A 54,849-nucleotide genomic window follows, 5' to 3' on the forward strand; every position below is an offset into this window, starting at 1 on the left:
CGAGCGGGCCTGGCGGCGGGCGGCCCCCCCCCACCCCCGCCGGGGCCCGCCCCCCCGCGCCCGGGGGGGGGCCTCCGTCCCCCCCGGCCCGCTCTGCGTGGCGTGGCAGGACTACACGATCGTCCAGGTGTCCCCGGCGGTGAGCAGCCCGGCGAGCTGCTCCTCCGGCGTGCCCGAGGCCTTGGCGACCGCGGCGTCGACCTGCTCGCGTACCACCCGGTCGTACGACGGGCGGGCGACCTTGCGGAAGACGCCGATCGGGGTGTTGCGCAGGTCCAGACCGGGCAGCCGGCTCAGCGCGAAGGCGTACGCCGGGTCGGTGACGTTCGCGTCGTGCACGACGATCTCGTCGGCGGCGACCGAGGCGGTCTCCCGGACCTCCAGCCCGAAGGCGCCCGGCGGGTGGACCACGCAGAACTGGCCGTCCGAACCGAAGGTGATCGGCTGACCGTGCTCCAGCCGGATCAGGTAGTCGTCGCGGGTGTCGGAGTTCTTGAGCTGCTCGAACGCGCCATCGTTGAAGATGTTGCAGTTCTGGTAGATCTCCACGAACGCCGAACCCTCGTGCTCGGCCGCCTGGCGCAGCACCGACTGCAGGTGCTTGCGGTCGGAGTCGATGGTGCGGGCGACGAAGCTCGCCTCCGCGCCCAGCGCCAGCGACAGCGGGTTGAACGGCGCGTCCGCCGAGCCGACCGGCGTCGACTTGGTGACCTTGCCGACCTCGGAGGTGGGCGAGTACTGGCCCTTGGTCAGACCGTAGATCCGGTTGTTGAAGAGCAGGATCTTGAGGTTGACGTTGCGGCGCAGCGCGTGGATCAGGTGGTTGCCGCCGATCGAGAGCGCGTCGCCGTCACCGGTGACCACCCAGACCGACAGGTCCGGCCGGGAGACCGACAGGCCGGTCGCGATCGCCGGGGCGCGCCCGTGGATCGAGTGCATCCCGTACGTGTTCATGTAGTACGGGAAGCGCGACGAGCAGCCGATGCCGGAGACGAAGACCGTCCGCTCGCGCGGGATGTTCAGCTCCGGCATGAAGCCCTGGATGGCGGCGAGGATGGCGTAGTCACCGCAGCCGGGGCACCAGCGCACCTCCTGGTCGGACTTGAAGTCCTTGGCGGTGAGCTTGAGGGCGACAGGCTCAGACATTCTTCAAGACCTCTTCCAGCATCGTCTCCAGCTCCGTGGCGGTGAAGGGCAGACCGCGGACCTGGTTGTAGCTGATCGCGTCGACCAGGTAGCGGGCCCGGATCACCTGCGCGAGCTGGCCGAGGTTCATCTCCGGGATGACGACCCGGTCGTAGCTGCGCAGCACCTGACCGAGGTTCGCCGGCATCGGGTTGATGTGGCGCAGGTGCGCCTGCGCGATCGGCAGACCACGCTGACGCAGCGCCCGGCAGGCCGCGCCGATCGGGCCGTACGTCGAGCCCCAGCCGAGCACCAGCACGTTCGCGTTGCCGTCGGGATCCTCGACCTCGACGTCCGGCACCGGGATCGACTCGATCCGCGCCGCCCGGGTACGGACCATGAAGTCGTGGTTCGTCGGGTCGTACGAGATGTCGCCGGTCTTGTCGGCCTTCTCCAGACCACCGATGCGGTGCTCCAGACCCGGCGTGCCGGGGATCGCCCACGGGCGGGCCAGCGTCTCCGGGTCCCGCAGGTACGGCAGGAAGACGCCGTTCTCACCGTTGGGCTCGGTGGCGAACTCGACCTGCAGGTCGGGCAGCGAGTCGACCTCGGGCAGCAGCCACGGCTCGGAGCCGTTGGCGACGTAGTTGTCCGAGAGCAGGATGACCGGGGTGCGGTAGGTCAACGCGATGCGCGCCGCCTCGATCGCCGCGTGGAAGCAGTCCGAGGGGGACTGCGCCGCGATCACCGCGACCGGGGCCTCACCGTGGCGCCCGTTGAGCGACATGTTGAGGTCGGCCTGCTCGGTCTTGGTGGGCAGACCGGTCGAGGGGCCGGCCCGCTGCACGTCGACGATGACCAGCGGCAGCTCCAGCGCCACCGCCAGCGAGATCGTCTCGCTCTTGAGCGCCACACCGGGACCGCTGGTGGTGGTAACGCCGAGCGCGCCACCGTACGAGGCGCCCAGCGCCGCACCGACCGCGGCGATCTCGTCCTCGGCCTGCATCGTGGTGATGTTGAAGCGCTTGTGCTTGCTCAGCTCGTGCAGGATGTCCGACGCCGGGGTGATCGGGTAGGCGCCGAGGAAGACCGGCAGCTTGGCGCGGACACCCGCCGCCACCAGGCCCAGCGACAGCGCCGCGTTGCCGGTGATGTTGCGGTAGGTGCCCGGCTTCATCTTGGCGGGCTTGACCTCGTAGCGGACCGCGAAGTCCTCGGTCGTCTCGCCGAAGTTCCAGCCGGCCCGGAAGGCGGCGATGTTCGCCGCGGCCAGCTCCGGCCGGGCGGCGAACTTGCGCTCCAGGAAGCGCAGCGTCGACTCGTACGGCCGCGAGTACATCCAGGAGAGCAGGCCGAGGGCGAACATGTTCTTGGCCCGCTCGGCATCCTTCTTGGGCATGCCGTGGTCGGCGAGCGCGCCGACGGTCATCGAGGTCAGCGCCACCGGGTGCAGGGCGTACCCGTCGAGCGAGCCGTCCTCGATCGGGTTGCTGGCGTAACCGACCTTGGCCAGGTTGCGCTTGGTGAACTCGTCGGTGTTGACGATGATCTCCGCGCCGGGCGGCAGGTCGGCCAGGTTGGCCTTGAGCGCCGCCGGGTTCATCGCCACCAGCACGTGCGGCGAGTCGCCGGGGGTGAGGATGTCGTAGTCGGCGAAGTGCACCTGGAAGCTGGAGACGCCCGGGAGCGTTCCGGCAGGTGCGCGGATCTCGGCGGGGAAGTTCGGCAACGTCGAGATGTCGTTGCCGAGCTGTGCCGTCTCCGAGGTGAAGCGATCGCCGGTGAGCTGCATACCGTCGCCGGAGTCACCGGCGAATCGGATGACCACCCGATCAAGTTGACGGACCTGCTTGGTCACAGTCGCACCTCACTCTGCGTGGTCACGCCACGCGACATGAACCTGTTGGTGACCTCACCTAGCCCGGTCACAGGACCTCCTTGGCGCCACGCGGGTGCCGTCCCGACGGGGATGCTGCCGGGTTCGGTCCGCCTTGCCTCTTTGAGGAGAGCCTACGTCGAAGGCAGTGCCGGACTTCACTACAGGTCCATCCTTTGGCACAACCACCGGCGCGGCTTTGTCATAGCTCGTACCGCCCTGTGCCCGCAGTCGTAATCCAGATCACGCCTCGATCGCCGCCGGCGGGGTGGGACGAGCCTCGATCCCGGTGCCCGCCGGAGGCCGGCGACGCCGCAGGAGCATCAGCACTACCAGTGCCACGACCGCCGCCGTCACGCCCGCCGCGATCAGCAGGAGCGCGACGTCGGGTGCGCGGCCGGCGTTGTCGGTCTCCGCCGGCACTGCCGCGCCCGGCAGCACTCCCTGTGACCCGGTGGGGGCCGGATCGGCGCCCGGGGTGGCCGCGGCGGCGGCCGCGGAGATGCGGAAACTCATCTGTACCTGCCGGGGTGGGTTGTGCCGGCCGGTGAGGATGCCGACCACGCCACCGGAGAGCGGCGCGGCGCGCTGGGCCTCGACGGTGGCGTCCATCGGCAGGTGCAGCGCGGCGCTGCCGCCGGCGGGGATGACGCCCAGGTCGCAGCGGGTGTGCAGCTCCTCGACGGCGGTGCAGCCCGCGGGCAGTTCGGGCACGCTCAGCCCGTCGGGCAGGAGGATCTCGACGACGCCGTCGCCGTCGACCTCGCCGAGGTTGGCCAGTCGCACGTTCAGCCCCGCGCTGAGGCCGGTGACGTCGAAGGTGACCTCGTCGGCCTTCAGCGCCAGGTCCGCAGCCGGGGGTCCGCTCGGCAGGAGGATCGCGAAGCCCTCCTCGTCGCTGACCACGGATCGGTCCCCGGTGGCGGTCTCCACCCGGACGCTGCCGTTGAGCGGCAGTTGCCGCCAGGCCTGGCCGTCGACGCGCAGCGAGAGGGTGGCGCCGAAGGCGCTCCCGGCGCGGGTCTGCCAGGGAGTGCAGGCGTAGCTGCCGTCACCGGCGGGGGAGCAGCCGGGGGTGCCGTCATCGCTGACCCCGGCGGGCAGGGTGTAGATCAGCCGGATCCGCTCGTTCACCGAGCCGGTGTTGGTGACGGTGATCGCCAGGCTCGCCGGCCGGCTCGGCTGGTTCCAGTAGTCGGGGCCGAGTTCGACGTCGCCGGTGGTGACGACCACCCCGCGCCGGGGTGCGCCGGGCCGGTCGGGTTCGGCCTGGCCCGGCGGCTGTGGGCCGGGCGGCGGCAGGACCGTCCAGGAGGTCGACGGCGCGGGCCGGGGAGTACTCGGCGCCGTGGAGGGGGTGCTTGCCGACGGGGTGGGCGCCGGCGTGGTCGGCGGCGGGGGCTCGGAGGGAGTCGGTTCCGGGGTCGGCGACTCCGGCGGCTCGGGGATGCCCGGGTCGCTGGGATCGGGTGCCGACTCCGGCGGGTCGTCCGGCTCCGCCGGGTCCAGGGTCAGCAAGGGCTCTTCACTGCCGGTATCCACCGGGGCAGGTTCGAGCGCGCCCGCGTGGACCAGGGTCTCGGAGACGGTGTCCTGCTGCGCGGTCAGGCCGAGCACGGCCACGGCCAGCAGCAGCGGAACCGCCGGCAGGAGCAGCCGGCGGGCGAGGTCCCGGCTGCGGCGCGCACCACCGGACCGGGAATCGGCCACTGCCATCTCTCCTCCGCAGCACCGGCGGTTAGCCGGCGAAGAACCCTCAGGGGACGGTCCATTATTCGGTCGATGGGGACATTCGCCGCCACCTGGGATCGGAAACAAGTTCGTAACGTATCCCGCCGGTGGACGGAGCGACCCCGGCGGGCCGGGACGGCGGTACGCTGCCAGCCATGAGCGGCTACCTCGGGTCGTACGCGACGCTCGGGCTCCTGCTCGTGGTCGCAGTCCTCTTCTTCGTCCTGGCCTTTGGGGCCAACCGGGTGCTGCGCCCGGCCACCCCGGCGGAACCGGTCGGCAAGCGAACCAGCTACGAGTGCGGACTGGACCCGGTCGGCGCCGACTGGGCGCAGATGCAGATCCGCTACTACGTCTACGCCTACCTGTACCTGCTCTTCGCCGTCGAGTCGGTCTTCCTCTTCCCCTGGGCGGTGGTCTTCGACCGTCCCGGCTTCGGGCTGGTGACCGTCGCCGAGATGGGGATCTTCGTCGGTGTGCTCGCGCTGGGCATCCTCTACGCCTGGCGCAAGAACGTGCTCCGCTGGAGCTGACCTCTCACGGGGTCAGGCCAGGCCGCGGCGGGCCACCGACGGGGGGCGGTCGCCGCGGATCGCGGCGACCATGTCCAGCACCCGGCGGGTCGGCCGGACCTGGTGCGCCCGGAACACCCGGGCCCCGAGCCAGGCCGATACCGCCGTGGCCGCCAGCGTCCCCTCCAGCCGTTCGTCGACCGGCAGGTCCAGCGCCTCGCCGATGAAGTCCTTGTTGGAGAGCGCCACCAGCACCGGCCAGCCGGTGCCGGTCATCTCGTCCAGCCGCCGGGTGACCTCCAGCGAGTGCCGGGTGTTCTTGCCGAAGTCGTGTGCCGGGTCGATCAGGATCCCGTCCGGGCGTACGCCGAGACCGACGGCGCGGTCGGCGAGCGCGGTGACGGTCGTCAGCACGTCGGCGAGGACGTCGTCGAAGGCGGCCCGGTGCGGCCGGGTCCGCGGCGAGAGCCCGCCGGCGTGCGAACAGACCAGGCCCGCGCCGGTCTCGGCCGCCACCACAGCGAGCTGCGGGTCGGCCCCCGCCCAGGTGTCGTTGAGCAGGTCGGCGCCGGCGGCGACCGCCTCGGTCGCCACCGCCGCGCGCCAGGTGTCGATCGAGATCACCACCGCGGGGAACTCGCGTCGCACCGCGGCGATGGTGGCGACCGTACGGCGGATCTCCTCCGCCACGTCGACCTCGGCGCCCGGCCCGGCCTTGACCCCGCCGATGTCGATGATGTCGGCGCCCTCGTCGACGGCCCGTTCCACGGCGCGCAGCGCGCTGTCGGCGGCGAAGGTGGCGCCGCGGTCGAAGAACGAGTCCGGCGTGCGGTTGACGATCGCCATCACCGCGTGTTCGCCGGGGGCGAAGGTACGCCCGCCCAACCGCAGCGTCCGACTCATCTACGCCTCCTCACCCCGGGGTCCCGCGTCCGGGTGACGCTAACGGACGCGGGGTGGCGGGGTCGCCGGGGCCATCGCCGCATGCCACGATCTGTTCATGGGTCAGCTTCTGCTCGTACTCGTCGTGGCGGTGATCGTCGCCGCGGTGGTCCTCGGTGTCACCGTACTGGTGACCGGACGCGATCCCGGCCTGGTTCCGGCGGAGCCGGACGGGCAGGCGCGGCCACTGCCGGGTCACCGCCCGCTGCGTGAGGCGGACATCCCGGAGCTTCGTTTCGACACCGCCATGCGCGGGTACCGGATGGCCCAGGTCGACCAGGTGCTGCGCCGGGTCGCCTACGACATCGGTTACAAGACCGAGCTGATCGGCGTGCTCGAGGCGGAGGTCGCGGCGTTGCGGGAAGGGCGCGTCACCGATGCCGACCAGCTGCGCCGGGCCCGCGAGAGCTCCGGCGGCCACGGACCCGAGGAGCCGGGTACGCCCGCCGCTGTCCCGTCCGGCGTCACCGCGCCCGGCCCCGCTGTCCCGTCCGGCGTCACCCCGCCTGGCCCCGCGGCCCCGGACGCCGTGACCGCGCCGCCCACCGTGCCGACCCTTGGCGACGGGCAGACCCAGGAGCCGGCCCCCGGCACCCGGTACGCCGCCGATCCCGCCGACGCCCTGCGCAACCCCCGCGGGCCGGAGTCGCAGTGACCTCCTCCGGACAGCCCGACGGACCCCACATCGGCGAGGTGACCGCGACGGTCATCGTCGACGCCCCCGCCGCACGGGTCTTCGCCGCGCTCAGCGACTGGGAGCAGCAGTCGGCCTGGATTCCGCGGACCCAGGTGCGGGTGGTCGAGGGCGACGGCGGGGAAGGCAGCCGCATCGAGGCGGTGACCGTCGTCGGACCGCTCAAGCTGCGCGACGAGATGCGGGTGACCCGGCTCGACGCCCCGTACGAGATCGCGGTCATGCACTTCGGGCAGGTGCTCACCGGGCCGGGCGTGATGCGCTGCACGCCGATGGGTCCCGACCGGACCCAGGTGGTCTGGCACGAGTGGTTCCAGCTGCCACGCAACGTCGCGGTCGGTCGGTTCGCCTGGCCGGTGGCGCTCTGGCCCGGCTCGAAGATCACCCTGACCCGGGCGTTGAAGCGCTTCGCGCGCCTGGTGGAGCAGGGCCGGCTGCCCTGATCGGCGTGCCCTAACGTTGGTGGACGTGACGGACCTGCTGATCGGCCCCGACGGCCGGGCGCGCTGCGCCTGGGGCGCCGGCACGGCCGACTACACCGCGTACCACGACCAGGAGTGGGGGCGGCCGGTCCGCGGGGACGACGCCCTCTTCGAACGGGTCACCCTGGAGGCCTTCCAGTCAGGGCTCTCCTGGCTGACGATCCTGCGCAAACGTCCGGCGTTCCGGCGTGCCTTCGACGACTTCGTCATCGCCCGCGTCGCCGCCTACGGTCCCGCCGACGTGCAGCGGCTGCTCGCCGACGCCGGGATCGTCCGCAACCGCGCCAAGATCGAGGCGGCGATCGCCAACGCCCGCGCCGCCCTGGAGCTGCCCGGCGGGCTCGGCGCGCTGCTCTGGTCGTACGCGCCGCCGCCGCGGCCGCGGCCCCGCGCCTGGGCCGAGGTGCCCGCGCTGACGCCGGAGTCGACGGCGCTGGCCAAGGAGCTCAAGCGGCGGGGTTTCCGGTTCGTCGGCCCGACCACGGCGTACGCGCTGATGCAGGCCACCGGCATGGTGGACGATCATCTGAGCGGCTGCCACGTCGGGCCGGCGGGCGGGCGTGATGGGATGGACGGCATGGACGACAGCAGTGAGGTGCGGGAAGCGTGAGTGAGCGGAATCCGGTACGGCGACCGGTGGCGGTGACGGCATGAGCGCCTGGGCGGTGTTCCTCGCGGAGCAGCAGCACGAGACGGAGCGGCTCATCCACCACGACACCCTTGAGGTGTCCGCGCCCGCGGACGGGGCGCCGGCCGCCGGGGAGCAGGTGCTGGTGCTCGCCGGGGAGCCGGCGCAGGTGGTCGCGCTGGGCCGGGTGCGGGACACCGGGCGGCCCGGCAGGCCGCTGGAGGTCCGCTACACCCGGCAGTTCTTCGACGAGCCCCTGCCCGCCGACGGCCTGCCCGCCCTGGACCCGGTGGCCGCCGGTCCGGCTGCCGCGTTGCTCGCGCCGGTGGCCGACGAGGTCGTCGCGGCGGTCGTGAGCCGGCTCGGACCGGACCCGGACCGGCAGAACTGGCTGGTCAGCGTGCACCTGCCGATCGAGGCGGCGAGCCGGGCCGAGGCGGTACGGATCTTCTGGTCGTACGTGCAGGAGCTCGGCCCGCGGGAGCTGCCGGCGTTCGTCTCACCGAGCCACGACGAGCTCGCCATGCAGGCGTTCGTGCTCGGCGCCGAGGCCAACCAGGACCCCGAGGAGGACGACGAGGAGCAGTGAACGCCCGCGGGCGTTTCACCGCCTCGAGAACGGCTACCCCCCGGGCCGGGCTGCTGGTGCGGGTAGGGGGAGCCGATGAGGTTCGACGGCAAAATCGCGTTCGTCGCCGGCGGCGCGTCGGGGATGGGCGAGGCGACCGTACGACGGCTCGCCGCCGAGGGGGCACGCGTCGTCGTCGGTGACTCCGACCCCGACCGGGCGGCGGCGATCGCCGCCGACGTGCCCGGCGGCCACGCGGTGACCATCGACGTCGGGGACGCCGTGTCGGTGGAGCAGGCACTGGCCGCGGCGATGGAGCACCACGGCCGCCTCGACGTGATCTACAACGGTGTCGAGATCGACGGTGAACAGCAGATGCTGCACCTGACCGACGTGGAGAACTGGAACGAGGTGCGCCGGGTCAACGGCGACGGCTGCTTCCACATGCTCAAGTTCGGCATCGAGGCGCTGCTGCGCGGCGAGGGCGGCGTGATCGTCAGCACCTCGTCGACGACGGGGATGGCCGGGCAGGAGAACATCTCGCCGTACACGTTCACGAAGGCCGGGACGGAGGGGCTGACCCGCGCCGCGGCGATCGAGTACGCCCGGCACAACATCCGGGTCAACGCGGTCGCCCCGACGCTGGTGATGACGTCGCTGCTGGCCGATTTCATCGCCGACGCCGACGACCCGGAGGAGATGCGGCGGCGGCTGGAGACGTTCAACCCGATGCCCGGGGTGCCCGCACCTGAGGACGTCGCAGCGGCGGTTGCCTTTCTCGCCTCCGACGATGCCCGTTGGATCACCGGGCACACCCTCCCGGTCGACGGCGGCTACCTGGCCCGCTGAGCCGCCCGGAGGCCGTGCCGGCTGCGACACCTCCGGCCGGGTCACATCGGCGCGCCGCTCAGCGGCCCCGGAAGGCCGGCCGCTGCTTCGCCGTGAACGCCTCGGTCGCCGTCCGGTGGTCCTCGGTACGTCCGCAGTCGTGCTGCACCTGCGCCTCGACGGCGAGCGCCTCGTCGAGCGAGCCGGACATGGCCGCGGCGAGTTCCCGTTTGATTCCGCCGTAGGCGACGGTGGGTCCGGCGGCGAGGCGGGCGGCGAGTTCCTGGGCGTCGGGCAGCACGGCGTCGTCGTCGGCGCTGAGCCGGGTGAGCAGGCCGAGCCGCTGGGCCTCGTCGGCGCGTACCGGGGTGCCGAGCATCAGCAGCTCCAGGGCCTTGGCGTGGCCGACCAGCCGGGGCAGGGTCCAGGAGACGCCGGTGTCGGCGCCGAGCCCGACCTTGGCGAAGGCCATCGCGAAGACGGTGCCGGGGCCGCCGATGCGCAGGTCGGCGAGGAAGGCGAGGCCGGCGCCGGCCCCGGCGGCGGTGCCGCGGACGGCGGCGATCACCGGCTTGGGGAGGCCGGCGAGCGCCCGCACGATCGGGTTGTAGTGCTCACCGACGGTGGCGAGCGGGGTGTCGGTGCCGCTGCCGAGGACGGCGACGTGCTCGCGGAGGTCCTGCCCGGCGCAGAAGTTGCCACCGGCGCCGGTGAGGACCACGGCCCGGCAGGCCGGGTCGGCCGTCAGCTCGTCCAGGGTCTCGCGCAGCGCCACCTTCAGGTCGACGTCGAGCGAGTTGAGCGCCCTGGGCCGGTTGAGGGTCAGCGTGACGACGCCTTCGGTGCGGTCGACGAGCAGCGGATCGCTCACGTGGTACGCCCTTTCGCTCGTTTGCCGGTGCGGGTGCTCAGACCCAGGCAATGCTCGACGTAGCGGTCGGCGGCCGGCCGCAGGCGGGCGGCGTGCCGGTCGAAGAAGTTCGCGGCGGTGACACCGGGCCAGCGGTCCGGCAGAAGCGCCGGCGGCAGCTGCGGGTCGCTGAAGAGAAAGGTGCGCCAGGCGTGGACGAGACGGAACCGCGCCGCGTACGCGTCCCGGTCGGAGCTGCGGCTGGTCACCTCGCCGAGCAGCGCGCGCTGCTCGGCGACGAACTGCTCGTACGCGCGGCCGAGCGCGGCGAGGTCCCAGGCGCGCCGGACCAGCCCCATCGCGGCGGGGGTGCCGCCGGTGTGGGTGGCGTTGAAGCGTTCGTAGTGCACGCCGGCGTCGGTGAGCAGGTTGTCGATCTGCTCGCCGGGGCGGGGCGCCACCCAGGTCTGCTCGTCGAGGCGTCCGTAGCCGAGGAAGGCGAGGTGGTCCCAGAGGCGCTGCCGGTCCCGGCGGACCTGCGGCCCGGTCAGCACGATCAGGTCGAAGCGCCCGTCCCAGCTGATCTTTCCGGTGCGGTAGATGCGGGCGGCGGCCTCGTCGAGGCGGCGGGCGGCGCGTGGGGTGATCGTGTAGCCGGGTCCGCCGGGCAACCGCAGCGGGGCGAGCCAGCCTTGTCGCACCATTCGGGACACGGCGGTGCGCACCGCCGGCGGCGCGATGTCGAGCGGCGTCAGCAGCTTCACCAGCGCGGCGACGGGCGCCCGGCCGCCCCGGGAGCGGAGGTGATCGCCGTAAAGGTCGAAGAGTGCCGACCGTGCCTGCATGACCGCATATTGTGACAGGTCTTCCCGAGATAAGCTAGATGGTGTTACATCAATGCGGGTCCGGTTTGGGTCCGGCGGTGTTCATCAGGGAAAATCATTAATCAGCGCCGTGCACAAGCCGCACGGCGGTTGCTGAAGTGGCTGTGGGGCAACCCACCGACCCTGGTGAAGGTCTGAGGGGAGACAACATGGCGGCGATGAAGCCGCGGACGGGCGACGGTCCGCTGGAGGTCACCAAGGAGGGCCGGGGCATCGTCATGCGGGTTCCGCTGGAGGGTGGTGGCCGACTCGTCGTCGAGATGACTCCCGACGAGGCCAACGCGCTCGGTGACGCGCTGAAGGCGGCCGCCGGCTGACGGCAACGGGTACAGGCGGCTGCGCCTGACTTGCTACCGGCCCTGGGTCCCGGTGACCCAGGGCCGGTACTTCCTGTAGAGCGCGCTGCCCCCCACCGCGCAATTCGAAACATGTGGAGGTAGGCGTGCTCGCCATCAGACTCGTGACGGACCCCGCCGAGCGGGATCCGCTCGTCCTGCCGGTGCGCCCCGCAGGCGACGCGCAGGAGCATCCCGAGCTGGTCGCGGTGGCCCGGCCACCCGCCACCGAGCTGGCCGACGAGGCCACGGCACTGCTGTCGATGGCGCGGTTGACCGGCGAGGCCGGCGAGACCCACCTGACGCTGCGCCCCGGGCGCGCGCCGAGCCGGCTGGTCCTGCTCGGTGTCGGCGACGGCGGCGACGGCGATTGGCGGCGCGCCGGAGCCGCGCTCGCCCGCGCCACCGCACATGAGACATGTATCACTATGTTGATGCCGGTCGATGTCACCTCGGAGGCGCTCGGCGCGCTCGCCGAAGGGCTCTGGCTGGCGTCGTACCGTTTCCGGATGCCCCCGACGGCGCAGCGCCCCGCCGACGGTGACGACGAGGCCGACGGGCCGGCCGAGGTCGTGCTCGTCGTGGCCGACCCGCAACAGCACCAGGCGGCCCTGGAACGCGCCCGGATCACCGCCGAGACCACCCGGCTGGCCCGCGACCTGACCAACATGCCGTCCTCGGTCAAGTGCCCGCAGTGGTTCGTCGAGCGGATCCGCCCCGAGGCCGAGCGGGCCGGACTGACCGTCACCGTCCGCGAACCCGGGCAGCTGGCAGCCGAGGGATTCGGCGGCATCCTCGCCGTCGGCGGCGGCTCCGCCCGCGGCCCGCGGCTGCTGGAGCTGAGCTGGGCGCCGGAGAACGCCACCACCCACGTCGTCCTCGTCGGCAAGGGCATCACCTTCGACACCGGCGGCATCTCCATCAAGCCGCGCGAGGCGATGGTGCTGATGCGCAAGGACATGGCCGGCGCCGCCGCCGTCGTCGCCGCCACCCTCGGCGCCGCCGCGATGAAACTGCCGGTACGGATCACCACGCTCGCCCCGCTCGCCGAGAACATGGTCAGCGGCACGGCCTTCCGCCCCGGTGACGTGGTGCGCCACTACGGGGGCATCACCAGCGAGACCACCAACTCCGACGCCGAGGGACGGCTGGTGCTCGCCGACGCGCTGGCGTACGCCGTCAGCGAGCTGCGGCCGGACCTGGTGGTGGACCTGGCGACCCTGACCGGCGCCAACGCCGTCGCGCTCGGCAAGCACACCGGCGCCCTCTACAGCGACGACGACACCCTCGCGGCAGGTTTCCTCGCCGCTGCCGACGCCGCCGGCGAGCGGGCCTGGCGGCTGCCGCTGCCCGCCGACTACGTGCCCTACCTGCGCAGCGACATCGCCGACCTCTACAGCGCCCCCGTTCAGGGTGCGGGCTCGGTGACCGCCGCGCTCTTCCTGCGCGAGTTCCTCGGCGACCTGCGGGAGCGCTGGCTGCACGTGGACATGTCCGCGCCCTCCTGGGCCTACGGCGACCAGCACGAGCTGGTCTCCGGCGCCACCGGCTGGGGCGTGCGGTCGCTGCTGCGCTGGCTGCCCGACCTCGCCTGAGCCCGCCGGCCGGCGTCAGGTCAGCACTTGACGGCGGTGAGCAGGCCCGCGCCGAGCGGCAGCAGCGCCGGCACCCAGTCGTCGGACTCCCGCAGCGCCTTCAGCGTTTCGCGGATCGTCAGGGTGCGCACGTCCCGGGCCGACGGGTCGACGACCCGGCCGTCGGCCAGGGCACCGTGGACCGCCAGCACCCCGCCCTGGCGCAGCAGCCGCAGCGCGGCCTCCACACAGACGGCGAACTCGGTGGCGTCGGCGTCGACGAAGACCAGGTCGTACGCGCCGTCGGCGAGCCGGGGCAGGACGTCCAATGCGCGGCCGGTGATGATCCGGGTGCGTCCCGGCGGGATGCCCGCCTCGGTGAAGATGCGGCGGGCGATGCGCTGGTGCTCGGACTCGACGTCGATCGTGGTGAGCACCCCTTCGGGTCGCATGCCGCGCAGCAGCCAGAGCCCGCTCACCCCGATGCCGGTGCCGATCTCCACGACCGCCCGGGCGCTGCCCGCGGCGGCGAGCAGCCGCAGCATCGCCCCGGTGCCCGGACTCACCGCGGTCAGCCCGACCTCGTGACTGAGGTTGCGGGCCGTCCGCAGAACAAGATCCTCTGGCACGTACGTCTCGGCGTACTGTGACGCCGGGGCGTTGGACGCGCCGAAGGAGCTGGCGGCCGTCGTGATGGGGCACCTCCGGAGGACGGGAAGTGGCGCGGAGTGAGCATGCGGGTATGAGCCTAGAGGCGGTGCTGCGCTGCCGCAGCCGCGAGATGGTCAGGAGTGGAGCGCCCCTCGGGGGAAGAGCTGACCGCTTCCTTGCGTGACGTGTCATCCTGGATGGACCCGGAACTGGACATCGCGGCAGGATCGACGTGAGCCGCGCGAGCTCCCCGGCCAGATTCGACGGGACGCAGGGAGGCACCGCACGTGACCGACGGCTGGAACCAGCGCCGGCCCGGCTCGGCGTACCCGCCGGCAGGGCCGCCGCCGCCGGGGTCGTACCGGCCCGGGGGCGACGCCTCACCCTGGTGGTCCGCCGAGGCGCCGCGCGACCCGTGGCGGGACCCGTACTCCCCGGCCGCCGTGGTGATCGACACCGTGCCGCCGCCGGGCACCCGTGACCCCGAGCCGGTCGTCGACCCGGACGCCCCGCGGCCGCGCGGCACCGGCCCGTACCTGCTGGTCTCGCTGGTGACGGCGCTGCTGGCCGGGCTGATCGGCGGCGCGCTCGGCTACACGCTGGCGGTCCGTGACGGCGCCGCCGGGTTCCCCCTCGGCACCGCCCCGGCCACCGTGCCGAGCGCGGTCACCCGCCCCGCCGACTCGCTGGCCGGGGTCGCCGAACGGGTCCTGCCCAGCGTGGTGACGATCAAGGTCCGTACCTCCGGCGGGGGCAGCGTCGGCTCCGGCTTCGTCGCCAGCAGCGACGGCTACTTGATCACCAACGACCACGTCGTCGCCAACGCCTCGGGACCGCTGACGGTCACCTTCCACGACGGCACCAGCGCCGCCGGTACGGTCGTCGGGCAGGAACCGGAGTCCGACATCGCGGTGGTGAAGGTCTCCCGCACCGGACTGACGCCGGTGGAGTTCGGCGACTCGGACGCGCTGGCCGTCGGCGACCCGGTGCTGGCCTTCGGCGCGCCGCTGTCGCTGTCGAACACCGTCACCGCCGGCATCATCAGCGCCGTCGACCGGACCATCGAGTCCGGCGAACGGGGCGGCCAGGGCTACTACGCGGCGATCCAGACCGACGCCGCGGTCAACCAGGGCAACTCCGGCGGACCACTGGTCGACGCCGCCGGCCGCGTCATCGGGGTGAACACCGCGATCAGTTCGCTCGCCGCGGACCGGGAACAGGCGGGCAACATCGGCCTCGCCTTCGCGGTGCCGATCAACCAGACCCGCCGGATCACCCAGGACATCATCGCCACCGGCAAGGCCCGCCGGACGGTGATCGGGGCCCAGGTCGGCGATGCCGGCTCCGGTGGGGGCGTACGGCTCAGCCGGGTCGACGGGGCCGGCCCGGCGGCAGGCGCGGGGCTGCGCGCCGGTGACGTGGTGCTGCGCTTCGCCGACCGGCCGATCGAGGAGCCGGGTGACCTGATCGCCCTGGTCCGCAAGCACGCCCCCGGTTCGGTGGTGACGGTGGAGTACCGCCGCGGCGCGGAGCGGCGCACCGCAGCGGTCACTTTGGCAGCGGACGTGAATTAACCCGATCGCCCCTGCCGTGGCCCCCTGGACGTTGCGTACGCTGGGCAACGTCGGTGATGAGGAGGACCTCGGCGGTGTTCAACAATCTGGGCTGGCCGGAGACGCTCTCGCTCCTGCTTCTCGCGCTGCTGATCTTCGGGGACCGGTTGCCGAAGGTGATCGGCGACGGGTTGCGGATGGTGCGCAAGCTACGGCAGATGGCGACCGAGGCCACCGGCGACCTGAGCCGTGAGCTCGGCACCGACATCAAGCTCGAGGACATGCACCCCAAGGCGTTCATCCGCAAGCACGTCCTGAGCGAGGAGGACGAGCAGGCGCTGCGCAAGCCGCTGGAGGGCGTCTATCAGAACCTGCGCAGCGACGTGCAGGGCGTCCGCGACGAGGTGCAGCAGGTGACCTCCGCGGCGGACCTGCGCCAGCGCGGTGCCCCGGCCACGACCACGCCGGCGACCGCGGCGGGCAGGCCCGCCGGGTTCGACCTCGACGCGACCTGACCCTCGGCGCCCGCATCGCCACCTGAGACCACGCTCACCCGCGACTGGGACAGCGACGGCCCCCACCAACTGGTGGGGGCCGTCGCCATGGGGTGTCAGGGGGTCAGCGACCGCTGGGCTTGAGGCCGAGCGGCTTGCCGACCAGCGACTCGCGCCGTACGGCGAGCCGGTCGGCGATCTGGTTGAGGGCCACGGCGGCCGGGGCGCTCGGGTCGGCCACGACGACCGGGCGGCCGTTGTCGCCGGCCTCGCGGACCCGGGTGTCGAGCGGGATCTGGCCCAGCAGCGGCACCTGCGCGCCGATGGTGCGGGTCAGCGACTCGGCGACGCTCTGGCCACCGCCGGCGCCGAAGACCTCCATCCGGGTGCCGTCGGGCAGCTCGAGCCAGGACATGTTCTCGATGACGCCGACGACCCGCTGGTGGGTCTGCAGGGCGATCGCCCCGGCCCGCTCGGCGACCTCGGCGGCAGCGGCCTGCGGGGTGGTGACGACCAGGATCTCGGCGTTGGGCAGCAGCTGCGCCACGGAGATCGCCACGTCGCCGGTGCCCGGGGGCAGGTCCAGCAGGAGCACGTCCAGGTCGCCCCAGTAGACGTCGGCGAGGAACTGCTGCAGGGCGCGGTGCAGCATCGGCCCGCGCCAGACCACCGCGGCGTTGCCGGAGGTGAACATGCCGATGGAGATGACCTTCACGCCGTTCGCCTGCGGCGGCATGATCATGTCTTCGACCCGGGTCGGGCGGTCTTCCGCGCCGAGCATCCGGGGAACGGAGTGGCCGTAGATGTCGGCGTCGACGACCCCGACGGCCAGGCCACGGGCGGCCAGCGCGGCGGCGAGGTTGACGGTGACGCTGGACTTGCCGACGCCGCCCTTGCCGCTGGCGACCGCGTAGACGCGGGTGCGGGAACCGGGCTGGGCGAAGGGGATGACCGGCTCCGCGCCGCCGCCGCCACGCAGCTTCGTCTGCAGCTCCTGGCGCTGCTCCTGCGTCATGGAGCCGAAGTCGATCTCGACACCGGTGACCCCGGGCACCGCGCTCACCGCGGCGGTGATGTCGGCGCGCAGCTTGTCCTTGAGCGGACAGCCGGGCACGGTGAGGAGCAGTTCGACGCGGACCACGCCGTCGTCGCCGACCACGGCCGACTGGACCATGCCCAGTTCGGTGATCGGGCGGTGGATCTCGGGATCTTCGACGGTGGCCAAGGCGGCCATGACGGCATCCTCGACGGTGCTGGCAGGTGCAGACATGTACGCCATGCTACGTCGCGGGCGTCGGCCGTCGACCGCTGCCGTCAGCTCTCGCCGAGCGGATCGCCGATCTCGCCGCGTCGTTCCGGCGGCACCCGCTCCCACTGCCGCTGCTCGAGTCGTTGCCGGCGCTCGTTCGCCGCGTCCAGCTCCTCGGCCATCCGGGCCAGCTCCGAGCGGAGGAAGTCGCGGGTGGCGACCTCGCCCATGGCGATCCGCAGCGCCGCGATCTCCCGGGCCAGGTACTCGGTGTCGGCCTTCTGCATCGCCGCCCGGCGCCGGTCCTCCTCCATGGCCAGCCGGTCCCGGTCGGCCTGCCGGTTCTGCGCCAGCAGGATCAGCGGGGCCGCGTACGAGGCCTGCAGCGACAGCATCAGCGTCAGGAAGGTGAAGGTGTACGGGTCGAAGCGCCAGGACGCCGGGGTGAGGGTGTTCCAGATGAACCAGAAGAGGATGAAGATCGTCATGTAGACGATGAAGGCGGCCGTGCCCATGCCGCGGGCGATCCCCTCGGACCAGCGGCCGAAGGTCTCGGGGTCGAGCCGGGGCAGCCGGACGCGGCGGAGCTCTCGCGGCTGGTCCAGCCGTGGCGCGCGTCTCGGGTCAGCCATGCCGTCTTCCTGCCGCGGGAACCTCTTCGTCGAAATGCTCGTTGGCGATCGCGTCGCGTTCGCGCCAGTGCAGCGGCAGTGAGTGGTCCAGGACGTCGTCGACGGTGACGGCGCCGACCAGCCGCCCGGCGGCATCGATCACGGGCATCGCCACAAGATCGTATGTCGCCATCCGCCGGGTGATCTCCGGCAGGGGGGTGCTCGGCTGCAGCGGATCGATGTCGTTGACCACCAGCCCGCCGAGCAGGTCGGCCGGCGGCTCGCGCAGCAGTTGCTGGAAGTGCACCATGCCGAGGTAGCGGCCGGTCGGGGTGGCCATCGGCGGCCGGGCGACGAAGACCTGTGCGGCGACGGCGGGGGAGAGCTGCGGTTCGCGGATGCGGGCCAGCGCCTCGGCGACCGTCGCGTCCGGCGCCATGATCACCGGCTCGGAGGTCATCACGCTGCCGGCGGTGCCGGGGGTGTACTTCAGCAGCTGCCGCACCGGGTCGGCCTCGTCGGGCTCCATCAGGTCCAGCAACACGTCCTGCTCCGGCGGGGGGAGCTCGTTGAGCAGGTCCGCCGCGTCGTCGGGGTCCATCTCCTCCAGCACGTCGGCGGCGCGTTCCCGGCCCAGCGCGGTGAGGATCTCGACCTGATCGCTCTCGGGCAGCTCCTCCAGCACGTCGGCGAGCCGGGAGTCGTCGAGCGCGGCGGCGACCTCGTTGCGGCGCGAGTCCGGCAGGTCCTGGAGCGCGTTGGCCAGGTCGGCGGGGCGCAGGTCGGCGAGGACGGCGAGCAGACCCCCCACTCCCTGGGCCTCCGGCAGCCCGGTGAGGCCGCGTACCTGCAGCCACTCCACCTGGCTGACCTGCCCGCGACGGCTCAGCCGCCCGGTGTGCTCCCGCACCGCCACCCGCGACAGCGACCACTCGCCGCCGCGGCCGCACTCCATCGCCACGTCGACGACCACCGCGGCCTGACCGTCCGGGTCGATCGTCACGTGCCGGTCCAGCAGGGTCTCCAGCACCAGCAGCTCGGAGGGGCGCTTCTCGAACCGGCGCAGGTTGAGCGTGCCGGTGCCGAGCACCACCGCTTCGGCGTCGATGGAGGTGACCCGGTTGATGGAGAGGAAGATCCGCCGGCGCATCGGCATCTCCGCGACCAGCCCGACCACCTCCGGGGGCTGGCGGCCCACCCGGATCCGCGCCACCGCGTCCCGGACGCGCCCCACCTGGTCGCCGTTCGGATCGAAGACGGCGACTCCGGCGAGTCGGGCGATGTAGACGCGGTTGGCTGTGCTCACGGACACCAGCCTAAGCGCCTAGGGTTTATCAACATGTCGACCTTGTCCTACGAGATTGTGGACGTCTTCACCGACCGGCCGTTCACGGGGAACCCGCTCGCGGTGGTCTTCGGCGCGCAGACGCTGGACAGAACGCAGATGCAGCTGCTCGCCCGGGAGTTCAACCTGTCGGAGACGGTCTTCGTCCTGCCGCCGACGCAGGCCGGGGCCACCTACCGGGCCCGGATCTTCACCACCCTCACCGAGCTGCCGTTCGCCGGGCATCCGAGCATCGGGGCGGCGGTGACCGCCGTACGCCGCGGCATGCACCCGGCGGGCCGGCTCACCCAGGAGTGCGCCGCTGGTCTGCTCCCGCTCGAGGTCGACCGCGACCAGGCCCGTCTCACCGGCGCCGCGCCCACCCTCGGGCCGGAACTGGACGCGGAGCCGCTGCTGCAGATGGTCGGTCTGGACCCGGCCGACCACGCCGGCCCGCCCTGCCGGGTGGCCGGCTGCGGACTGGAGTTCCCCTATCTGCCGGTGCACCCCGACGCCGTGGCGCGGGCCCGGCTGGACCCGCTGACCGCCGCACGCCATGGCATCGAGCACCTCAGCGTCTTCTCCTGGGATGCGCAGAGCCAAACCGCCCACGCCCGGGTCTTCGTGCCCGGGGCGGGGATCGACGAGGACCCGGCGACCGGATCGGCGGCGCTGGGGCTCGGTGTCTGGCTCGTCGCCACCGGCCTGCTGCCGGGGGAGGGGACCTCGGCGTACTCGATCCGGCAGGGCCTGGAGCTCGGCCGGCCCTCCGAACTCACCTGCACCGTCACTGCCCGTGACGACATGGCTGTGGCGAGCAGCGTCAGCGGCCATGTGGTGCCGATCGCCCGCGGTGAGATCGACGTACCGCCCTTCGTCGGCTGACCTTTGCGCCGGCGTGGGGCAGGATGGACGCTGTGACGGAGACGATGGAGTCGCCACTGGTGGCCGAGGCGATCAAGAAGGCCGCGGTGGCGTGGGTCAGCATCGACGACGGCCCGGCGTACGCGCTCTGGTGCCTGCCGGTGGAGGGCGCGCTCTATGTCGTCAGCGGGCCCGGTGAGCAGTCCGCCCCGGGCCTTGCCGAGGCGCAGACGGCAGCGGTGACGCTCCGTGGTGACCACGGCGGCCGCATCGTGACCTGGCCAGCGGCGGTGACGCGGGTGGAGCCCGACGGCGAGCAGTGGCAGGAGATCGCGCATCAGGTGGCGGCGAAGCGGCTCAACGCCCGCGGCAGCATCAGCGACCTGGCCCAGCGGTGGGCTCGGGAGTGCGTGCTGACCCGGCTGGCGCCGTTGGGCCTGCCGACTGCCGGGGAATCACTGCCGGACGGCTCGCTGGCCGCCGCGCCCCGCCCGACGCCGGCGGCACGGCGGACGGCCAAGCCGTTCCGGCTGCACCGGGTCCGTCGCCGCTGACCGGCGCCCCGGTGTCGATCATCCCGACCACCTCGCCGAGGCTGGTCAGGGTCGGTCCGTGCCATCCCGGTTCACTGTCGTAGACCAGATGCCAGGCCAGGTCCGGGGCGGCCAGCCGGACCGCCGTCATTCCGATGCCGCGCGCGCCGCTGAGCTCCCGGCTGCCCCCGTCGCCGACGTAGAGGCACTGCGCGGCCGGCACCCCCAGCGCCGCACAGGCGGTGAGATAGAGCAACGGGTCCGGCTTGCAGCGCCCCACCTCGACGGAGAAGACCCGGGTGTCGAGCAGCGGCGCCACCGGCAGGTCCGCCAGCAGGCCGGGCACCTCGTGGGTGCAGTCGCTGATCACGCCGGTCTGCAGGCCGCGGGCGCGCAGCGCGCGCAGCGTCGTCACCGCGTCGGCGCGCAGCCGGGTGTCGTCGCGGACCGCCGCCCGCCGGGCCCGCACGGCGGCGTGCAGCGCCGCCTCCGATGGGCGTACGCCCGTTCGGTCGCAGACCCAGCGCAGACAGTCGGCGGCGTTCCCGAGCCGGCCGCTGGCGCGCAGGAAGTAGGACTCGTCCAGAGCGGTGGCGAGTGAGTCCGGGGTGCAGCCGAGCAGATCGGCGACCGCACGGTGCCGCGCCCCGCGGGCCACGGCGTGGGTGAGCGTGCCGAAGAAGTCGAAGAGGACCGCGCGGTAGGCGGGCATCGTTGAACGCCTTTCCGAAAGGGTGAGGGCGGGATGGACGCGGCCCGGAGGTTCGATCAGCTTAGATGCGATGTCGCCTGTGCGTGGTCCCGTGCCCACTCTCGGTGAGGGTGCGCGGCCGTACGCCGGTTGCCGCCGCGCGGGGCGGAGGTGGCATTTGCGGTAAACCGCCGCTGCGTGAACCGCGGCCGTGGCCTGATGGAGGGGGCAGCGGCAGAGCGGCGAGGGGCGGTGCGGATGGCCGGAGGCGAGCGCCCGGCGGCCGAGGCGACGGCGGAGCCCGCCGGCGGCGCCGACGTGGTGCTCAGCCCGCTGGCGGAGTTCCCGCCGTTGAGCGAGGAGGAGCTGGCGCTGCTACGCGGCATCGGCGCGCACTGGGACGGCGCCGCGGCCCCTTCCGGCCTGCCGGTCGACCCCACCCTGGGCCGGTACCGGCACCCGCCCGCACCGGGCCGGTTCGGCCGGCTCGCCCCGGTGCGGATGTTCCACCCGCAGCGCCCCGGCGAACTGGTCGCCGCGCCGCCCGCCGCCGAGGACGCGTCCCGGCTGGGACGTTGGCTGACCCCGGTCCGGCGCACGGTCCTCGGACCGCCGCTGAGCAGCGCCGCTGTCGTCTACGAGCGGATGCGCAAGCTCGTCGCGTTGCCGGTGCTCTCCTCCGATCTGCTCTCCTCGGTGGCGTACGGGCCGGAGGCGATGTTCGCGGTCCTGGTGCTCGGCGGTACGGCGGCGCTCGGCCTCTCGCTGCCCATCGCCGCCGCGCTGATCGTGCTGATGATCGCGATCGGGGTGTCGTACCGGCAGACCATCGCCGCCTATCCGCACGGTGCCGGGTCGTACCTGGTGGCGAGCGACAACCTCGGCCCGCGCTCGGGGCTGGCGGCGGCCGCCGGGCTGATGATGGACTACATCCTGACCGTCTCGGTCTCGGTGGCCGCCGCCGTCCACGCGCTCGTGTCGCTGCTGCCGGGGTTGGCGCCGCTGACGGTGCCGATCGGTGTGCTGGTGATCCTGGTGCTGCTCGGCGGGAACCTGCGCGGCGTGCGCTCCTCGGGCCGGCTCTTCGCGCTGCCGACGTACCTCTTCCTGCTGGCCCTGGTCGCGCTCCTGGCCGTCGGCCTGGCGCAGGCCGGGGCGCGCGGCTTCACCCCGCTGCCACCGCCGCCGGTGCCAGCGGCCGAAGGGGTCGGTCTGCTGCTGGTGTTGCGGGCCTTCTCCTCCGGGGCGGTCTCGATGACCGGGGTGGAGGCGGTCTCCAACGCGGTCCCGGTCTTCCGCCGTCCGGAGTGGCGCAACGCCCGCACCACGCTGACCTGGATGATCGCCATGCTGGTGGTCTTCTTCATCGGGCTGGTGCTGCTGAGTCACCTCAACGGAATCGTCCCGACCGCCGACGAGACGATGATCTCCCAGTTGGCCCGGCACGTGTTCCCGAGCGGTCCCTGGCGGGGGCTGATCCTCGCCGCGACCGCGCTGATCCTGGCGCTGGCGGCGAACACCGCCTTCAGCGACTTCCCCCGCCTGCTCTTCTTCGTCGCCCGGGACGGGTACGCGCCGCGGCGCTTCCTGCACATGGGGGACCGGCTCGCCTTCGGCAACGGGCTGATGGCGATCGCCGTGCCCGCCGCGGTCATCTTCGTGGTCTTCGGCGGGCAGACCCAGAAGCTGGTCCCGCTCTACGCCGTCGGGGTCTTCCTGGCCTTCACCCTCTCCCAGACAGGGATGGCGGTGCACTGGTGGCGTCACCGCGGCCGGCACTGGCGAAAGAAGCTCGGCATCAACGCGTTCGGGGCCGGGCTCGCCGGGGTCGTGCTGCTGATCGCGGCGGTGACGAAGTTCGGCGAGGGCGCCTGGGTGGTGGTGCTGACGGTGCCGCTGCTGATGCTGCTGGCGTCGCGGATCCGCGCGCACTACGACGTGGTGCGCCAGGAGCTGGCGCTGCGCCCACCCGCCGGCGACGCCGGCCCGATCACCGTCGGCCCCGCCGCCGCGCCGGCGGTGGACGACGGCGGCGGTGAGGCCGAGGAGCTGCCCCAGCAGGTACGTCACCTGGTGGTGGTGCCGGTGGCCCGGCTGAATCTCGCCTCGCTGCGGGCGCTGGCGTACGCCGCCTCGCTGCGCCAGCCGATCTTCGCCGTGCACCTGAGCCCGGAGGAGGCCGAGGCGCAGCGGTTCCGGCAGCAGTGGCAGGTCTGGGGCGACCATGTGCGGCTGGAGACGATCGTCTCGCCGTACCGGGCGATCGTGGCGCCGCTGGCGCAGTACCTGGCCGCACTGCACGCGGCCCGGCCGGATCTGGCGCTGACGGTGATCCTGCCGGAGGTGATCGTGCGGCGCCGCTGGCACCAGTTGCTGCACAGCCGTACCGAGCACCGGCTGCGGCAGGCGCTGCGGGAGCTGCCCGGTGTGGTGGTGACGACGGTGCCGGTGCACCTGTCGCGGTGACCGGCGGTTCCTGCCCGGTTTTGTCGGTGCGCGTACCTAGCCTGAACCGATGGCACACGACTTCCAGCTCACCGTTGATTCCGCGCAGCCGCACGACCAGGCCGACTGGTGGGCCGAGACCCTCGGCTGGCAGGTCGAGCCCTCCGACAAGGCATTCATCCAGCGGATGGTCGACGAGGGCCAGGCCTCGCCCGAGGACACCACCCGCCACCGCGGGGTCCTGGTCTGGGCGGCCGGCGCCGCCCTGCGGCATCCGGACAACGGCCGGCGGATCCTGTTCCAGCAGGTGCCGGAGGGCAAGACGGTGAAGAACCGGCTCCACCTGGACATCGAGGTCGGCGCCGAGCAGGTCGAGTCGGTCGCCGCCGAGCTGACCCGCCGCGGCGCGACCTTCCTGCACAACGGCCGGCAGGGTCCCTTCTCCTGGATCACCATGGCCGACCCGGAGGGAAACGAGTTCTGCATCTGCTGAGGCAGCCGCCCCGGGGGCTCAGCTCAGGCCGACGGCCTTGCTGCTGGCTTCCCAGAGCCGCGCGGCCAGCTGCGGGTCGGCGGCCTTGGGCAGCGGCCGGCGCCGTCTGCGGTTGGCGTAGTAGGCCCCGTCGACCAGTTGCCGCGCGTCGGTCTCCGCCAGCCAGAGCAGCGTGTCGGCGCCCTGTTCCGGCGTACGCAGCAGCGGCGCGATCCGCATGCCCCAGGCCACCAGCCGGCTGTCGGCGGCGAACCGGGTCCGCACCACCCCGGGGTGGAAGCAGTAGGACTCCACCTCCGGCCAGCGGCGGGCCGCCTCGGCGGTGAAGAGGATGTTCGCCTGCTTGCTGGTGCCGTACGCCCGCAGCGACCGGTACCGCCGCAGTGGCGCGTTGAAGTCGTCCGGGTCCAGGGCTCCGCTGCGGTGCGCGCCGGAGGCGGTGTTGACGATGCGCCCCACCCGGTCTTGCAGCAGGTTGCTCAGCAGGAACGGCGCCAGGTGGTTGGCCTGGATGGAGAGTTCGAAGCCGTCGATCGTGGTGACGGGGGTGAGCACGATCGCCCCGGCGTTGTTGGCGAGCACGTCGATGTGGTCGTAGCCGGCGCGGAGCTTCTCCGCCAGCCGGCGCACGTCGTCCAGGACGGCGAAGTCGGCGCGGAACAGCTCCGGTTTCACCCCGCCGGCCTCGTGCACCTGCTCACCGGCGGCCCGCAGCCGCGCCGGGTCCCGGCCGACCAGTGCGAGCCGGTCACCGCGCCGGGCCAGGGCGGTCGCCGCGGCGAGCCCGATCCCGGAGCTCGCGCCGGTGACAACGACCAGCCGCCGGAGTGCCGGCTCCGTCACGCCTTCATCTACGCCCGTCATGGCCTGAGGCTAGCGCGTCGGGGGGATCGCGACGGAGGCCGCCGCCGCGGCTGCGCCACTGTGGCCCGGCCCAGTTGCCGCTCCTGGCCGGTCGCCGCTCCCGTCGGCTCAGGCCACAGTGGAAGCCGGTGGTCTCCTCGCGCCGTCAGTACCCCGTGCTCGGCTGATTGACGGCGAAGACGACAAGGACGACGAAGAAGGCGACGATGAGCAGGCCGAGGGCCGTGGCGATCCAGCCGACGATGATTCCGGCGAGCGCCATCCCGTCCCCGCCCTCGCCCCGTTCGCGGATCTGCTTACGGCTGACGTGACCGAGGATGGCACCGACGACGCCGATCAGTCCGCCGACTCCATAGCAGGTCAGGAAGAGGATCGCGGAGATCGAGACGACCATCGACCCGATCGCCATGCCGTTGGTGGGAGCCGGCACCGGATATCCGGGGTAACCGAAGCCGTACGGCCCGGGCTGGGGGGAGCCGTACGGACCCGGCTGCGGGTAGCCGTACGGAGCCGGCTGGGCGGGGACGACGTACGGGTCGGCCGGGTTCGCGTACGGGTTGGCCGGGTTGGCGTACGGGTTCGCGCTCACCTGTTGCGGCACCACGGCCGTGGGAGGCTCACCGCCGAACGGCTGGGGTTCGGCGCTGACCGGCCGGGCGGGGTCCGCGTACGGGTCGACGCTGACCGGCTGGACCGGGTTCGTGTACGGGTCCGCGCCGAAGGTGGGTGCCGGCGCGGAGCTGACCGGCTCCGGGGCGGGGAAGGCGTCCGGGGTCGGCGGCGGGTTGGCCGAGGGGTCCTGCCACGCAGGCTGCGGATTGGTCATCGTCGCTCCAACATCGTTTCGAGGGCGGCAACAGGGTAGCGGTGACGCTCGACCGCGGCGGAGCCGCGACGTGCGGGGTCGCCGCTGGGCACGTTCACGGCGCGAAGGCGAGGTCCCCCAGGGCGCTGAAGATGATCAGGCCGATGCCGGCAGCGATCCAGCCGATGATGATCCCGGCGATCGCCAGCCCGTCCCCCTCCTCGTCCCGTTCGCGGATCTGCCGGCGGCTGACGTGGCCGAGGATGGCGCCGGCCATGCCCACCAACCCGCCGATGCCCAGGCAGGTCAGCAGGAAGAACCCGCCGACCGAGAGGATGAGGGAGCTGATCGCCAGGCCGTTGGTCGGTGTCGTCTCCGGGGGAGGCCCGGGCTGGGCATAGCCGTACGGGCCGGGCCAGACGGCCGGCGGCGCCCAGGGGGCAGGCGCTGCCCAGGGGGCAGGTGGCGCGGAGGAGGCCGGTGGCGCCGAGACGGCCGGTGGCGCCGAAGGGACCGGTGGCGCGGAGGGGACCGGTGGCGCGGAGGGGGCCGGTGATTCGGCGGGCGGTTGTGGATTGGTCATCATCGCTCCAACATCATGATCAGCGGCCGGAACAGGGTAGCGGCCTAGATCGACATTGGGTGGCCCCGAGGCGAAGCGGTGGGATCCGGATTTGTCGGCGGAGCCGGCTCCGGTGAGGACCGCCCTTCGCCGGCAACGGCGACGCAGGTCGCAACTGGACGTCGGAGAGTGGTCATGCCTGTGCGTCGCGTTGCCGCGGTGCCGGTGCGCAGGGCAGGATCGCGGCCATGACAGTCGAGGCGGGGGCGGAACGAACCGACGACGCGGTGCCGCTCACCGAAGTGGTCACCATGCGGCTCGAGGGGCGCGTCGCGCTCGTGACGGGGGCCGGCAGCCCGGACGGGATCGGCTACGCCACCGCGCGTCGCCTGGTCGAGCTGGGGGCGCGGGTGGCCATCGTCTCCACCACCCGCCGCATCCACGAACGGGCCACCGAACTCGGCGCGACCGGTTTCGTCGCCGACCTCACCGACGAGGCGGAGGTCGGGGCGCTTGCCGACGCTGTCGTCGACCACCTCGGCGACGTGGAAGTGCTGGTCAACAACGCCGGCCTGGCGAGCCGGGCAAGTCCGGAGGTGCTGCGTCCGGTGGCGGAGCTGACGTACGACGAGTGGCGGGCCGAGATCGACCGCAACCTGAGCACCGCGTTTCTCTGCAGCCGCGCGTTCATCGGCGGGATGGCCGAGCGCGGCTGGGGGCGCATCGTCAACCTGGCCGCCACCACCGGACCGGTCAACGCCTTCCCGACCGAGGCGGCGTACGCCGCGGCGAAGGCCGGGGTGGTGGGGCTGACCCGCGCGCTGGCGATGGAGATGATCGCCGACGGCGTCACCGTCAACGCCGTCGCGCCCGGCACGATCTACACGGCCGCGTCGACCGTCGCCGAGCTGCGCAAGGGCATGGGTACGCCGGTGGGACGGCCGGGCACACCGGACGAGGTGGCCGCCGCGGTGGCATTCCTCTGCGCGCCAGCCGCCTCGTACATCACCGGTCAGCTGCTGGTCGTCGACGGCGGCAACAGCGTCCGGGAGGCGCAGTTCCGCTGAGGCAGGGTGCCCCGCCGACGTCCGGTGGTGCCGGACGTCGGCGGGATGCGGGCCGGCTCGCGGGTGCCGGTCAGTAGGTGCCGGGCTGGCCTTCGGAGACGGCCCAGCCGATCAGGCCGATGTAGCCGCAGCAGGCGAGGAGAGCGAGGCCGGTGAAGACGTAGCCGAGGATCATGCCCCACTTGGCCAGCGGCTCTCCCTCCTCGCCGCTCTCCCGGACCTGCTTGAGGGCGATGTGCCCCATGACGATGCCGGCCACGGGGAAGACGAACGCGAAGACCAGGGCGAGGATCGCGAGGACGTTGGTCTTGTTGCCCGGCGGGGGCGCGCCGTAGCCGTAGCCGTACGGCGGCTGGCCGCCGGCAGGCTGCTGGCCGTACTGGGCGCCGCCCCACTGCTCCTGCCCCGGCTGCCCCGGCTGCCCCGGCTGGCCCGGCTGTCCTGGCTGCCCCGGCTGCGGCCACTGGCCCTGCTGCGGCCACTGCCCCTGGCCGTACGCGGGTGGCTGCTGCTGCTCGCCGTAGGGCTGCTGGCCGGGTGTCGCCCACTGGTCCGGCGCGCCGGAGCGGGGCGCGTTCGGGTCCTGCGGGTCGTGGCTTGGTGGCTGGGTCATGCGACTGCCGTCCTCATGCTCAATGGCGACCGGATCGCCCCGTTGATCGGATGCTGGCTACATCCTGCCTGGGGCGGATCCATGATCACAGACCCTCGTCGGCGAGTCCGCCGACCAGGACGGGCAACGACCCTCGTCAGTCGTCATCTTCGATCTGCGCCGCCCGCGTCGGTCCGGGCACTTCGCCGGCGCGCGGGCGGGTGGCGGACCCGTTCGTGCGGCTTGTCATGCGCCTTTCGTGCGGCTTGTCGTGCGGTGTCAGGCCGGTTGATTACGGCAGGGGCTTGCCTGCGGGTGCCGCAGCGGTGAACCTTTTCACAGGGAATGCATGGACTGCCCGGGTTGGCTCGCGTCGTATGCCGGCCGGATACTTACCGCGCCACCAGTTACTCGTGAGTACGCCACCCCCTGAACCCTCCGGAGGCTCTGAACATGGCCCGACTCGCCCAGACCCCAGGGCTGACCGACGTCCAGCGGTCGATCCTCGAGACCGTCCGGGAGTTCGCCGACAAGGAAATCATCCCGCACGCGCAGCAGCTGGAGAAGGCTGACGAGTACCCGGCCGACATCCTCGCCGGCATGAAGGAGATGGGCCTGTTCGGCCTGACCATCGACGAGCAGTACGGCGGCCTCGGCGAGTCGCTGCTGACGTACGCGCTGGTGGTCGAGGAGCTCTCGCGGGGCTGGATGTCGGTCTCCGGGATCGTCAACACCCACTTCATCGTGGCGTACCTGATCTCCAAGCACGGCTCTGAGGAGCAGAAGCAGCGGCTGCTGCCGAAGATGGCCACCGGCGACGTCCGGGGCGCCTTCTCGATGTCGGAGCCGGAGTGCGGTTCCGACGTCTCGGCGATCAAGTCGAAGGCGGTCAGGGACGGCGACGACTACGTCCTCAACGGCCAGAAGATGTGGCTGACCAACGGGGCGTACTCCTCGGTGGTGGCGACCCTGGTCAAGACCGACACCGGCGCCGACTCGGTCTACGGCAACATGAGCACCTTCCTGCTGGAGAAGGAGCCGGGCTTCGGCGAGACCGCCCCGGGCCTGACCATCCCCGGCAAGATCGAAAAGATGGGTTACAAGGGCGTCGAGACCACCGAGATGATTCTCGACGGGGTTCGGGTGCCCGACAGCGCCGTCCTCGGCGGCGGCGACAAGGTCGGCCGCGGCTTCTACCAGATGATGGACGGCATCGAGGTCGGCCGCGTCAACGTGGCCGCCCGCGCCTGCGGCATCTCGATCCGCGCCTTCGAGCTGGCCATCGCCTACGCCCAGCAGCGGCAGACCTTCGGCTCGCCGCTGGCCAAGCACCAGGCCATCGCCTTCAAGATCGCCGAGATGGGTACGAAGATCGAGGCGGCGCACGCCCTGATGGTCAACGCCGCGCGCCTCAAGGACGCCGGGCAGCGCAACGACGTCGAGGCCGGCATGGCGAAGCTGATCGCCTCCGAGTACTGCGCCGAGGTCGTCCAGGAGTCGTTCCGCATCCACGGCGGCTACGGCTACTCCAAGGAGTACGAGATCGAGCGGCTCATGCGTGAGGCGCCGTTCCTGCTCATCGGCGAGGGCACCTCGGAGATCCAGAAGACGATCATCTCCCGGGGCCTGCTCAAGGAGTACAAGCTCTGACCTCTCCCCGGAGAGGACGACCTGCAACGTAGGCGGGGCGGTGCGACAGCACCGCCCCGCCTTGGCGCTTGTCTGTCTTCCACGCCGTCATGATCGTTAGTTGATTTCCAGTGTTTTTCCCCTGTCAGAACACTGGAAATGAACTAACGATCTTCGTGTGGCGGCCGGCGCCGATCTTCGGGTGGCGGCCGGCGCAGGGTGCGTCCGGATCAGGGGTGCGGGCTTGTGGCGCTGGTTTACCGGCGGGGGGTGGGGCCGGTGAGGGCGGCGACGGCGCGTTCGACGGCGAGGCAGCGGTCTTCGACGTAGTCGATGCCGGCTTCCTCGGCGATTCGGCGGGCCTGCGGGGAGACGATGCCGAGCTGGAGCCAGACCGCCGGCGCGCCGATCTCCACCGCCTGCCGGACCACGTCGAGGGCGTCGTCCGCGGGGCGGAAGACGTTGACCAGGTCGACCGGGAACGGGATGTCGGCCAGCGAGCGGTAGACCCGCTCGCCGAAGAGTTCGTCGGCGCTGGGGTTGACCGGGACGATCCGCCAGCCGTACCGCTGCATCTGCAGCGGGACGCTGTGTGCGGGCTTGCCCGGGTCGCGGGAGGCGCCGACCACGGCGATCACGGCGGAGTCGGCGAGGAGTTCGGCGATGCTGCGCATCGTGCGACTGTAGCGCCGCCGCCCGGTCAGCAGACCGTAGCGCCGCCGTCCGGTCAGGAGGCCGCCGGTCCGGTCAGGAGGCCGCAGCGCCGCTGTCCAGTCAGTACGGAGTAGACCCGCCGTCCGGTCAGAGCAGGGTGAGCTGCTCGGCGGCTGGGGTCTGCGGCAGGTCGCGGTTCGGGTTGCCCTCGGCGCGGTGCAGTCCGTGCCGGCGGGCGGCCATCCGCACCCGGGCGGTGACTTCCCGCTGGTACGCCTGCGGCAGGTACGACCCGCTGCGGAACAGCTCGCGGTAGCGGGGAACGAGATGGGGGAAGGTCTTGGCGAGCCACTGGGCATACCACTCGCGGGCGCCGGGGCGCAGGTGCAGCGGCAGCGGCGTCAGGCTGGTCGCCCCGGCTGCGGCGATCGCCGAGACGGTGGCGTCGATCGCCTCGTCGGTGTCGGTGAGGCCGGGCAGGACCGGCGCCATCAGCACGCCGACAGAGAACCCGGCGTCGGTGAAGGCCCGGACCGCGTCGAGCCGTCGTCGTGGGCTCGGGGTGCCGGGTTCGACGGCCCGCCACAGTGCTTCGTCGACGAACCCGATCGAGAAGGAGATGCCGACCGGGGTGACCTCGGCGGCCCGGCGCAGCAGGGGCAGGTCGCGCAGGATCAGCGTGCCCTTGGTGAGGATGGAGAAGGGGTTGGCGAAGTCGGTGAGCGCACCGATGATCTGCGGCATCAGCTTGTAGCGCCCTTCGGCGCGCTGGTAGCAGTCGACGTTGGTGCCCATGGCGATGTGCTGCCGCTGCCATCGCGGCGCCGCCAGCTCCCGGCGCAGCAGCTCCCCGGCGTTGACCTTGACGATCACCCGCTGGTCGAAGTCGACCCCGGCGTCCATGTCGAGATAGGTGTGGGTGTTGCGCGCGAAGCAGTAGACGCAGGCGTGGGAGCAGCCGCGGTACGGGTTGATGGTGTATTCGAAGGGCACCCGGGAGGTGCCGGGGACCCGGTTGACGATCGACTTCGCCTGGATCTCGTAGAAGGTCATCCCGGCGAACTCGGGGGTGTCGAATGTCCTGGTGACCGCAGCGGGCAGCGCCAGTGGCAGGGGTGGAGCCACTGGCGCTGCCCCCGGCGAGGGCGTCCCGTCCGGGGGAGCGGCGAGGCTGTCCCAACGCATGCCTAATTCGAACACACGTTCCAATGGATGGCAAGCGCCCGGTCGACATCGCGCCGGACATGCCGCGGCCCCGGCCGAGTGGTCGACCGGGGCCGCGGCGGTGCCTCAGGACTCGGTGGCCGAGACCTTCTGCCGGACCTCGTCCATGTCCAGGGCCTGGACCTGTTCGATGAGGTTCTCCAGCGCGGACTCCGGCAGCGCACCCGGCTGGGCGAAGACGATGATGCCGTCGCGGATGGCCATGATGGTCGGAATCGACCGGATGTCGAACTGCGCGGCGATGGCCTGCTGCGCCTCGGTGTCGACCTTGCCGAAGACGATGTCGGCGTGCTTCTCGGAGGAGCGCTCGTAGACCGGGGCGAACTGCCTGCACGGACCGCACCATTCGGCCCAGAAGTCCACCAGCACGATGCCCTCCTGGCCGGTCACCTCTTGGAAGTTGCCGGTGGTCAGTTCCACGGTTGCCATGTGTCCACTCCGCTCGGCTCGAGTATCTGTGCTCGTTGAAACTCCGGATGGCCCTGCGGAAATTCCCTGCGTGGTGACCCTGAAACCGCGGGTGGGTTGCCCGGGCATGCGTTTGCACTCTGCAAATGCGTCACTGAGCGTGACTCGGGGAGCGCTCATCCGCGCGGCCGCCCTGCCGGCGCCGAGCCTCGCTCAAACCCCCCCACCACCGGCCATTACCCGCCGTCAGCAGGGCCTACGCTGGGTCAGGTCACGAATTGGCAAATGTGATCCCGATCTCTTTGGGAACTCTTTCGGTAACTACTGCGCGTACGGCAGAATCTAGCCATCAAAGCGTGGGCGGCGGGTGCCGGGGAGGGCCCCGCCGCTCATTGCGTCCGCCGATGATTTTGGCGAATCCCGCGTGAGTGTCTGCTCCGGCGTGGCTGTGAAATTTCCCGCGATGCCCGCCCTGGCTCCTCAAGTTACCCATCGGTACGGCATGCTGATCCCTACTCCGTCGCCGTCTGTCGAAGGGCACAACGATGCAGTTCGGTCGCTACTACGAGGAGTTCGAGGTCGGCGCGGTCTACCGGCACTGGCCGGGCAAGACCGTCACCGAGTACGACGACCACCTCTTCTGCCTGCTCACCATGAACCACCACCCGCTGCACATCGACTCGCACTACGCCGAGACGAACACGCAGTTCAAGAAGAACGTGGTGGTCGGCAACTACATCTACTCGATCCTGCTGGGGATGTCCGTGCCGGACGTCAGCGGCAAGGCCATCGCCAACCTGGAGATCGAGTCGCTGCGCCACGTGCACCCGACCTTCCACGGCGACACCATCTACGGCGAGACGACCGTGCTGGACAAGCGCGAGTCCGCCTCGAAGCCCGACCGGGGCGTCGTGGCCGTGGAGACCCGCGGTTACAACCAGGACGGCACGCTGGTCTGCGTCTTCCGCCGCAAGGTGATGGTCCCCAAGAAGGAGTACGCCGTCGCCAACGCCCCCGAGGGCGTCGACCCCGAGCGTCCGAGCTTCCCCGACCCGCGCTGACCGCACCCGCGCTGACCGCACCCGCGCTGGCCCGGGCCGTGCTGACCCGACCCGCGCAGCCGGGCCGCGAAGCCGACCCGCGCTGACCTGGACCGCGTGCGGTCGACCGTACGAGCGGTGAACCGCCCCCGTCCATTCCGGCGGGGGCGGTTCGTTTTGCCACCTTTCGTCATATGCTGACGCCGGAGGTACCGATGAGTCACTCCGCTGCCGGTGGGCCCGAACGCCCCGGTCGTCGTGGCACCTCGCTCGGTACGGCGCTCTATTCGGCCGCCGAGTGGCGGCTGCTCGCCCGCCTGCCCGGAAGGGTCATGGTGGTCAGCGCGACACGCCGGGTCGCCGAGCCGGTCGCGCCGGGCCTGGCCGGCCTGGAGGGCATCGCCGCCGGTCGCGCCTCCGACAGTGACCTGGTCCGCGCCGTCGTCGCCGCCGTCTACGCCGAGGCCGAGGTCGCATCGGAGACGTACGCGCAGGTCAACACGGTCGACAAGGTGTTCGCCGAGTGTGCTCGTGCGGTCGAGGTGCTGACGGGTCGGGCCGATCCGGCAGATTCGGCGGCGTACCGGCAGTGGGTCCAGTCGGTGGCTGCGCGGGTCTGCCGGGCGGCGCGGCCGGAGGCGGCCGACGGCGGGGCCGACCCGGACGATCAGCGTTTCCTGGCGCAGCTCGGTGCGGCCCTGGGGCTCTGCCCGTAGCCGTCGGCGCGGGCCGTACCCTCTGCAGAACGTGACGGATGAGCAGCTGGACGTGGGTGTCGGGCCGTGGCCGGGCGAGCCGCCGACGGATCCCCGCTACGACCCGGAGCTGCTCGCCAACGGCGACCGGCGCAACGTGGTGGACCGGTACCGCTACTGGCGGCGGGAGGCGGTGGTCGCCGACCTGGACCACCGCCGGCACGGCTTCCACGTCGCGATCGAGAACTGGCAGCACGACTTCAACATCGGCACGGTGGTGCGCAACGCCAACGCCTTCCTCGCCGCCGAGGTGCACATCGTCGGCCGCCGCCGCTGGAACCGGCGCGGCGCGATGGTGACCGACCGCTACCAGCACGTACGCCATCACGAGACGATCGCCGACTTCGTCGCCTGGGCCCAGCGGGAGGAGCTGCCGATCGTCGGGATCGACAACCTGCCCGGCTCGCGGCCGATGGAGACGACGGTGCTGCCCCGGCGCTGTGTGCTGCTCTTCGGCCAGGAGGGCCCGGGGCTCTCCGACGCGGCACGGGCGGCCTGCGATCAGCTCTTCTCGATCGCCCAGTACGGCTCGACCCGATCGATCAACGCCGGTGTCGCCAGCGGGATCGCCATGCACGCCTGGATCCGGGAACACGCCGGCCCGCCGCCCGCGCAGTGATCCAGGGGGCCGCTGCCCGCCGTCTCGCCGGCCGCGGCGCCGGTGGCAGTGCGGGCCGCCTTGACCCGGAGGCGCCGGCCGCCGTGCCGGTCGCTGTCCACTGTGGCCAACGCCATCGCCGTGGGCCCGGATGCGACACGCAAGACACTCGGGGTTTGGGGCCGCATGAGATAGCCTCTCAGCGAGCGCGCGGTTGCTCCTCGCGATCGGACACCAGCGGGTGTTCGCCGGGCGGAGCTGCCCGTGCTCGGATGTGGAGCGAGACGTCCGATCCTCCAGAAGGCTGCAAATGCCGGACGGAATAGCGGATTTCGCCGCTCGGCATTCATACTGGAAGATGTCGTCAGTAGGTTCAGGCGCTGCGGTGACACCACCGGCGCCGCGCGGAGAGGAGGACCCCGATGGTCAAGAAGGTCCTCACGTGGCTGGGACTCGCCTTTCTGATCTTCTTCATCGCCTACAACCCCAACTCCGCGGCGGACGTCTTCAAGTCCCTCGGCGGCGGCATCATGGACGTCGCCGTGGGATTCGGTGACTTCTTCACCAATCTCGTCGCCTGACCGGACCGATGGGATATCCGCCCGAGCCGCCGGAGCCCAGCGACGACGAAGGTCGCCGCCGGGAACGCGACACCGAGCCCATCGCCCGTGACCGACCCGGTCAGGGCGGCGGCGACGATCCAAGCTCGCCGTACGGACGCGACAGTAGCGGCTATCCGACCGCCGGCGGCGGCGATGGCTACCCCGACGAGCCGGTCGAGCGCACCACCTGGGTCTACGACCAGCAAACCGACTTCATCTCCGAAGAGGAGCTCGCCGGCCTGCGGGCCGAGGCGGGCACCCCGCTGGCGACCCGCCGGGTTCTGCCGCTGGAGGACGAGCCGAGCACGCTCGTCGCCCGCTATCTCTTTCCGACCGAGCGCTATCGCGGGGAGTGGAAGCGGCACTGGATCCACCTGACCACCCCGATCCTGGTCGGGGTGATCGCCACCTTCGTGCTCGGCTACCTCTCCGGGTTCCTGGCCGGCCGCGACAGCGGGGCGCTCACCACCGCCGCGGTCCTGCTCTGGTTCGGGATCATGGGCTGGGTGGCCTGGAAGATCGCCGACTGGTGGTACGACCGCTTCATCCTGACGAACAAACGGGTGATGGTGGTCAACGGCATCATCACCCGCAAGGTCGCGATGATGCCGCTGACCCGCGTCACCGACATGAAGTACGAGCAGTCGCCGACCGGCCGGGCACTAAACTACGGCACCTTCGTGCTGGAGTCCGCCGGCCAGGAGCAGGCGCTGCGGGAGGTCAAGAATCTCCCCAATCCGAACGAGCTCTACCTGCGCGTCGTCGAAGAAATGTACGAGCCGCAGGCCGTCGAGGCCCGGCTGGGCAAGGAAGCCGACGAGGCCAAGAGCGACGACGGGGCGTGAGCAGCTAGCGTCGGGTGATGCCCCCCGACACGTACTCCCCGGCGGGTGCCGGCGGCGCCGGCCCGCGCATCGACCTGCACGCGCACTCCACCGCCAGCGACGGCACCTGCACCCCGGCCGAGCTGGTCCGGGCCGCAGCCGACGCCGGGCTGGACGTGGTCGCGATCACCGACCACGACACCACCGACGGCTGGGAGCCGGCGCTGCGGGCGTTGCCACCGGGCCTGACCCTGGTACGCGGCGCGGAGCTCTCCTGCCGCTGGTCCGACGGCGGCCGGCCGATCTCACTGCACCTGCTGGCGTACCTCTTCGACCCGGCGGACCCGGCGTTGTGCGCGGAGCTGGCGCGGGTGCGGGCGTCGCGGGAGCTGCGCGGTGAGCGGATCGTGGAGCTGCTGCGCGCCGATGGCATCGCCGTGGAGTGGGCCGAGATCCTCGCCAGTGCGGCCGGCGGCACTGTCGGCCGGCCGCACATCGCCGCCGCGCTCATCCGGGCCGGGCTGGTGACCAGTACCACCGAGGCGTTCGAGGCGCGCTGGCTCGGCGAGCGCTACCGGCTGCCGAAGGAGGACATTGACGTCTTCCGCGCCGTCGAGCTGGTGCGGGCCGCCGGGGGCGTACCGGTCTTCGCCCACCCGAAGGCCACCCGCCGGGGGCCGGTCGTCCCCGACTCGTTGATCGTCGAGCTGGCCGAGGTGGGCCTGGTGGGGGTGGAGGCCGACCACGAGGACCACTCGCCCGCCGAGCGGGAACACGTGCGGTCCCTGGCCGACCGGCTGGGCCTGGTGGTGACCGGTTCGTCGGACTTCCACGGCACCCACAAGACGGTACGACTCGGCGCGCACACCACCAGCCTCAAGGCGTACGAGCGGATCGTCGCCGCGGCGCGGGGGGGTGACGCCGGTCGTCGGGGGGTGACGCCGGTCGCTTCGGGCCGAACCCGTTAGACGCGGCAGATGGCGTGACTACCGTTGATCACGTGGACATGAAACTGTTTGTCGAGGCCTTCGTGACGTTGATCGTCATCACCGACCCCCCGGGCATGATGCCGATCTTCCTCGCGTTGACCGGATCGTTCTCCGCCCGGGAACGGAACCGGGCGGCCTGGCAGGCGGTGGCGCTCGCGCTCGGGGTGATCGTGCTCTTCGCGGTCGCGGGGCAGACGATCCTGAACTACCTGCACGTCGACCTGCCGGCGCTGCAGGCCGCCGGCGGGCTGCTGCTGATCCTGGTGGCGCTGGAGCTGATGACCGGCAAGACCGACGACCCGAACCAGCAGGCGACCTCCAACATCGCGCTGGTGCCGCTGGGCACCCCGTTGCTGGCCGGTCCCGGCGCGATCGTGGCGATCATGCTCTTCGTGCAGCGGGCCGACGGCACGGCCGACTATCTCACCATCGCCGCCGCGCTGCTCGCGGTGATGCTCTCGGTCTGGCTGGTGCTGCGCTTCTCCGGCGGCATCGTCAAGATCCTGCGGCCGGGCGGCATCGAGGTGCTCACCCGCATCGCCGGCCTGCTGCTGGCCGCGATCGCGGTCCAGCTCATCGCCGACGCCATCGCCGCCTTCGTCACCGCGTACCTGAACCCGGTCTGAGTCGGGAATGTCGGGGCCGGGTGGCAGTATCACGGGCATGGACGGGGAGAGGGAGCCGGGCCCAGCGCGCCGGGCCGCCGCACCACAACCGCGCACGGGTGGCCAGCCGCACACAGGCGGGCGAGCGCGTGCGGGCGGGCAGTCGCGGGCGGCCGCGCCGGAGCAGCTCGGTTTCGACGGGATGCCGGAGCGGCTCTTCGTCTGCACCCCCAGCAAGCTCGGCACGTACGCCGACTGCCCGCGCCGCTACCGCTACTCCTACCTCGATCGGCCGGCCCCGCCGAAGGGCCCGCCGTGGGCACACAACTCGCTCGGTTCCAGCGTGCACAACGCGCTGCGCGCCTGGTATGCCCTGCCGCCGCAGCGCCGCCGTCCGGAGGCCGTCGTCGGCCTGCTCAAGGGGAGCTGGGTCACCGAGGGCTACCGCGACGACGCGCAGGAGCGGGCAGCTTTCGACCGGGCGCTGAGCTGGCTGGAGTCCTACCTGGCGGAGCTGGACCCGGCGGCCGAGCCGATCGGCGTGGAGCGTGTCGTCGCGGTCAAGACCGGGGTGCTGGCCTTCAACGGCCGGGCCGACCGGATCGACTCCCGGCCCGGTGAGAACGGGCCGGAGCTGGTGATCGTCGACTACAAGACCGGGCGCAGCGGCCTGGACGCCGACGACGCGCGCGGCTCGCAGGCGCTGGCGCTCTACGCCTACGCCGCCGAGCGGGTCTTCCGCCGTCCCTGCCGGCGGGTGGAGCTGCACCACCTGCCGACCGGCACGGTCGCCGCCCACGAGCACACCCCCGAGTCGCTGCAGCGGCAGGTGACCCGGGCCGAGCAGACCGCCCGCGACATCGTCGCCGCCGAACGGGAACTCGCCGACGGCGTCGCGCCGGACGCGGCTTTCCCGGCCACCCCGAGCAACCGCTGCGGCTGGTGCGACTACCGGCGCAACTGCCCGGAGGGGTCCGGTGTCCCCGGGCAGGACCCGTGGGCGGCCGTGGAGCGGGCCGCGGCGGCCTGAGCCGCCACCGCTCAGACCGCGATCGTCTCCGCCGTCAGCTTGGCCTGCGGCCGCGTCTCTCGTGCCGGTTCCTCTTGCGCGGGCTTCTCCCCGGCGGCGGTGTGCCGGGCGGCGCGTTCCATCGCCGACCGGTAGACATCACCGGCGATCAGACTGTGCGGGATCGCGCGCAGCGCCAGTCGCAGCATGCGCGCGTTCAGGTCGCCGTAGAGCGCCGTGGTCGGCAGGCCGAGCGTGCCGTAGAGGCGCTGCGCCCACGACGGCAGCAGGGCGTACGCGGTCGAGGCGACGCCGAGGTACGCCCAGCGCGCCGGGCCGAGGTTCAGGCTCCAGCGCAGCGGCGCGTTCAGCTTGCCGGGCGCCGGCGGCGCGGTCAGGAAGAACGCGGTCCGTGCCGCGTCGGGGGTCATCCGCAGCTCGGGACGGATCTGCGCGTAGTAGTCGGCGATTTCGGCGGCGCTGCCCGGGACGGTCTGCGGGTCGAGCCCGACCAGGGCGGCGGCCCGGCGCTGCTCGGCGTAGTAGCCGTCGATCTCCGCCGGGGTGAGCCGCTTGCCGGCCCGCGTGACGGTGGTCAGGAACGACTCGACCTCGGTGACGTGCACCCAGCGCAGCAGCTCCGGGGAGTCGATGCGGAACTCCGTACCGGTGAAGGGGTCTCGGGCGCGCATGCGGGCGTGCATCTGACGCAGGCGCCGCCCGGCGGTCTGCGCCTGCCCGGTGGTGCCGTAGATGACGGTTGCCACGTAGTCGCTGGTGCGCGCCAGCCGCCCCCACGGGTCCTGCTGGTAGCTGCTGTTCTGCGCCACGCCCGCCATCGCCCGGGGGTGCAGCGCCTGCAGGTAGAGCGAGCGGAGCCCGGCGAGCAGCAGGATGGGTTCGCCGTGCAGTTTCCAGGTGACCGAGCCGGGGCCGAACAGACCGAGATCCTCGTCCATTGCCCAAGAGTGCCACGCGCCGCTGCGCACGGCATTCACCGCGGGCTTTCAGGTACGGCCCGTACGCTGGCCGCCGCTGAAGTGATCGACCTGGTGGAGGTGTGGATTGTTCCGCGAGTTGCTCGGCCTGCCGGCCCACCCGCTGATGGTGCACGCCGCGGTGGTCTTCGTGCCGCTGCTGGCGTTGCTGGCCGTTGTCTACACCGCGGTGCCGCGGTGGCGTACGCGTACCGGCTGGGCGGTGGCGATCCTGGCGGTCGTCGCCCCGGTCAGCGCCCTGATCGCGAAGCTCTCCGGCGAGGAACTGGAACGGGTGCTGATCGACAGCGGCTACCCGCCGGAGATCCTCAACGAGGTGAGCCGGCACGCCGATCAGGGCGACACGACCTTCTGGCTGGCGTTGGCGCTCGCGCTGGTCATGGCGGTGGTGCTGGTCCTGGCCAGTGGTCGGCTCCGGGGTGTGCGCCTGCCGGGCTGGTTCACCCCGCTCGCGGCGCTGGTGGTGGCGGTGCTCGGCGCGGTCACCGTCTACTACGTCTTCCTGACCGGTGACAGCGGCGCCCAGGCGGTCTGGCGGGGAGTGCTCTGACCCGGCAGGCGGGCGCTGTCGTCGCGGGGGCGGGGCGTCCGTCTCAGAAGATGATCCGGGCGCAGAGCAGGAACATCAGCACCATGCAGATGGCCCCGGCGAGCATCCCGACGCCGTAGGTGACGGTCCGGGCGTCCTGCTCGGCCTCGTCCAGCGCGGCGGCGTCCTGGGGTGGCAGCGGCCGGGGCGGCTGGGCGCGCAGGTGCAGCGGCGGCCGCCAGCCGGGCGGCGGACGCAGGTTCCGCGGCGGTCCGGCGTAACCGGCAGCCGGTGGGGTGGCCGGCGGGTCACCGAGCCCGCACGAGCCGAAGCCGGTGCCACCGTGAGAGCTCACGGCGGTGCCGCCGCGCCCGTTGGTGCCAGGCCCGGGGGCCGCGGGCGGCCGCGCCCAGAACGCCTCTTCGTGCCGGGCGTGGACCCGGGACCCGTCGCGAAGAGCAGAGGGTTGACTCGCCCTGGCAGGGCCGCCGTGTTCGCCCGCGTCACTGCGCCCGCCGGAGCCCGAGCCCTCACCACCACCAGAGCCCTCACCACCACCGATGCCGCCGCCACCGATGCCGGAGCCCGGGCCGGCGTCGTCCGGGCCGTCGGGGCGGCGCCAGGGGGTGTCGTCGGCGGACAGATCACGGGGGGTCGTCACGCCGTCTGACGCTACCAACACCCGGGTAGGCTTGTCGGTCGTGAGCAGGCTTGAGCAGCCGTCGGAACGTACCGACGACGACCGCACCGTTGAACTCGTCGACGAGGTGGCGGTCATCCCCGACCAGACCGCCGACGACACCGACCGTGGCTGGGGCGAGTACGCCGACAGCAACGACGACCGTCTCCTCGCCGACCGCCCCCCACACTGGGGCTGATCCGCCCGCTGGGCTGATCACCGGCAAGGGTGGATCACTCGCCACCGGCGGGGGTGCATCACTCGCGCCATCGCCATCGCCATCGCCATCGCCATCGCCCGCGCTGGGGCTGGTCGTCCGCGCTCATTCGCGTACGACGATCGCGAAGCGGCTCCCCTCGGGCTGGGCGATCGTCGCCTGCGCCTGGGCCGGTTTCAGGGCCAGATAGAGCGCGGAGCCGATCTCGCCGGCGTCGCCGGTGAGCACGTCCAGCACCAGGGCCCGGCCGGCGAGCAGCAGCGGCTCTCCGCCGGGCTTCTGTACGCCCGCCGGTGGCACGGCCAGCAGATCGACCCGGGCACCCGGGCGTACGGCGGTGAGCGCGGCGGGGTCGGCGAGGCGGACCGGCACGCCGACCGTGCCGGCCGGCAGCGTCAGGGTTGCCGACGGCGACACCGATGGCGACGGGCCGTCGGTGGAGGCGGTGACCGGCGCGCAGGGGCTGACCGGTTCGGCGGACCAGAGGATCGCGGCGGCGACCGCGAGCAGGGCCCCGACCGCGGCGAGGCGCAGCATGGTCGCCCGGCGCAGCCAGTGGGGTGGCCACCGGGCCGGCCGCAGATCCTCTTCCGCGGCCGCTCGTTGCCGTGCCCGGGTCCGCATCGCGCCTCCCTCGCCTCGCCGCGCCGGGTGGCGCGGGCGATCGGCAGGAGACTAGGCGCGGCCTCCGGGCGGAGGCAGGCAACGACCGGCGGCCCTGTGGACAACCCTCAGGCTGTGGACAACCAGCCCGCGCGGCGACGGCCGTAAGACGGGCGGCCGCGCAGACCGTCAGTCGACGCAAGGTTGTCAGGCGGGCACGGCCGTTCAGACCGCGCAGGCTGTGAGGCGACGACTGCCGTCAGGCGGCGGAGGCGGCCGGCTTGGCGGTCGAGGTGCTGCCGGCGGAGGAGCCGGAGTCGCTGCTGCTCGAGGAGCCGGCGGAGCCGGACTTGCCGGAGTCGGACTTGGCCGAGTCGCCCTTGGCCGAGTCGCCCTTGGCGGAGTCGCCCTTGGCGACGGTGCTCGGCGGGGAGGATTCCTTGCCACCGTTGCGGGAGTCCGTGCGATAGAAGCCGGAGCCCTTGAAGACGATGCCGACCGAGTTGAAGACCTTGCGGAGCCGACCCTGGCACGCCGGGCACTCGGTCAGCGGGTCGTCGGCGAACGACTGCACCGCCTCGAGCTGGTTTCCGCACTCGGTGCAGGCGTACTGGTAGGTAGGCACGATCTCCTCCGATGGGCGGGCCGTATTGGCACTCGACGCATTCGAGTGCCAATGGTGCGGCATGAGGGCGCGATTCGTCCAGCCGACGGGCACGCGACACCCGTCACGCCGCTGCCCGGATTGTCCCAACAGGCGCATCATGCCGGAAACGGCACGAGCCCGTCGCCCGGGGTGACCGCCGCCCGCACCGGCCGGTCGTGCGGTTCGGCCGGCACCCGCGGCAGCAGCTCGCCGTCGTGCAGCAGCGCCACCACACACGTGCCGGCGCCGACCCGCGCCAGCGCCCGGTCGTAGGAGCCGCCCCCGCGACCCAGCCGCAGGCCCCGCCGGTCCACCGCCAGCGCCGGCACGATCACCAGCTCGGCGTCGGCCACCGCCGTGCGCCCGAGCCTCGGCCCCGGCGGCTCGCGCAGCCCCCGACCGGCCGCCACCAGGGGTTGCGCGCCGTCGTACACGGCCCAGTCCAGGTCCAGGTCGTCGCAGAGCACCGGCAGGAGCAGTTGCGCCGAGGGTGCCGCCGCGGCGAGCACCGCCGGCAGCGACGGCCCGCCCGGTTCGCTGCCCACCGGCACGTACGCGCTGATCCGCGCCGGCCGCAGCCGGGTCAGCAGCGCCGTCAGTGTGGCCTGGACCCGGGCGGCGGCCCGTTCCCGCTCCGCCGGGGTCAGCCGCCGACGGCGCGCGAGCAGTTCCGCGCGAAGGTCACGCTTGGTGAGCCGGTCCGCCTGCGCCGCGTCCGAAAAATCCATCACGCAACACCTTCTCCGGTAACGCGGGGATCGCGTCGGGCTGTGTCAGCATCCAAGCATTCGACGCGGAACCTCCGGGGGGAAGTGTGACGCTGCGCGGGCGACTGACCGCCGCCTTCCTCGCGGTGGTGCTCGGCCCGGTGCTGCTCGGCGCCTTCTTCGTCGCCGGGACCATGTCGCAGGTCGGGCACCAGCGTGCGGTGGAGCGCCTGGAACTCGCCGCCAACGCCGCGCGGACATCGGTGGGGGCGCTCTGCCGTCAGCTGCACGGGGCGGCCGACACGATCGCGGTCACCGCCGACCCGGCGCACCGGGCCGCCGCCGTCCGGCAGCTCGTCGGCCGCGGGGTCGCTGCCGCGATCGCCATCACCGACCCGGCCGGCCGGCCCGTCCTCACCAGCCCCGAGCAGCCCGTGCCGCAGTGGCTGGACTGCGCCGCGACCGGCCCGGCCACCGGCGGCGCGCAGGCGCTCGGGGTCCGCGTCGAGCTGCGGGACGGCACCGGGACGGTGACCGGGTCCGTCATCGCGCTCCAGCCGGTCGACCCCGGCTTCGTCGCCCGCCTCTCCGGAGTCACCGGCGCCGCGGTCACCCTGCTCACCGACACCGCCGGACCGCCGACCGCCGCCCAGACCACCGAGGCGGACGACGGCCGCGACGAGGTCCTCGCCACCGCCGCCGGGCTGCGCGGCGACGGCATCGCCGAGGCCGGCAACGGCCGCTACGTACGGCGGGTCGGCCCCGACGCCGAGCAGCCGCTGCCGCTGGTGCTCTCCGTGCCCGGCGACGCCGCCCAGGGCCGTTCCGCGGTGCTCATCGGCGCGGTGCTGCTCGCCGCCCTGCTGGCGGTCCTCGCCGCCCGGGCGCTCGCCCGCTCCACCACCCGGCCCCTCGACGACCTGGCGTACGCGGTGGAGCTCGTCGCCCAGGGCGACCTGACCGCGCGGGTCCCGGTCTCCAGTGGCGACGAGATCGGGCGGCTGGCGGCGACCTTCAACCGGATGACCCGGGAAACCCAGTCGTACGTGCAGGCGCTGACCGGCAGCCGCGACCAGCTGCGCGGCCATCTGGCGGTCCTGGGCGACATGCTCGCCAGCACCCACGACCTGCCCGGCATCCTGCGGGTGATCCTGCGCAGCGCGCTCGCCGCCACCGGCGCGCAGGCCGGCCTGGTGCTGCTGGTCGACCCCGGCAGCGGCACCCTCGTCGGCCAGTGCGGCGAAGGGTTGCAGGGGCGCTGGCCGCATCCGGCGGACCCCACCGAAGCGCAGGCGTCCCTGCGGGACCCGCGCGCCATCCGGGTGCCGATCGGTGTCGGCGTGATCGGCCGGGTCGCGGCCACCGGCGAACCCCGGCGCGGCCGGGTCGGCCCGGACCGGCCGTTGTCGCGCCAGGAACCGGCCTGCGAGACGTACGTGGCGGTGCCCTTCACCGCGCCGGGGGTGGCGACCGGGTTCGTCGCGCCCGCGCCGCGCAGCGCCTCCGGCGCGTTGGCGCCGAAGCCGACGGTGCTCGGGGTGCTGGTCCTCTACGACCGGCTCGGCTCCGACGAGTTCGCCGACGAGGACCTGCACACGCTGGGCACCTTCGCCGGGCACGCCGCCGTGGCGGTGGAGAACGTCCGGGTGCACGAGGAGGTGCAGCGGCTGTCGCTGACCGACCCGCTGACCGGGCTCTGGAACTACCGCTACCTGAAGGAGTCGCTGCACCGGGAGGTGGAGCGGGCCAGCCGCTTCGGCCGGATGCTCAGCGTCCTGGTGCTCGACCTCGACCGTTTCAAGGAGGTCAACGACACGTACGGGCACGCCGCCGGCGACGTGGTGCTGGCGGCCTTCGCCGGCCGGGTCCGCGGCGAGATCCGCGAGGTGGACCTGGCGTTCCGGCAGGGCGGTGAGGAGTTCGTGGTGCTGCTGCCCGAGACCGACGCCCCCGGCGCGGCCGTCGTCGCCGAACGGCTGGGCGCAGCGATCCGCGACACGCCGATCCCGGTGCAGCCGCACAGCGTCGGCGGGGTCACCCCGGCCGGCCCGGCGCTGATCGCGGTGACCGTCTCGATCGGCATCGCCGTCTTCCCCGACCACGCCGGCACCGGCCAGGAGGTCCTCGACGCCGCCGACGACGCGCTCTACGCCGCCAAGTCCGCCGGGCGGGACACGTACCGGATGGCGGTGCGGGCGCCGCGCGCCGACGGGCCGGTGCCGCCGACGGCGCCGGCGGGCCCGGGGACCGGCAGGCCGGAGCCGGTGGCGCCGCGCGCCGTGGAGGAGACGGCCGCCACCTCGAGTGGCGCGTCTTCGGTCCCACGACCGCCGCGATCCGGCCGTGGCGGATAGTCTCGCGACATGTCGGATCAACCAGAGACTGAAGTGACAGTGCACGCCGGAGCCACCACCGGGTCGACGCGGGCGGTCAAGGCGGTCATCCCGGCCGCAGGTCTGGCGACCCGATTCCTGCCGGCCACAAAGGCGGTGCCGAAGGAGTTGCTGCCGGTCGTGGACCGCCCGGTGCTCCAGTACATCGTCGAGGAGGCCACCGCCGCGGGAATCCGCGACGTCCTGCTGATCACCGGCCGGGGCAAGACCTCGATGGTCGACCACTTCGACCGCCGCCCCGACCTGGAGGCGCGGCTGGAGGAGAAGGGCGACGACGCGCGGCTCGCCGCCGTCCGCGGGCCGAGCGAACTCGCCGACATCTTCACCTGCCGCCAGCACGAGCAGCTCGGACTGGGGCACGCCGTGGGCTGCGCGCAGTCGCATGTGGGCGACGAGCCCTTCGCGGTGCTGCTCGGCGACGAGTTCGTCAAGCCCAGTGAGCCGCTGCTGCCGGCGATGCTGGAGCTGCAGGCGCGTACCGGCGGGGTGGTTCTCGCCTTCTTCGAGGTGCCGCCGGCGGAGACCAAGCGTTACGGCATCGCCTCGGTCGCGCCGACCGACGGCGAGTTCGCCGACCTCGGCGACGTGGTCGAGGTGACCGGCCTGGTCGAGAAGCCCGCGCCCGAGGAAGCCCCGAGCAACCTGGCGGTCCTCGGCCGTTACGTCCTGCCGGGCCGGATCTTCGAGGCGATCGCGCGGACCGAACCGGGCGCCGGTGGCGAGATCCAGCTGACCGATGCGATGGAGCTGCTGCGCGCCGAGGGCGTGCCGGTCCACGCGATCGTCTACCGCGGCACCCGCTACGACACCGGCATGCCGCTGGGCTACCTGCAGACCGTGGTGCAGATCGCCGCCGAGCGGGACGACCTGGGCGCCGAGTTCCGTGCCTGGCTGGCGGAGTTCGTCGCGTCCGACTCGCCCGGTGGGGCCCAATAGATGACAGCGACGGCCGACGCGGAGGCGGCCGCCAACGAGCTCACGCCGCTCGCCGACTACATCGGCAACGTGCTGCGCAGGTTGCGCGCGCTGCCCCCGCTCGACCTGGACCTGACCCAGGCGTACGGCAATGTCCTCGCCGAGGACGTGGTGGCGCCGCACGCCTTCCCGGCGTTCGACCAGGCCGCCGTCGACGGCTACGCGGCCCGCTGGGAGGACCTGACCACCGGCCGCCCCGGCGGCTCCGGCCGCGGCGTGCGGCTCAACGTCGTCGGTGACCTGGGCGCCTCCAGCTGGCGGCCGGTGCGGCTGACCCCCGGTAGCTGCTTCTCCGTGGCGGCCGGGGCGCCGCTGCCGCTCGGCGCCGACGTGGTGGTGCCGGTGGAGTGGACCGACCAGGGCATGGCCGCCGTGGAGATCTTCCAGGTGCCCAAGCGCGGGTACGGCGTACGCCGCGCCGGCGAGGAACTGCCCGTCGGCACGCTCCTGGCCCCGGCCGGCACGTACGTCTCCCCGGCGTTGGTGGCGGTGCTCGCCGCCACCGGCATCGGGCACGTCGCGGTGCGCGCCTGCCCGCGGGTGGTCGTCGTCGCCACCGGCGACGAGCTGGTCGACGTGGGCCGGGGCAGCCAGCCCGGCCAGGTGGTCGACGCCAACTCCCACGCCCTCACCGCGGCGGCGGCCGAGGTGGGGGCGCTGGCGTACCGGATCGGCATCTGCGACGACGACCCCGAGGGGCTGCGGGGGCTCCTCGAGGATCAGACGTTGCGCGCCGACCTGATCCTCACCACCGGCGGCACCGGCACCGGCCCCGGCGACATGGTGCGGCGCATCCTGTCACGCCGCGAGGGCAACCGCGCCGGTCCGGTAACATTCACCGACGTCGCGCTCTATCCCGGCGCGACGCTGGGCTTCGGTACGGTCGGCGCTGAGGAGGTGCCCGTGGTCTGCCTGCCGGGTGACCCGGGCGCGGCGCTGATCGGCTTCGAGGTGCTCGCCCGGCCCGTGATCCAGCTGCTCGCCGGCGCCGAGCCGTTCCGTCCCAGCGTGCGCGCGCACCTGCTGGAGACGATCACCTCCCCGGCGGGGCTGCGCGAGTTCCGCCCGGCGCACGTCGCCGAACGGCGTGGCGGCGGCTACACCGTCCAGCCGCTGCGCGGCGGGCCCTTCACCCTCTCCGGGCTGGCCGAGGCGAACGGGCTGCTGGTGCTGGGGGAGCGGGTCACCACCGCCGCCGCCGGCTCGACCGTGGACGTGCTGCTGCTGGACCGGCGCCGGTGAACTCCCTGGGCTGGCCGGTGGTGCTGACCGACGGGGTGGTGCGGCTGCGGCCGTACAAGCGCTCCGACGCGTACGACTGGACCGAGGTGCGGATCGCCAACGAGTCGTGGCTGGCCCCGTGGGAGCCGACCCCGCCCGGTTCGTGGCGGGAGTGCAACACCCCGTCGGTGTTCCGGCAGGTCCACCGGGAGCAGCGCCGCGCCGTCCGCAAGGGCGAGGCGATGCCGTTCGCGGTCTGCCTGCTGGAGCAGGGACGGGAACGCTACGTCGGGCACCTCAACCTGGGCAACATCGTCGGGCGGGCGTTCTGCTCCGCGTACGCCGGTTACTGGCTGGACGCGCGGGCCGCCGGGCACGGGGTGATGCCGACGGCGCTGGCGCTGGCGGTGGATCACGCGTTCCGGGTGGCGGGTCTGCATCGGATAGAGGTCAACATCCGGCCGGAGAACATGCCGTCGCGGCGGGTGGTGGAGAAGCTCGGCTTCCGCGAGGAGGCGTACCACCAGCGCTACCTGTTCATCAACGGCGGCTGGCGCGACCACATCGGATACGCGCTCACCAGCGAGGACGTCGAGGCCGAGGGCGGCCTGCTGGCCCGCTGGCACCGCCGCGCCGCACTGCGCTGACCGGCGGTTGTGGAGCGCGCTCCGTCCAACGTGACGCATCTGACCTGAGGGTCATCGCGGCGCGCCGTGCCGTTTTGCTGGTTCCCTCACCGTAACCTCGGGTAACGGTAAGGCCTGGCTGCCGTGCGCCGGCTGCAGGATCCACGCTCCGGAGAGCTTCCGGACGAACTCCCTGCGGCAGGCGGACGGCTTTTCGAACACGGTGATGGGAGGGGTGAGGGTGCCGACCTCGGTGCTCCTCGCCGTCCTCGCCGCAGCCGGACTGCTCGCACTGGCGCCGGCACTGGTTCGCCGGTACGACGCTACCGAGCGGTTGGTCGCGGAGCGGGCGCAGTCGACGGCGCGGGTGCTGCAACGCCCCCGCCGCCGTCGTACTGTGCCCGGAAAAAAGCCGATCAATCCACCCCGGTCGCTCACAATCACCCTGCGGACCGAAGCGGCCGGCGCGGCCACCCCCATCTCCGCGCCACCGGCCCGTCGCCGGGCCCGGCTGCGCCCGGTGTCGAAGTCTGCGCGCCCCCGACGCCGCCCACCGCAGCGCCGGCACAGCGCCGCGGTCTACCGCCGGCGCCGCATCCTCGCCGCCCTGGTGCTGCTGAACCTCGTCGAACTGGTCGGGGTGCTCGTCGCCGGACCGGGCTTCTGGGTCAGCGTCGGCGTCACCATGACCATGCTCGTCGCGTACGTCTTCCGGCTGCGCAACATGGCCCTGGCCGACCAGCGCCGCCGCCGCGCCGAAGCCCGCGAAGCCGCCTGGCTCGCCACCCGCCAAGCCGAGGTACGCCGTGAGCAGGCCCGCCGGGCCGCCGCGCGCCGTGAGGCCCAGCGGCGGCTGGCCGCCCAGCGCGAATCGGTACGCCGGGCCGCGATGGGGCTGGACCGGCCCGCCGACCTGCCGGCGGCTGCCAACGGAGGTGGGTCGGTGTCGTACCGGCGCCGCGGTGGCGGGCTGCGAGGGCGGGCGTACGAGGCGGGGCCGGGGTCGCACACCGCGTGATTCCGGCTGCTTTCGTGCCGGCTGGGCGGTTCGTGGTCGTCGCGGGGGTGATTCGCTTGGGCGGCGCGGGACCTGTTAGTCTGATCGCCGATCGGCCCGCGGTTCGCGGGCCTACCGCTGCCGGGTGATTCACCCGGCGGGGGGCTGTGGCGCAGTCCGGTAGCGCACCTCGTTCGCATCGAGGGGGTCAGGGGTTCGAATCCCCTCAGCTCCACCCATTGCAAAGGCCGTTTCCGCTCGTCGGAGACGGCCTTTTTCGATCTTGCGACAGCGAAGTGCGGTAGCTGAGGCGAGGTGTTCGGCGCGCCGGTGTCGAGTGCAGCGACCCGGCAGCACGGCCGCACCGGCGTGCTCGGCGTGCTCGGCGAGCGCCAGAGCGCCAGAGCGGCCCCGGTGCAGATACGGCACCCCTCCGGCCGCGCGAGACGGCTGGGCTGCCACCGGTGTGGGAGGACCTCAGCGAGCAGGTCGACGGCTCGTGCAGGAGCGCCACACGGTTGGTCACCGATACCTCGAAGCTGGCGGCGAGGCGGGTGAGAGTGTCGCCGTTGCCCAGGTGGGATAGGGCCGTCGGCAGGCATGGCCGACGCCAAATGCACCTACCTGGTAGCCACAGCATCGACTAGGCTCGAACGTAGGGGAAAACGACCCGAACAGCCAATCTAACCTGACCTGGTCGGCGGCCCGCGTGCGCCCACTCTGACCGGCAGACTGCCGCAGTGAACATCGACCACAACGCCGTATTCGCAGCTATATCTACATTCGCGGCGGTTGCAGGAACAGGTGCCAGCTTCCTCGCCTGGAAGGCGGCGCGATCAGCCAGCGAAGCGGCACGCGCCTCAGCCAGCGTGGCGTCAGACTCCGAGCGCGACCGGCGTTGGTCCTCCCTGCTGCCGCAGTTCAAGTTCACCTGTTCTAGGCGGGCGGACAACATGAGCGCGAAGTTGCGAATTCGTCTGGACGGCCCGTACACGCTCGAACGCCTCAACCGAGTCACCGTCACGATCCGCGATGACCGGCCCAACCGTGAAAATTTTTTGCTGGCCGGCGGGCCTACAGCGGAGCAAATTGCCGCCCAAGTGTGGGGGCCTTATCGGTTCAACACCAACGTGGAGAACGTCGAGAAGCCGTATGGCCGACGAGTTGCGTTCCCTGAGGGGGTGGCGGTCGGTGAGGACCTCGTGTGCTCTCTAGAAGAGACGCTACTTCCGGCTTGGAGTGAGAGCCGGACCCCTGACTGGTGGCGTGATGAATACTTTGGCAAGCCGATTCGTCTGATCATCGAGTGCGAACACGAAGGTCTGCCGCCGTGGCGGATTCCGGCTGAGGTGCCGGTGATCTCGGAAGATCATCGGAGTACGCCGGGCACAACTGACCCAAGATGAGCGAAGAGAAGCTCTAAGGCGACGAGCGTCGAGCCCGTGACGGGCCGGTGGATTGAGCCCTTGGTGATCTGCAGGCGCCATTGGCGGCTGCAGTCGCTGGCGCAACCAACACCCGGTCCTAATACCGCATTTGCCGCCGGCTCGAAATCCGCCACCCGGATCAGCCGTGCAGAGCGGCATGACGGGTACTAAATTCGGCGACGAGGACCTGCAGACTGGGCTAGAGCCGCCTGGATCATTGACCGCGCCTCCCGTTCGGCTCTCGCCTGCCCTGTATCATCCCCTTCAGGACGCTCAATCCACCGTTGTGTGTTTGAGGACCAACTGCCACCCTCGTCGCGCCGCCATAGCTCAAGACGCACGTCGTCCGGTCGGTGAATAAATCGCTCTACCGTCACGTGGTACTTGTCGTTGTGGCTGCCGATCGTGTACACGCGACCCCCATTGATGCACTCTTGTTATTGCTGCAGGAAAACCGGTTACGCTCCGACTTTGGCCAGCCGAAGCGATGTGCCTCTGAAGCTAGGAACTGCTGCACTGGTGAGGCGTCCGGTCAACCGGAGACATCATTGCGACGTCGTACCAGCTTCGCCATAGCGACGACCCTCGGTCGCCCCTGCACCGAAAAGCCCAGTCCGTGTCGGAAGATCTCCGGAATCCAGTATTGGTCGCCCTCCCGGAACACGACGCCATTGGTGTCCAGCAGTCGGGCCTCCTCATTGCTAAGGTCGACCGACTCAAGTCGAAACGGTACCTTTTTTCGGGCTACATCAAGATCCCTAAGCCGATCGAGTAGGTCTCGCACAGGCGGGTTTTCCAGTCGGATTGCCTCGATTTTTTGCTCGCTGCATTTCGGTAGGGCATTGCGCATGGCGGTAGGAGCGAGAACCCGATCTGCCCAGCGTGAGTCAGCCCCTGCCGATTCTTTGGCCGCCTCGGCGAGGAACGCGACGATGTCCCGAGCCTGGATCTGGCCACGGAAGTCGGAGAGCGCGGCGAAGAACCACACCTCCGACCTGGCCTCCTTCGACTTAGCGCTGCCCATCTTTTCGCCCCAGATGGCCGACATTCGACGGGAGAGTTCGGCTTCCGCAGCGGTTCGGACGTCCTCGCCGGAAACGTTGGGCAAGCTCTTGCCTCGCTGACACACCCACGCGGCCAGTCGCAGCGCCTCTTCAGTGTTCCACCGTAGGGCGTATTTCTCGTATCGCTTCTCGAACTGTCCGGGGTTCTGGCGGATGGCTGCCAAGGCCAGGTCCCTCCGGACGAACACCACTAGCCCTAGCGGCCGGCCACGTAGGGTACGTAGCCACTCCGGACAACCCACCAGAAGCGCCTGGAGCGCGTCCTGTTCGCGACTCTTCTCCGCGAACGATGGGAAAAGGTCCTCCAAACCGTCAAGTATGAAGACGACCGACCGGGTGCGAGCGAGGTTCGTCAGTATCTCCTCGGCATCCTCAGGGCTAGCCTCCAGACCTATCGACAGGGCGAAACAGGTGAGCCACACCCGCCGCCAGCCCACCTGGGTCAGTTCCCGGGCCAGTGCCTCCTCGATTAGGTCCCGGATTGCTTGCCGGCTTACCGGATCCCGGCCGGTCAGGTCATGCGCAGCCGTCGCCCGCCGTCGATCGATTAACTCGGCCGATTCGTCGTGCAGGTTTGTGGAGGCTAGGACCGGCACGGTTGGTACGGTCAGCGACGCATTGTGCACCCCCGCGTCCCTAATAAAGGACGCCCAGTCGGGGCGTTGGCACACCTGCATGAAAGTGAACGTCTTGCCTGCGCCCTTGCCGCCGATCACGATCTCTACTGGAAGTTCCGTCCGGTGTGCCTCGGCTAGATTGCGTAGCGCATCGGTAGTGAGGAACTCAGTTTCCGCAGAGCCCTCGGCGTAGATCATGGCATCGGCGACGTCGGCCAGGTTTCGCCGCTTGTCTTCGACCGACGTCGGTTCCATCTTGGCTGGCATGGGGACCGTCGCAGCCACGGGAGGCAGCGCCTCGACCAAGGGATCGACGACATCGGCCAGACGCAAACGAGCGATCAGTGCCATCACCTCGTCCCAAGTGGCTGGCAGGTTCAGCAGGCCGGGCTCGAAGCGGCTCGTCATGATCGGAATGGCCGCGTCTGCCGCCGGGAGATCGCCGTCGTCTGGGTCAGCGGACCGACCAGAGACCTCGAGCGCGCCGTCCCGGAGTTCGGCCACCACGTCAGAGAGGCGGTCACCGTGCTCGGCTGCGTGGAACTGCGTCAGCAGCAGCGCACAGTCCGGGTCGTCTGGTCGATTGGCAGGAGCGCGGCGTGCGAGTTCGTTCAGGATTTGACGCGTGCCCCGAACCGACTGGTCGCTGATGGTGGTGACGAAGACTCGTAGCACCCGGGGGTCGAGCAACAAAGGAGCGCTTAGCTCGCTCGATCCTGCCCGCAGGTCAACGAGAACCACGTCGGCACCGATGGCGAAACCGAGCTTGGCCAGGGCCTCTGTGAGTACGTATGGGTCGCGATCAGTGGTGAGCAGGTCTATCGGTTCGATGTGCGGGGGACCGACCCGCAGGTGGCCGCGTCGGGCAGGCATGACCACGATGCCGTCGAACTCCTGATTGGCCAGGAACTTGCGGCCCAAACTGACGGCTTCGGCGTACTCTGCGTCGGTCGCACCGTGCGCCAATGCGAGGAAGTCCTCATAAGCGAAGTCAATGCGTGTCGAGTCGGCCACCATCCAGGTGATTCCCGGCGCTTCGAGGTCGGCGTCGACTAGCAGCACCTTTCGGCCGAGTTCGGCCAGACGCCTAGCCGCGGCGACGCAGTGGAGGGTGCGGCCGACCCCGCCCTTGAACGAATGAAAGGCGACGATGGAAACATCATGTGGCAGAGTCGGGTGCGGTGCGGGGAGGGCTTCGGCCAGTTCAGAGACCACGCGGCGATCGCTCCAGCGTGGCCGGCGCTCCGCTGGCAAAACCTCTCCAACGGCCTCAATCTCGATGGAGAGCGGTCGTTGGGGCCCGTCCGGGTTGGTGTCATCGAGTAAAAGTACGCCACGGTGAGGCTCAATGGTTAGCGGCCCGAGCGCGCTTCGCAGCCAGGTCCAGACCACGTCTACCGAGACCGTCGGATCGACGACAAAGCGAGCACTATCCCAGTACGCGTCCACCTCTTGTAGCCAGGAGGGCCAGCCTCCGTCGCGAGCGAGATCGGCGAAATACTGGTTGACATCCAACCAGGTGAAGAGGTGGTCGGGGTGGGTGAGTGGGTGGACGTCACGCCTATCGTTCAACGCCCGATCCTTTCAGCACAGAGTTGTCCGAGCGTTGACAAGCCTGCCACAGTTTGCTTTTCGTCCTCAGGATCAAGCTCGGCGCCGTATCGCCATGCCTCGTGCAGCTCCCGAGCGGTGACCGGTGGATGGCTGAATCCTCCCTTGGCGGGACGGCGGCAGTTCACAAGATCCTGATAGGCCGAGGCACTCAGCTTGAGATTTTTTGCCAACTGCCTCAGGTCGTGCGTAACCAGCTCCTGCTGTTGGGCTGTGGAACGTCCGTTCCGAGCCTTAAGCGCCAAAGCCTTCAACCCACACTCTACAGAGTAGAAGCGTATGAGGTGACTCACCGGCGCCGGGACCGTTCCGGCAACGTCGCGAAGTCGTACGTAACTGTTGGTCAGTTCGCGGAGGGAGACAGTCAGCGGCACGGCCGGATCCTATCGACGATCCTCGCGTGTGGAAAGTGAACCGGTATATCGTTCGATTTGCGACCGTGCGTTCACTAGCTTGGTCAGGGGGTCGGCCGGCGTTCCAGCCCTGGAGATGTTCCTCGCCTATCAGCCCACAGCCGAGCTGCTGCGGCGAGTTGCCGACCGCGCGATGGGTTGTGGCGCAGGAGTTGGGAGAGCCGGAGCCTCGCCTGCTGCCTGGTTCCTCGGTCAAATGCATCGGGGTGTTCTGCCCATGGGTGTTTTGCCGGGACTGTGCCCACACGGTTGCTGTCCGGGTTACGTGCGGTGCGTACTCTCTGGACGGCCACGGTCGGTGGCTCTTTGGTGCACCCCGCGCTACGAGGAGGGCTGCCATGGATATGCCAAAGCTGACCTTCGCGCAGCGGTTGAAGCTCTACCGGCAGCGGTCAGGAAGGAGTCACGCTGGCAGCGGGGCGCCGGGCGCGAGGTCGCCGGACGTGATCCGGTTGCGCAGTAGGTCGGCGAGCTGCCGGAAGACTGCCCGATCCGCGCTGGGGTCGATCACAAATGCGACGCTACATGTCCTACGTGGATGGCACCGTGGCGGTGACATGGGCATCCTCTGTTCGGCGGTGTGGCTCTCGGTTGCAGTCTGGTCCGGATTTGCCCTTTCCGCTGGCCCGAATTTTGAGGCAGGGCGATTGTGTGAAATCACGTAGAGGTGTGGTCGGGTGTACGGTCCGAAGTTGCACCTCGCCGCAGGGTGGGCGAGCCGCTGCCGGTCCTGTCGTGGAGGAGTGTCCCCATGCCGCCTGTTTCGGATGGTCGATTCGGTGCTGAGCTGCGGAGGCTTCGCATGGCGGCGGGGCTGTCACTGCGGCAGCTCGCCCCGATCGTGCTCTCCAGCCGGGGGCACCTTCACGACCTGGAGTCGGGGCGGCGCCACCCGACCGTCGACTTGGCCGGTCGGCTCGATGACGCGCTCGAAACCAACGGTCTCTTGTCCGGCATGCTGC

Annotated in this window: 57 protein-coding genes, 1 tRNA gene and 1 pseudogene (1 of these 59 running past the window's edge); 34 read left to right on the forward strand and 25 right to left on the reverse strand. The window is 71.6% G+C overall.

Annotation, left to right across the window (positions count from 1 at the left end; all coding sequences use genetic code 11):
• Positions 1-111: 111 nt before the first annotated feature.
• From ACK8GG_RS03045 to ACK8GG_RS03055, 3 genes are all read right to left on the reverse strand, one after another.
• Positions 112-1,146, reverse strand: coding sequence for a 2-oxoacid:ferredoxin oxidoreductase subunit beta (locus ACK8GG_RS03045; protein ID WP_440348362.1), 1,035 nt, complete (start codon positions 1,144-1,146; stop codon positions 112-114).
• Positions 1,139-2,983, reverse strand: coding sequence for a 2-oxoacid:acceptor oxidoreductase subunit alpha (locus ACK8GG_RS03050; protein ID WP_440348361.1), 1,845 nt, complete (start codon positions 2,981-2,983; stop codon positions 1,139-1,141). The genes ACK8GG_RS03045 and ACK8GG_RS03050 overlap by 8 nt, the downstream gene beginning before the upstream one ends.
• 261 nt (positions 2,984-3,244) lie before the next feature.
• A complete protein-coding gene (locus ACK8GG_RS03055; protein WP_440355475.1) occupies positions 3,245-4,711 on the reverse strand; it encodes a hypothetical protein in 1,467 nt (488 codons plus the stop codon).
• A gap of 176 nt (positions 4,712-4,887) precedes the next feature.
• Between ACK8GG_RS03055 and ndhC the strand changes: the two genes are divergently transcribed.
• Positions 4,888-5,265: an NADH-quinone oxidoreductase subunit A gene (ndhC, locus tag ACK8GG_RS03060; RefSeq protein WP_440348359.1), complete on the forward strand. Its 378-nt coding sequence runs from the start codon at positions 4,888-4,890 to the stop codon at positions 5,263-5,265.
• A 12-nt stretch (positions 5,266-5,277) separates the two neighbouring features.
• Here the strand turns inward: ndhC and folP are convergent, their stop codons facing one another.
• Positions 5,278-6,147 (reverse strand): dihydropteroate synthase, encoded by an 870-nt coding sequence (gene folP / locus ACK8GG_RS03065; RefSeq protein ID WP_440348358.1) that lies wholly within the window; start codon positions 6,145-6,147, stop codon positions 5,278-5,280.
• A gap of 97 nt (positions 6,148-6,244) precedes the next feature.
• On the opposite strand from folP, the gene ACK8GG_RS03070 reads away from it, so the two are divergent.
• From ACK8GG_RS03070 to ACK8GG_RS03090, 5 genes are all read left to right on the forward strand, one after another.
• Complete coding sequence (locus ACK8GG_RS03070) at positions 6,245-6,841, forward strand: DivIVA domain-containing protein (RefSeq protein WP_440355476.1); 597 nt, start codon at positions 6,245-6,247, stop codon at positions 6,839-6,841.
• The gene (locus tag ACK8GG_RS03075; RefSeq protein WP_440348356.1) at positions 6,838-7,323 is read left to right on the forward strand and encodes an SRPBCC family protein; all 486 of its coding nucleotides are present in this window, start codon (positions 6,838-6,840) and stop codon (positions 7,321-7,323) included. The genes ACK8GG_RS03070 and ACK8GG_RS03075 overlap by 4 nt, the downstream gene beginning before the upstream one ends.
• A 25-nt stretch (positions 7,324-7,348) precedes the next feature.
• Positions 7,349-7,972, forward strand: a complete 624-nt coding sequence (locus ACK8GG_RS03080) for a DNA-3-methyladenine glycosylase I (RefSeq protein WP_440355477.1) — start codon at positions 7,349-7,351, stop codon at positions 7,970-7,972.
• Positions 7,973-8,012: 40 nt separating this feature from the next.
• The gene (locus ACK8GG_RS03085) at positions 8,013-8,579 is read left to right on the forward strand and encodes a hypothetical protein (RefSeq protein ID WP_440354162.1); all 567 of its coding nucleotides are present in this window, start codon (positions 8,013-8,015) and stop codon (positions 8,577-8,579) included.
• A gap of 75 nt (positions 8,580-8,654) precedes the next feature.
• Positions 8,655-9,407, forward strand: a complete 753-nt coding sequence (locus ACK8GG_RS03090) for an SDR family NAD(P)-dependent oxidoreductase (protein ID WP_440355478.1) — start codon at positions 8,655-8,657, stop codon at positions 9,405-9,407.
• Between the two features lie 58 nt (positions 9,408-9,465).
• Here the strand turns inward: ACK8GG_RS03090 and ACK8GG_RS03095 are convergent, their stop codons facing one another.
• Positions 9,466-10,257, reverse strand: a complete 792-nt coding sequence (locus ACK8GG_RS03095) for an enoyl-CoA hydratase-related protein (RefSeq protein WP_440355479.1) — start codon at positions 10,255-10,257, stop codon at positions 9,466-9,468.
• Positions 10,254-11,081 carry a PaaX family transcriptional regulator gene (locus ACK8GG_RS03100; RefSeq protein WP_440348351.1) on the reverse strand — a complete coding sequence of 276 codons (828 nt, stop codon included), beginning with the start codon at positions 11,079-11,081 and terminating at the stop codon, positions 10,254-10,256. The genes ACK8GG_RS03095 and ACK8GG_RS03100 overlap by 4 nt, the downstream gene beginning before the upstream one ends.
• A gap of 188 nt (positions 11,082-11,269) precedes the next feature.
• Here ACK8GG_RS03100 and ACK8GG_RS03105 point away from each other — a divergent pair, with 188 nt between their 5' ends.
• A complete protein-coding gene (locus ACK8GG_RS03105; RefSeq protein ID WP_007455245.1) occupies positions 11,270-11,437 on the forward strand; it encodes a DUF3117 domain-containing protein in 168 nt (55 codons plus the stop codon).
• Between the two features lie 125 nt (positions 11,438-11,562).
• Positions 11,563-13,050 (forward strand): leucyl aminopeptidase family protein, encoded by a 1,488-nt coding sequence (locus tag ACK8GG_RS03110; protein WP_440355480.1) that lies wholly within the window; start codon positions 11,563-11,565, stop codon positions 13,048-13,050.
• Between the two features lie 20 nt (positions 13,051-13,070).
• On the opposite strand, the gene ACK8GG_RS03115 is transcribed toward ACK8GG_RS03110, so the two are convergent.
• Positions 13,071-13,658, reverse strand: coding sequence for an O-methyltransferase (locus ACK8GG_RS03115; RefSeq protein WP_440348349.1), 588 nt, complete (start codon positions 13,656-13,658; stop codon positions 13,071-13,073).
• Between the two features lie 309 nt (positions 13,659-13,967).
• On the opposite strand from ACK8GG_RS03115, the gene ACK8GG_RS03120 reads away from it, so the two are divergent.
• Both ACK8GG_RS03120 and ACK8GG_RS03125 read left to right on the forward strand, forming a co-directional pair.
• Entirely contained in the window at positions 13,968-15,254 is a 1,287-nt protein-coding gene (locus ACK8GG_RS03120; protein ID WP_440355481.1) for a S1C family serine protease, read from the forward strand.
• Positions 15,255-15,328: 74 nt separating this feature from the next.
• Positions 15,329-15,748: a twin-arginine translocase TatA/TatE family subunit gene (locus ACK8GG_RS03125; RefSeq protein WP_440348347.1), complete on the forward strand. Its 420-nt coding sequence runs from the start codon at positions 15,329-15,331 to the stop codon at positions 15,746-15,748.
• A gap of 103 nt (positions 15,749-15,851) precedes the next feature.
• Here ACK8GG_RS03125 and ACK8GG_RS03130 read toward each other — a convergent pair whose 3' ends face one another.
• Genes ACK8GG_RS03130 through ACK8GG_RS03140 form a run of 3 tightly spaced genes read right to left on the reverse strand, consistent with a single transcriptional unit; the run spans position 15,852 to position 18,893 of the window.
• Positions 15,852-16,997 carry an Mrp/NBP35 family ATP-binding protein gene (locus ACK8GG_RS03130; RefSeq protein WP_440348346.1) on the reverse strand — a complete coding sequence of 382 codons (1,146 nt, stop codon included), beginning with the start codon at positions 16,995-16,997 and terminating at the stop codon, positions 15,852-15,854.
• Between the two features lie 44 nt (positions 16,998-17,041).
• On the reverse strand, positions 17,042-17,608 hold the full coding sequence (locus ACK8GG_RS03135) for a DUF1003 domain-containing protein (protein WP_440348345.1): 567 nt from the start codon (positions 17,606-17,608) through the stop codon (positions 17,042-17,044).
• The gene (locus tag ACK8GG_RS03140) at positions 17,601-18,893 is read right to left on the reverse strand and encodes a magnesium transporter MgtE N-terminal domain-containing protein (protein WP_440348344.1); all 1,293 of its coding nucleotides are present in this window, start codon (positions 18,891-18,893) and stop codon (positions 17,601-17,603) included. The genes ACK8GG_RS03135 and ACK8GG_RS03140 overlap by 8 nt, the downstream gene beginning before the upstream one ends.
• A 33-nt stretch (positions 18,894-18,926) precedes the next feature.
• Between ACK8GG_RS03140 and ACK8GG_RS03145 the strand changes: the two genes are divergently transcribed.
• Both ACK8GG_RS03145 and ACK8GG_RS03150 read left to right on the forward strand, forming a co-directional pair.
• Entirely contained in the window at positions 18,927-19,796 is an 870-nt protein-coding gene (locus ACK8GG_RS03145; protein ID WP_440354156.1) for a PhzF family phenazine biosynthesis protein, read from the forward strand.
• A 23-nt stretch (positions 19,797-19,819) separates the two neighbouring features.
• The gene (locus ACK8GG_RS03150) at positions 19,820-20,329 is read left to right on the forward strand and encodes a hypothetical protein (RefSeq protein ID WP_440355482.1); all 510 of its coding nucleotides are present in this window, start codon (positions 19,820-19,822) and stop codon (positions 20,327-20,329) included.
• A gap of 130 nt (positions 20,330-20,459) precedes the next feature.
• Here the strand turns inward: ACK8GG_RS03150 and ACK8GG_RS03155 are convergent.
• Positions 20,460-21,020 (reverse strand): annotated as a pseudogene (locus tag ACK8GG_RS03155) (HAD family hydrolase); the annotation flags it as partial.
• 237 nt (positions 21,021-21,257) lie between these two features.
• On the opposite strand from ACK8GG_RS03155, the gene ACK8GG_RS03160 reads away from it, so the two are divergent.
• The gene (locus ACK8GG_RS03160) at positions 21,258-23,465 is read left to right on the forward strand and encodes an APC family permease (RefSeq protein ID WP_440354154.1); all 2,208 of its coding nucleotides are present in this window, start codon (positions 21,258-21,260) and stop codon (positions 23,463-23,465) included.
• A gap of 49 nt (positions 23,466-23,514) precedes the next feature.
• Entirely contained in the window at positions 23,515-23,937 is a 423-nt protein-coding gene (locus tag ACK8GG_RS03165; RefSeq protein WP_440354153.1) for a VOC family protein, read from the forward strand.
• Between the two features lie 18 nt (positions 23,938-23,955).
• Here ACK8GG_RS03165 and ACK8GG_RS03170 read toward each other — a convergent pair whose 3' ends face one another.
• From ACK8GG_RS03170 to ACK8GG_RS03180, 3 genes are all read right to left on the reverse strand, one after another.
• On the reverse strand, positions 23,956-24,801 hold the full coding sequence (locus tag ACK8GG_RS03170) for an SDR family NAD(P)-dependent oxidoreductase (RefSeq protein ID WP_440354152.1): 846 nt from the start codon (positions 24,799-24,801) through the stop codon (positions 23,956-23,958).
• A 145-nt stretch (positions 24,802-24,946) separates the two neighbouring features.
• Positions 24,947-25,627: a DUF4190 domain-containing protein gene (locus ACK8GG_RS03175; protein WP_440355483.1), complete on the reverse strand. Its 681-nt coding sequence runs from the start codon at positions 25,625-25,627 to the stop codon at positions 24,947-24,949.
• 94 nt (positions 25,628-25,721) lie between these two features.
• Entirely contained in the window at positions 25,722-26,189 is a 468-nt protein-coding gene (locus ACK8GG_RS03180) for a DUF4190 domain-containing protein (RefSeq protein ID WP_440355484.1), read from the reverse strand.
• Between the two features lie 227 nt (positions 26,190-26,416).
• On the opposite strand from ACK8GG_RS03180, the gene ACK8GG_RS03185 reads away from it, so the two are divergent.
• A complete protein-coding gene (locus ACK8GG_RS03185) occupies positions 26,417-27,235 on the forward strand; it encodes an SDR family NAD(P)-dependent oxidoreductase (RefSeq protein ID WP_440354149.1) in 819 nt (272 codons plus the stop codon).
• A gap of 70 nt (positions 27,236-27,305) precedes the next feature.
• Here the strand turns inward: ACK8GG_RS03185 and ACK8GG_RS03190 are convergent, their stop codons facing one another.
• Complete coding sequence (locus tag ACK8GG_RS03190; RefSeq protein ID WP_440355485.1) at positions 27,306-27,848, reverse strand: DUF4190 domain-containing protein; 543 nt, start codon at positions 27,846-27,848, stop codon at positions 27,306-27,308.
• Between the two features lie 432 nt (positions 27,849-28,280).
• Here ACK8GG_RS03190 and ACK8GG_RS03195 point away from each other — a divergent pair, with 432 nt between their 5' ends.
• Entirely contained in the window at positions 28,281-29,477 is a 1,197-nt protein-coding gene (locus ACK8GG_RS03195; RefSeq protein WP_440348334.1) for an acyl-CoA dehydrogenase family protein, read from the forward strand.
• A 236-nt stretch (positions 29,478-29,713) separates the two neighbouring features.
• Here the strand turns inward: ACK8GG_RS03195 and ACK8GG_RS03200 are convergent, their stop codons facing one another.
• The 3 genes from ACK8GG_RS03200 to trxA all read right to left on the reverse strand — a co-directional run bounded on the left by ACK8GG_RS03200 (position 29,714) and on the right by trxA (position 31,763).
• Positions 29,714-30,130, reverse strand: a complete 417-nt coding sequence (locus ACK8GG_RS03200) for a CoA-binding protein (RefSeq protein WP_440348333.1) — start codon at positions 30,128-30,130, stop codon at positions 29,714-29,716.
• A 127-nt stretch (positions 30,131-30,257) separates the two neighbouring features.
• Positions 30,258-31,295, reverse strand: coding sequence for an Rv2578c family radical SAM protein (locus ACK8GG_RS03205; RefSeq protein ID WP_440355486.1), 1,038 nt, complete (start codon positions 31,293-31,295; stop codon positions 30,258-30,260).
• A gap of 105 nt (positions 31,296-31,400) precedes the next feature.
• Positions 31,401-31,763, reverse strand: a complete 363-nt coding sequence (trxA, locus tag ACK8GG_RS03210) for a thioredoxin (protein ID WP_440354146.1) — start codon at positions 31,761-31,763, stop codon at positions 31,401-31,403.
• A gap of 506 nt (positions 31,764-32,269) precedes the next feature.
• Here trxA and ACK8GG_RS03215 point away from each other — a divergent pair.
• From ACK8GG_RS03215 to ACK8GG_RS03250, 8 genes are all read left to right on the forward strand, one after another.
• Positions 32,270-32,803 (forward strand): MaoC family dehydratase, encoded by a 534-nt coding sequence (locus ACK8GG_RS03215; protein ID WP_440349199.1) that lies wholly within the window; start codon positions 32,270-32,272, stop codon positions 32,801-32,803.
• A 194-nt stretch (positions 32,804-32,997) separates the two neighbouring features.
• Positions 32,998-33,498: a hypothetical protein gene (locus ACK8GG_RS03220; RefSeq protein ID WP_440355487.1), complete on the forward strand. Its 501-nt coding sequence runs from the start codon at positions 32,998-33,000 to the stop codon at positions 33,496-33,498.
• 31 nt (positions 33,499-33,529) lie between these two features.
• On the forward strand, positions 33,530-34,156 hold the full coding sequence (locus tag ACK8GG_RS03225; RefSeq protein WP_440354144.1) for a TrmH family RNA methyltransferase: 627 nt from the start codon (positions 33,530-33,532) through the stop codon (positions 34,154-34,156).
• 401 nt (positions 34,157-34,557) lie between these two features.
• Positions 34,558-34,716 (forward strand): hypothetical protein, encoded by a 159-nt coding sequence (locus ACK8GG_RS03230; RefSeq protein WP_440354143.1) that lies wholly within the window; start codon positions 34,558-34,560, stop codon positions 34,714-34,716.
• An 8-nt stretch (positions 34,717-34,724) separates the two neighbouring features.
• Positions 34,725-35,582, forward strand: coding sequence for a PH domain-containing protein (locus ACK8GG_RS03235; protein WP_440355488.1), 858 nt, complete (start codon positions 34,725-34,727; stop codon positions 35,580-35,582).
• A 17-nt stretch (positions 35,583-35,599) separates the two neighbouring features.
• A complete protein-coding gene (locus ACK8GG_RS03240) occupies positions 35,600-36,529 on the forward strand; it encodes a PHP domain-containing protein (protein ID WP_440355489.1) in 930 nt (309 codons plus the stop codon).
• A gap of 32 nt (positions 36,530-36,561) precedes the next feature.
• Complete coding sequence (locus ACK8GG_RS03245; RefSeq protein WP_440348325.1) at positions 36,562-37,176, forward strand: MarC family protein; 615 nt, start codon at positions 36,562-36,564, stop codon at positions 37,174-37,176.
• Positions 37,177-37,213: 37 nt separating this feature from the next.
• Positions 37,214-38,185, forward strand: a complete 972-nt coding sequence (locus tag ACK8GG_RS03250) for a RecB family exonuclease (protein WP_440355490.1) — start codon at positions 37,214-37,216, stop codon at positions 38,183-38,185.
• 11 nt (positions 38,186-38,196) lie between these two features.
• On the opposite strand, the gene ACK8GG_RS03255 is transcribed toward ACK8GG_RS03250, so the two are convergent.
• Positions 38,197-39,123 (reverse strand): oxygenase MpaB family protein, encoded by a 927-nt coding sequence (locus ACK8GG_RS03255; RefSeq protein WP_440355491.1) that lies wholly within the window; start codon positions 39,121-39,123, stop codon positions 38,197-38,199.
• 106 nt (positions 39,124-39,229) lie between these two features.
• Between ACK8GG_RS03255 and ACK8GG_RS03260 the strand changes: the two genes are divergently transcribed.
• The gene (locus ACK8GG_RS03260) at positions 39,230-39,712 is read left to right on the forward strand and encodes a DUF2231 domain-containing protein (protein ID WP_440355492.1); all 483 of its coding nucleotides are present in this window, start codon (positions 39,230-39,232) and stop codon (positions 39,710-39,712) included.
• Between the two features lie 43 nt (positions 39,713-39,755).
• On the opposite strand, the gene ACK8GG_RS03265 is transcribed toward ACK8GG_RS03260, so the two are convergent.
• Entirely contained in the window at positions 39,756-40,352 is a 597-nt protein-coding gene (locus ACK8GG_RS03265; protein ID WP_440354139.1) for a hypothetical protein, read from the reverse strand.
• 40 nt (positions 40,353-40,392) lie between these two features.
• Between ACK8GG_RS03265 and ACK8GG_RS03270 the strand changes: the two genes are divergently transcribed.
• Positions 40,393-40,569: a hypothetical protein gene (locus ACK8GG_RS03270; protein WP_440348321.1), complete on the forward strand. Its 177-nt coding sequence runs from the start codon at positions 40,393-40,395 to the stop codon at positions 40,567-40,569.
• Between the two features lie 123 nt (positions 40,570-40,692).
• Here ACK8GG_RS03270 and ACK8GG_RS03275 read toward each other — a convergent pair whose 3' ends face one another.
• The 3 genes from ACK8GG_RS03275 to ACK8GG_RS03285 form a co-directional block, all read right to left on the reverse strand.
• Positions 40,693-41,211 (reverse strand): flagellar biosynthesis protein FlgA, encoded by a 519-nt coding sequence (locus ACK8GG_RS03275; protein ID WP_440354138.1) that lies wholly within the window; start codon positions 41,209-41,211, stop codon positions 40,693-40,695.
• Positions 41,212-41,449: 238 nt separating this feature from the next.
• The gene (locus tag ACK8GG_RS03280; protein ID WP_440354137.1) at positions 41,450-41,815 is read right to left on the reverse strand and encodes an FmdB family zinc ribbon protein; all 366 of its coding nucleotides are present in this window, start codon (positions 41,813-41,815) and stop codon (positions 41,450-41,452) included.
• A gap of 137 nt (positions 41,816-41,952) precedes the next feature.
• A complete protein-coding gene (locus ACK8GG_RS03285; RefSeq protein ID WP_440354136.1) occupies positions 41,953-42,567 on the reverse strand; it encodes a 5-formyltetrahydrofolate cyclo-ligase in 615 nt (204 codons plus the stop codon).
• A gap of 83 nt (positions 42,568-42,650) precedes the next feature.
• On the opposite strand from ACK8GG_RS03285, the gene ACK8GG_RS03290 reads away from it, so the two are divergent.
• The 7 genes from ACK8GG_RS03290 (at position 42,651) to ACK8GG_RS03320 (ending at position 50,161) form a co-directional block, all read left to right on the forward strand.
• Positions 42,651-44,897, forward strand: coding sequence for a sensor domain-containing diguanylate cyclase (locus ACK8GG_RS03290; RefSeq protein ID WP_440355493.1), 2,247 nt, complete (start codon positions 42,651-42,653; stop codon positions 44,895-44,897).
• Between the two features lie 9 nt (positions 44,898-44,906).
• Positions 44,907-45,872 carry a UTP--glucose-1-phosphate uridylyltransferase gene (locus ACK8GG_RS03295; RefSeq protein ID WP_440348316.1) on the forward strand — a complete coding sequence of 322 codons (966 nt, stop codon included), beginning with the start codon at positions 44,907-44,909 and terminating at the stop codon, positions 45,870-45,872.
• Complete coding sequence (locus tag ACK8GG_RS03300; RefSeq protein WP_440348315.1) at positions 45,873-47,153, forward strand: molybdopterin molybdotransferase MoeA; 1,281 nt, start codon at positions 45,873-45,875, stop codon at positions 47,151-47,153.
• Positions 47,150-47,779, forward strand: coding sequence for a GNAT family N-acetyltransferase (locus ACK8GG_RS03305; RefSeq protein WP_440355494.1), 630 nt, complete (start codon positions 47,150-47,152; stop codon positions 47,777-47,779). The genes ACK8GG_RS03300 and ACK8GG_RS03305 overlap by 4 nt, the downstream gene beginning before the upstream one ends.
• A 214-nt stretch (positions 47,780-47,993) precedes the next feature.
• Positions 47,994-48,776: a divisome protein SepX/GlpR gene (gene sepX / locus ACK8GG_RS03310; protein WP_440348313.1), complete on the forward strand. Its 783-nt coding sequence runs from the start codon at positions 47,994-47,996 to the stop codon at positions 48,774-48,776.
• 140 nt (positions 48,777-48,916) lie between these two features.
• A tRNA-Ala gene (locus ACK8GG_RS03315) sits at positions 48,917-48,990 on the forward strand.
• Between the two features lie 505 nt (positions 48,991-49,495).
• Positions 49,496-50,161: a hypothetical protein gene (locus ACK8GG_RS03320; RefSeq protein ID WP_440355495.1), complete on the forward strand. Its 666-nt coding sequence runs from the start codon at positions 49,496-49,498 to the stop codon at positions 50,159-50,161.
• Positions 50,162-50,714: 553 nt separating this feature from the next.
• On the opposite strand, the gene ACK8GG_RS03325 is transcribed toward ACK8GG_RS03320, so the two are convergent.
• Both ACK8GG_RS03325 and ACK8GG_RS03330 read right to left on the reverse strand, forming a co-directional pair.
• The gene (locus ACK8GG_RS03325; protein WP_440355496.1) at positions 50,715-53,435 is read right to left on the reverse strand and encodes a KGGVGR-motif variant AAA ATPase; all 2,721 of its coding nucleotides are present in this window, start codon (positions 53,433-53,435) and stop codon (positions 50,715-50,717) included.
• Complete coding sequence (locus ACK8GG_RS03330; RefSeq protein WP_440355497.1) at positions 53,432-53,848, reverse strand: hypothetical protein; 417 nt, start codon at positions 53,846-53,848, stop codon at positions 53,432-53,434. Before ACK8GG_RS03330 ends, ACK8GG_RS03325 begins: the two co-directional genes overlap by 4 nt.
• Before the next feature lie 790 nt (positions 53,849-54,638).
• Between ACK8GG_RS03330 and ACK8GG_RS03335 the strand changes: the two genes are divergently transcribed.
• On the forward strand, positions 54,639-54,849 hold the 5' portion of the coding sequence (locus ACK8GG_RS03335; protein WP_440355498.1) for a helix-turn-helix domain-containing protein. 905 nt of this gene lie beyond the right edge of the window; the window shows 211 of its 1,116 coding nt (coding positions 1-211); its start codon is at positions 54,639-54,641; the stop codon falls past the right edge of the window.

The organism is Melissospora conviva (assembly GCF_049523535.1).
GTDB classification, from domain to species: domain Bacteria; phylum Actinomycetota; class Actinomycetes; order Mycobacteriales; family Micromonosporaceae; genus Melissospora; species Melissospora conviva.

Excerpts from the sequence above, each read along its gene's own strand:
- ACK8GG_RS03230 (WP_440354143.1), top strand. The coding sequence starts at position 34,558 with ATGGTCAAGAAGGTCCTCACGTGGCTGGGACTCGCCTTTCTGATCTTC.
- ACK8GG_RS03205 (WP_440355486.1), bottom strand. The coding sequence starts at position 31,295 with ATGCGTTGGGACAGCCTCGCCGCTCCCCCGGACGGGACGCCCTCGCCG.
- ACK8GG_RS03090 (WP_440355478.1), top strand. The coding sequence starts at position 8,655 with ATGAGGTTCGACGGCAAAATCGCGTTCGTCGCCGGCGGCGCGTCGGGG.
- trxA (WP_440354146.1), bottom strand. The coding sequence starts at position 31,763 with ATGGCAACCGTGGAACTGACCACCGGCAACTTCCAAGAGGTGACCGGC.
- ACK8GG_RS03170 (WP_440354152.1), bottom strand. The coding sequence starts at position 24,801 with ATGACGGGCGTAGATGAAGGCGTGACGGAGCCGGCACTCCGGCGGCTG.
- ACK8GG_RS03045 (WP_440348362.1), bottom strand. The coding sequence starts at position 1,146 with ATGTCTGAGCCTGTCGCCCTCAAGCTCACCGCCAAGGACTTCAAGTCC.
- ACK8GG_RS03085 (WP_440354162.1), top strand. The coding sequence starts at position 8,013 with ATGAGCGCCTGGGCGGTGTTCCTCGCGGAGCAGCAGCACGAGACGGAG.
- ACK8GG_RS03185 (WP_440354149.1), top strand. The coding sequence starts at position 26,417 with ATGACAGTCGAGGCGGGGGCGGAACGAACCGACGACGCGGTGCCGCTC.
- ACK8GG_RS03190 (WP_440355485.1), bottom strand. The coding sequence starts at position 27,848 with ATGACCCAGCCACCAAGCCACGACCCGCAGGACCCGAACGCGCCCCGC.
- ACK8GG_RS03180 (WP_440355484.1), bottom strand. The coding sequence starts at position 26,189 with ATGACCAATCCACAACCGCCCGCCGAATCACCGGCCCCCTCCGCGCCA.
- ACK8GG_RS03235 (WP_440355488.1), top strand. The coding sequence starts at position 34,725 with ATGGGATATCCGCCCGAGCCGCCGGAGCCCAGCGACGACGAAGGTCGC.
- ACK8GG_RS03070 (WP_440355476.1), top strand. The coding sequence starts at position 6,245 with ATGGGTCAGCTTCTGCTCGTACTCGTCGTGGCGGTGATCGTCGCCGCG.
- ACK8GG_RS03165 (WP_440354153.1), top strand. The coding sequence starts at position 23,515 with ATGGCACACGACTTCCAGCTCACCGTTGATTCCGCGCAGCCGCACGAC.
- ACK8GG_RS03250 (WP_440355490.1), top strand. The coding sequence starts at position 37,214 with ATGGACGGGGAGAGGGAGCCGGGCCCAGCGCGCCGGGCCGCCGCACCA.
- ACK8GG_RS03255 (WP_440355491.1), bottom strand. The coding sequence starts at position 39,123 with ATGGACGAGGATCTCGGTCTGTTCGGCCCCGGCTCGGTCACCTGGAAA.
- ndhC (WP_440348359.1), top strand. The coding sequence starts at position 4,888 with ATGAGCGGCTACCTCGGGTCGTACGCGACGCTCGGGCTCCTGCTCGTG.
- ACK8GG_RS03200 (WP_440348333.1), bottom strand. The coding sequence starts at position 30,130 with ATGCGCAGCATCGCCGAACTCCTCGCCGACTCCGCCGTGATCGCCGTG.
- ACK8GG_RS03175 (WP_440355483.1), bottom strand. The coding sequence starts at position 25,627 with ATGACCAATCCGCAGCCTGCGTGGCAGGACCCCTCGGCCAACCCGCCG.
- ACK8GG_RS03160 (WP_440354154.1), top strand. The coding sequence starts at position 21,258 with ATGGCCGGAGGCGAGCGCCCGGCGGCCGAGGCGACGGCGGAGCCCGCC.
- ACK8GG_RS03135 (WP_440348345.1), bottom strand. The coding sequence starts at position 17,608 with ATGGCTGACCCGAGACGCGCGCCACGGCTGGACCAGCCGCGAGAGCTC.
- ACK8GG_RS03130 (WP_440348346.1), bottom strand. The coding sequence starts at position 16,997 with ATGTCTGCACCTGCCAGCACCGTCGAGGATGCCGTCATGGCCGCCTTG.
- ACK8GG_RS03145 (WP_440354156.1), top strand. The coding sequence starts at position 18,927 with ATGTCGACCTTGTCCTACGAGATTGTGGACGTCTTCACCGACCGGCCG.
- ACK8GG_RS03240 (WP_440355489.1), top strand. The coding sequence starts at position 35,600 with ATGCCCCCCGACACGTACTCCCCGGCGGGTGCCGGCGGCGCCGGCCCG.
- ACK8GG_RS03275 (WP_440354138.1), bottom strand. The coding sequence starts at position 41,211 with ATGCGGACCCGGGCACGGCAACGAGCGGCCGCGGAAGAGGATCTGCGG.
- ACK8GG_RS03100 (WP_440348351.1), bottom strand. The coding sequence starts at position 11,081 with ATGCAGGCACGGTCGGCACTCTTCGACCTTTACGGCGATCACCTCCGC.
- folP (WP_440348358.1), bottom strand. The coding sequence starts at position 6,147 with ATGAGTCGGACGCTGCGGTTGGGCGGGCGTACCTTCGCCCCCGGCGAA.
- ACK8GG_RS03150 (WP_440355482.1), top strand. The coding sequence starts at position 19,820 with ATGGACGCTGTGACGGAGACGATGGAGTCGCCACTGGTGGCCGAGGCG.
- ACK8GG_RS03300 (WP_440348315.1), top strand. The coding sequence starts at position 45,873 with ATGACAGCGACGGCCGACGCGGAGGCGGCCGCCAACGAGCTCACGCCG.
- ACK8GG_RS03195 (WP_440348334.1), top strand. The coding sequence starts at position 28,281 with ATGGCCCGACTCGCCCAGACCCCAGGGCTGACCGACGTCCAGCGGTCG.
- ACK8GG_RS03295 (WP_440348316.1), top strand. The coding sequence starts at position 44,907 with ATGTCGGATCAACCAGAGACTGAAGTGACAGTGCACGCCGGAGCCACC.
- ACK8GG_RS03105 (WP_007455245.1), top strand. The coding sequence starts at position 11,270 with ATGGCGGCGATGAAGCCGCGGACGGGCGACGGTCCGCTGGAGGTCACC.
- ACK8GG_RS03220 (WP_440355487.1), top strand. The coding sequence starts at position 32,998 with ATGAGTCACTCCGCTGCCGGTGGGCCCGAACGCCCCGGTCGTCGTGGC.